Genomic DNA, 57,671 nt, shown 5'->3' with positions numbered 1-57,671 from the left:
CACTCCTCCAGTGACCGTCGCGCCGGGCTAAGGTGAATCGTTTTCTCATTGATTTCCCGGCGCCTCTTCCTCGAAGGTGCTTTGTGCAAACCCCAGAGACGACCATCGTCGCGATCATCGCTGTGTCCTTCACCGTGATCGCGTGCTTCGCCATCGCCTGCCTCACTACCCACAGGATCGCGAAGAGGGCGCTGCGAGGCAGCCGCTCAGTCGACCGCGCCAAGATCGTCAATGAGGCCGGCGCCCCCTTGCACCACATGCCCCTGCCGCTGCTCCGCCGGAACCGGATGTAGACCGCCGCGCGGCGAGGGGCGGCAAGCCGCTGGAAAGCGGACCGGACCGCCCCTCGCCCCGGTCATGGAGACCGATGTACACCGATATAGGCTGCTGCGAATCACAGATGCGGCCCACCGGGCTTCCCCCGCAGGACATGCCCTCACCCGCACGACTCGCCTCGTGCTGCCCGGGAGCCCGCCTTGCTTCGTGAATCCGCTGCCGCGGCCCTCGCCCAGGTCCACAGCAAGGATCTCTTCCTGCGGTTGACCGAGAACTTCGCCAACGATCACGGCCACCGCCCCGGCGCATCCGAGGCCAAGTCGTGGGAGAGAAGCCTCCCCGCTCTCCTCAACGTCCTGATGGAAGCCGGACTCAGCGACGTACACGTCCTCTTCGAGTACCAGCTTCCCCTCACCAGCAAGCGCGCCGACGCCATACTCGCAGGCGTACACCCGAAGACCGGTGAACCGTCCTACGTGGTCGTCGAGTTGAAGCAGTGGTCCCAGGCGGAGCCCGACGAGGACGATGCGCTGCTGTGTCGCGTGGACGCCTACTCCCGCCCTGTTCTCAACCCCATCGAGCAGGTCCGCGGCTACTGCGACTACCTGGTCTCGTTCAACGGCGCCGTGGCCGAGCACCAGGAGCGTGTGCGGGGTGTCGCCTACTTGCACAACGCCACGGAGTTCGGCATCGCCGGCCTGTCTGCCGTGGAGCAGAACGAAAGGGCGCAGCTCTTCAGCGAAGAGCGTCGCGGCCACCTCGCCGAGTATCTGAAGTCCCTGCTGGCGCCCACATCCGGAAGCGTCGCCGCCGACGAATTGCTCGCCGGGAAGGTACGCCCCTCCAGGCAGTTGATCACCGTAGCCGCGCAGGAGATCCGTGATCGGGAGCAGTTCGTCCTGTTGGACGAACAGCGCGTCGCCTACGAACTGGTCATGCGCAGCGTCAACCGGGCCGTGCGCGCCGACCACAAGGAAGTCGTCGTGATCACCGGCGGCCCCGGCACCGGAAAGAGCGTCATCGCCCTGTCGCTGCTCGGCGAGCTGTACCGGCAAGGGCGCACCGCCCTGCACGCGACCGGGTCCGCGTCCTTCACGAAGACGATGAGGAAGGTCGCGGGAGCCCGGAAGCGCGAAGTGCAGGATCTGTTCAAGTACTTCAACAGCTTCATCACTGCCGAACGCAATGGGCTGGACGTCCTGATCTGCGACGAGGCACATCGCATCCGGCACACCTCGGCGAACCGCTACACGCGCGCGGAGCACCGGACGAACAAACCACAGGTGGAGGAGCTGATCGACGCCGCAAGAGTGCCCGTCTTCCTCCTGGACGAGTACCAGGTCGTACGCCCCGGCGAGATGGGACGTGTGGAGGAGATCCAGGCCGCCGCGGCGAAGAAGGGCCTCGGCTGCCAGTTCGTCTCCCTGGACAGCCAGTTCAGGAACGGCGGGAGCGACGCCTACCTGCGGTGGGTGGTACGACTCCTCGGGTTGCAGGGAGGGGGCGCCATCCCTTGGACACCCGATGGCAGGATGCAGCTACGGGTCGCTGACACGCCGCAGGAGATGGAGGACTTCCTGCAGACGCGGCGCGACCAGGGTTACAGCGCGCGCATGTCCGCCGGTTACTGCTGGAAGTGGACCACGAAGTACAAGCCAGGGTTCGATCTGCCCGCGGACGTGGTGATCGGTGACTGGGCGCGGCCCTGGAACGTCTATGGCGATCGGGGAGTGGCCGGCGCCCCGCCTGCCGCCCTCTGGGCCACGGACCCTGCGGGCTTCGGTCAGGTCGGCTGCGTGTACACGGCACAGGGCTTTGAGTACGACTGGAGCGGTGTCATCATCGGGCCCGATCTGCTGTGGCGGAATGGTAGTTGGAATATCGAGCGCTCGGCTTCCAAGGATCCGGCGTTCAAGAAGTCCACTCCGGGCACCCTTGTGGATCAGCTGATCCTCAACACGTACAAGGTTCTGCTGACCCGGGGCATGGTGGGCACCATCCTCTACTCGACGGACGCCGAGACGCGGCAGAAGCTCCGGGAACTGGTGAGGACGTCGGAAGCTGTCGCCCTGTCCGGCTGATCGACGAGGTGCACCGCGACGCGAGCACCGGAGAGCGTCCCTATCCTGCCAGCGCCACCAGCGGGTCCATGTCGGGTTGTCCTTCGGGCCACCAGTCGTCGCGGCCCGCATCACTCACGTACCGGTACCAACGTCCGTCCCGCCCGAAGCGGAGTTGCACCGATCCTGCGGTGTCCGTGAGGCGGTTGCGGTCGATCGTCATGCGGGGCAGGCCCGCCGCTGCCAGAGCTCCCCGGGCCCGGTCGAACGGTCCCGCCGGTGGGTCCCAGGCGGATTCCAGGACCGCGAGGCCCTCCTCGTCGCCCTGGCGCCAGGCGGCCGCCGCGCGGGAGAGGGCGGTGGGGGTGTGGCCCACCGCGTGTGCCAGCTCGGCGAACCGGCGGCTGAAGGTGCGCCGGCCCGACAGGCCGGGGTGGGATGCCGCGAGCCGGATCGCGTCCCTCCAGGGGTCGGGGTCCGTGTAGGGCGGCGTGCCCTTGGTCAGGTGGGCGTGGGCCCGGGCGGCGGTGTCCGTGGCGAGGAACTCCAGGGCCGCGGGGTCCGGGGCGCCCGGGGCGGAGGGCAGGAGGGGGGCTTCGCCCGGGCGGGCCGGGGGTGGCAGCGGGGGCGGGAGCGGCGGACGGGCGTCCGAGGCCAGGGCTTCGCGGGCGAGGACGCCGGGGAGCGGCGGGGGTTCGGCTGCGGGGCTCTCCGGGCCGCCCGGAGCGCGAGGGGTGTCCTGGGTCGCCGCGCGGGCGTTGCGGTGGGACAGCTCGTCCAGAATGTGCCGCTCCTCGCCTCCCCTGAGGAGGAGCAGGGCGAAGGGGTCGGCGTCCAGGATGCGGGCCGTCTGGTAGGTGAGGGCCGCCGCGTGTTTGCAGGGGTGGCCGCGGTCGGGGCAGGTGCAGGAGGAGATCAGGTCGCCGCGGCCGGGCAGGAGCCGGGCGCCGGTTCGGTCGGCGGTGGCTGCGAGGGCGTGCGGCATGTCCCTGGCCAGCAGGGACACGAGGTGCCCGGGGTCCGCGGCGGCCGCGTCGAGGAAGCGGTCCCAGTCCTCGGGGGTGAGGGTGCGCATGCGGAGTTCGGCACGGTAGGGGCGGGGGCGGCTGCCGTGTACGTAGGCGACGATGCGCCCCGGCTCGACGGTGATGGTGTCGACGTGCCCCGCACGCGCGTACGCACGCCCGCGTGCCAGGCGTGCCGGGTCCAGAGCGGACTCCTCCAGCGCGGCGATCCACGCGTCGCCCCACCAGGTCGACGCGAAGGGTGCCTCGGGGTCGGTGCGCACGGGAAACGGCGGGAAGACCCGCGCACGGCCCCCACCACCACTGCCGCGCGCGCTTCCCCTGCCACGGCTGGGGGCCCGGCCACCGACGCCCGGGGCCGCGCCGCCATCACTGCCGCGCGCGCTCCCCCTGCCACGGCTGAGGGCTCGGCCAACGCTGCCCGGGGCCTCGCCGCCACCACCGCTCGGGGCGCGGCCACCACTGGCGCCCGGGGCCTGGCCACCACCGCTGCCGCCGGGGGCCTGGGCGCCACCGCCCGGAACCCGGCCACCGCCGTTCAGGGCACTGCCGCCGCCCCTTGGAACCTGGCCATCGCTGCCGCCCGGGGCCTGGGCGCTCCCGCCCGGAACCCGGCCACCGCCGCCCGGGGCCCCGCCGCCACCACTGCTCGGGGCACGGCCACCACTGGCGCCCGGGGCCTGGGCGCCATCGCCCGGAACCCGGCCACCACCGACGGCACTGCCGCCACCACTCGCAACCCCGCCACCACCGCCCGGAGCACCCCCGACCAGCCTGCTGCCACCCTCCTCAGGGGCGCGGGGAACTGCGCGCTCGGCCCAGGACATGCCGCAGACGCATCTGCCGAGCGAGCACGCAGACGCGTCCGCGGGTTCGCTGTGGCCGGCCGCGCAGTTCCCCACGCCCCCGAGGGGGGTGCCACCCCCGGCCGAGGGAACACGGCCTCCAAGCCCGGCGCCCCCGCTCACCGTGTCCTCCGCAAGGTCACCAGGTCCGCCAGTTCCGCGTCGGAGAGTTCCGTCAGGGCCGTCTCGCCGCCGTCGCCGAGGATCGCGTCCGCGAGGGCCTGCTTGGCGGCGAGGAGTTCGGCGATGCGGTCCTCCACCGTGCCCTCGGTGATGAAGCGGTGGACCTGGACGGGCTGGGTCTGGCCGATGCGGTACGCGCGGTCCGTCGCCTGGTCCTCGACCGCCGGGTTCCACCAGCGGTCGTAGTGCACGACGTGCCCCGCCCTGGTGAGGTTCAGGCCCGTGCCCGCCGCCTTGAGGGACAGCAGGAAGACCGGCACCTCGCCCGCCTGGAAGCGGTCCACCATCGCCTCCCGCGCCGCCACCGGCGTACCGCCGTGCAGAAGCTGGACGGGCACACCACGCGCGCCCAGGTGCGCTTCGAGGAGCCTCGCCATCTCCACGTACTGCGTGAAGACGAGCACCGAACCGTCCTCGGCCAGGATCGTGTCGAGGAGCTCGTCGAGGAGGTCCAGTTTGCCCGATCGGGAGCGGGAGCCGGAGCCGGAACCGGTGGTGTCCGGGCGGGCGGCGCCCTCCTTCAGGTACTGCGCGGGGTGGTTGCAGATCTGCTTCAGCGACATCAGCAGCTTCATGACCAGGCCGCGGCGCGCGATCCCGTCCGCCGCCTCGACGCGTGCGAGCGTCTCGCGCACCACCGCCTGGTAGAGCGCGGCCTGTTCACGGGTGAGCGGGACGGGGTGGTCGGTCTCCGTCTTCGGGGGGAGTTCGGGGGCGATGCCCGGATCTGACTTGCGGCGGCGCAGCAGGAAGGGGCGGACGATGCGGGACAGGCGGGCCATCGCCTCGTCGCTCTCGGCGGTGCCGCCCGTCTCCGCGAGCCGCGCGTGCCGGGCCCGGAACGCCTTCAACGGCCCGAGCAGCCCCGGTGTCGTCCAATCGAGCAGCGCCCACAGCTCCGAGAGGTTGTTCTCCACGGGCGTGCCGGTGAGCGCGACCCGCGCCGCGGCAGGCAGGGTGCGCAGGGCCCGCGCCGTGGCCGCGTACGGGTTCTTCACGTGCTGGGCCTCGTCGGCGACCACGAGGTCCCAGTCGTGCGCGGCCAGTTCGGCCGCGCTGGTGCGCATCGTGCCGTACGTGGTGAGCACGATGCCGCCGGCGGGGATGCCGTCGAGGCTGCGGCCAGGGCCGTGGTAGCGGCGCACGGGGACGTCCGGTGCGAAGCGTTCGATCTCCCGCTGCCAGTTGCCGAGCAGCGACGTCGGGCAGACGACGAGGGTCGGTTCGGGGCGCGCCCGGTGCAGGTGCAGGGCGATCAGGGTGACCGTCTTGCCGAGCCCCATGTCGTCGGCGAGGCAGCCGCCGAGGCCGAGGGCGGTCATGCGGTCCAGCCAGGCGAGCCCGCGCAGCTGGTAGTCGCGCAGGGTCGCGTGGAGCGCGGGCGGCTGCGGCACGGGCCGCGGTTCCGCGGTGAGGCGTTCGCGCAGCCCGGCCAGGGCGCCGGTGGGTACGGCGGCGACGTGTTCGCCGTCCACCTCCGCGGTGCCGGTGAGCGCGATCGTCAGGGCGTCCACCGGGTCGAGCAGGCCGAGGTCGCGTTTGCGGGCCTTGCGTACGAGGGCGGGGTCGACCAGGACCCACTGGTCACGCAGCCGTACGAGGGGGCGGTGCGCCTCTGCAAGGGCGTCCATCTCGGCCTCGGTGAGGGGGGTGAGGCCTGCGGGGTCGGTGGGGTCTGCGGGGTCGGTGGGGTCTGCGGGATCGGCGCCGCCGGCGGTCCCGAGCGCCACCTGCCAGCGGAACTCCAGGAGCTGGTCCGCCTTGAAGAAGTCGAAGTTGTCCGCCGCGGTGCCCGGTGCGGGGCGCACCACGGCCGTGGCGGTGAGCTCACGTGCCAGCTCCCGCGGCCAGTGGACGTCGACCCCGGCCGCGCCGAGCCGGGTCGCCGCGGTGCCGAGGAGGTCGTACAGCTCCTGCTCCGCCAGCGGGAGCACGTCGGGGCGCGGGCGGTCGAGGAGGCGCCCGATCGGCGGCCACACGCGTGCCGCGCGGCGCACCGCGAGCAGGGTGTGCGCCTTGGCCCGCGGCCCGAAGTGCTCGGCCCCCGACCAGAGTTGCGCGGCGTCGACGACCAGGGTGGGGTCGGCGAGGCTGTGCACCTGGAGGACGGCGGCGGCTGCGCCGGGCGCTCCGGCAGCCTCCGCGGCTCCGGCAGCCTCGGGGTGCCTGCCCGTCCCGGCAGGCCCGGTCACCACGGCAGGCCCCGTCGCCACGGCAGGCCCGATCGCCCCGGCCCCGGCAGGCCCGGTCACCCCGCCAGGCCCCGTCGCCACGGCAGGCCCGGCTCCCCCGGCAAGCCCTGCCCCCCAGGTAGGCCCCGTCATCCCGGCAGGCCCGGTCACCCCGGCAGCCCCCGCAGGCCCGCCAGACCTGGCGGCCCCGGAGGACTCGGCGGCCCCGGCCGTCTCACCCTCCCCCGCCGTCCCGGTCTCCCCCACAGCCCACGGCTCCCCGTCGAACAGGTCCTGCGCCCGCAGGTCCACCCGCAGGGACACCCGCACCCCGACGTCCTGCCCCGCGGCCACCTCCGCCGCCCACGCCCGCGCGCCGGGCAGCGACTGCGGCTCGCGCGCCGCGAACGGCGCACCGACGGCGTACGCCGCCGCGGGGGTGCGCGGCAGCGTGTCGACGACCGCGTCGACGAATGCCCTGACCAGGGCATACGGCTCGGGGAGCCGCAACGGCGGGCGGTTGCCCGGCAGCGGCACGGCGTGCGCGTCGGCAGGCATGGCGGCGGCGATGGCCCGCAGCTGCGCGATGTCGTCGGCGCCCAGGGGCCCCGCCCGCCACGCGTCCAGGTCCGCACCGGTGAGCCCGGGCAGGAGCTTGCCGCGGGCGGCCAGATGCAGGGCGTGCAGGGCGGCTGCGCGCCAGCACGCGGTGGCGGGGTGCAGGGCATACGCGGCGCCGCGCCCGCCGGGGGAACCGCGCCCACCGGGCGTGCCCGGCCCACTCAGCGCATGGGGCCCACCGGGCCCACGGGCCACACCGAGCGCCCGTGACCCACCAGGCCCACCAGCGGCAGTGGATGCGTCCGGCCCACCGAACCCACTGGGCCCACCAGACCCATGAGCTGTCCCTAGCGCCCGTGTCCCACCAGGCCCACTATGCCCTTGAGTCGCAGCGGGGACGCCCGGCCCACCAGACCCACCCGCCCTACCAGGCTCTCCAGTCGCAGCAGAGACGCCCAACCCACCAAAACCGCCAGACCCACGGGCCGCACCGAGCACCCGTGCCCCACCAGACCCTCCAGGCTCACCAGACCCCCCAGTCGCAGCAGGGGCACCCAGCCCATCGAACCCACCGGGCCCACCAGACCCACGGGCCCCACCAAGCACCCGTAGCCCACCAGACTCCCCAGACTCACCGAGCCCCCCAGCCAACAGCACCCCAACCCCGTCCCTCACCGAAGCAAACACCGCAGGCACCACACGGCGCCGTACGCCCGTGCCATGCCTGCGTACGACGGTGATCTCACCCCGGACCCACGAGCCGCCGCCCCGCGAAGGGCCGCCGTCCACCGGCCCGGCACCCTCCGCGTCGGTCGACGAAGCGGCGCCGGACAGCTCCCCCACCCCCGGCAACCGGGGCAACTCCCCGCCATCCGGCCGCCACCACGCGATCCTGCCGTCCCGGGGCACATGGGCCGGAAGGAAGACCGCGGCGCAGGGGCGGACGAGCGCGGCGAGGGCGTCGACGTCGACCGCCGCCATCACCACCACCTCATCCGTCCCTCGGTCTTCGCTCAACCCCCTCCCGCCACCTTAAGCGAGCCCGCCCGCACCACCGCCGGACTGCGGCCCGCCAGGCACCCACCCCCCGTAAGGAAAGTTTCCTAACAGTTATCTGTCCACATCCTTGACGGGCACATGCCCTCTCGCCACCATTCCTGAGACGGCCACCGCTCACCCCCACCACGCCCAGGAGGCGGACATGTCGCGCACCCCCCGTACCGGTGAAATTCCCACCAACTCCCGCACTCACCAGGCCCGTTGGGCCGTACCCGCCGCCGCGGCCGGGGCGCTCGCGCTCGTCGGCGGTGTGCTCCTGTGGTCGCCCGCCGACGAGGCGGACGCCTCCCCGGCTCCCAGGGCCGCGTTCACCGCTGTGGCCGCGGGAGACATCGCTGAACAGTGCACCAAGAGCGACAGCCGCTGCGCGCACCCGAAGACCGCCGCGCTGGTGCAGCAGATCAACCCGCAGTTCGTGCTGACGATGGGCGACAACCAGTACGACGACGCCCGCCTGAAGGACTTCCAGAAGTACTACGCGACCACCTGGGGCGCCTTCAAGAACAAGACCCGTCCGGTGCCCGGCAATCACGAGACGTACGACCCGGCGGGCCCGCTCAAGGGCTACAAGTCGTACTTCGGGTCCGTCGCGTACCCGGACGGCAAGAGCTACTACAGCTTCGACCAGGGCAACTGGCACTTCATCGCCCTGGACTCCAACAGCTTCAACAGCGCGCAGATCAACTGGCTGAAGAAGGACCTCGCCGCCAACGGCAAGAAGTGCGTGGCCGCGTACTGGCACCACCCGCTGTACTCCTCCGGCGAGCACGGCAACAACCCGGTCGGCAAGCCGGTCTGGAAGATCCTCGACGAGGCCGGTGCCGAACTCGTCCTCGGCGGCCACGACCACCACTACGAGCGGTTCGCCCCGCAGGACGCGAACGGCAAGGCCGACGCCAACGGCATGGTGGAGCTGCTGGCGGGCACCGGCGGCGCGAACCCGTACAAGATCGAGGAAGTCCAGCCGCACAGCCAGAAGCGGATCACCAACACCCACGGCGTCGTGCGGCTCGACTTCACCGACTCCGGTTACTCCTGGAAACTCATCGGCACGGACGGGTCCACGAAGGACAGCAGTCCGTCCTACGACTGCCGCTGACCCGGCCCCGGGCTCGCGCAGATGTATCTGTCGACCACGGACGCGGTGGCCACGGCCAGGACCAAGGCCAAAGCCGAAACCAAAGCCGAAGCCGATGCCCAGCGGAGGGCCGGCACGGGCACGGGGCGCGTCACCGGCCCCGTCCTGGCCCTCGGCGCGGTCAGCCTCGTCACCGACATCTCCTCGGAGATGGTCGCCGCCGTGCTCCCGCTCTACTTCGTCCTCGGCCTCGGCCTGTCCCCGCTGGCCTTCGGCTTCCTCGACGGCCTCTACAACGGCGCCACGGCGTTCGTACGGCTCCTCGGCGGATACGCGGCCGACCGCGGCGGGCGGCACAAGCTCGTCGCGGGCTCGGGGTATCTGCTCTCCGCCCTGTCCCGGCTCGGGCTGCTGCTCGCGGGGGGCGCCACGGCCGGGATCGGGGCGGCCATCGCGGCGGACCGCCTCGGCAAGGGGGTGCGGACCGCGCCGCGGGACGCGCTGATCTCGCTGAGCAGCCCGCCGGACGGCCTCGGCCGGGCGTTCGGCGTGCACCGGGCGATGGACACCACGGGCGCGCTGCTCGGCCCGCTCGTCGCGTTCGCGCTGCTGTGGGCGACGGCGGACGCGTACGACGCGGTGTTCGTCGTCAGCTTCTGCTTCGGCCTGTTCGGGGTGCTGCTCCTGGTGGCCTTCGTACCGGGGCGGGAAGCGGCACTGACGCTCTCCGCCGGACGTCGCCGCACCTCAGCTGCGGGGGGTGCGGGGGCGGTCGGCGCAGACAGCACGGACAGCGCGGGCGGCGCGGGCAGTGCGGGCGGCACGGGCGGCAGCCCTGAGGCCACCCGCTCCCGCACCCCCAGAGCCACCCTCGCCCTCCTCCGTGTCCCCGCCTTCCGCCGCGTCTGCGCCGCCGCGGCCCTCCTCGGGGCCGCGACCATCGGTGACGCGTTCCTGTACCTCCTGCTCCAACGGCGCCTGGACTTCGCGGGGAGCTGGTTCCCGCTGCTCCCGCTCGGCACCGCGGCGGTCTATCTGCTGCTCGCCGTACCGGTGGGGCGCCTCGCCGACCGGTTCGGGCGCCGGGGTCCCTTCCTCGCGGGGCACGTCGCGCTGCTCGCCGCGTACCTCCTGCTGCTCCTGCCCACCGACGGCCGTCCGCTCCTGCTCGGGGTGCTGCTCGCGCTCGGTGTCTTCTACGCCGCGACCGACGGCGTCCTGATGGCCCTCGCGACGCCCGGCCTCCCGGAGGAGCGGCGGGCGAGCGGCATGGCGGTGCTCCAGACGGGCCAGGCGCTCAGCAGGCTCCTCGCCGCCGCTGGCTTCGGCGCCGCATGGACGCTGTGGGGCATCGGGGCCGCCCTGACCTGCGCGGTCCTCGCTCTCGTCGCCGCCCTCGCGGGCGCGGCCCTGCTGCTCCGCCCGGCAGCGGAGCCGACGCCCCTCACCCCCTCGGAAGGCACCGCATGACCCTCACCCCGCCCGAGGCCTCCACCCGTACGCGTGTCGTCGCCGTCGTGGCGGCCGCCGCGCTGCTCGCCGCGGTGGCCGTCACGTACACGGTGCGTGCCGTGCAGCAGGCCGAACCGGTCGCTTCCGGTTCGGAGTTCGCCCTCGACCCCGGCCACCTCTACTTCCGTTCGACGCAGGGGGGCGCGGGCCGCGTGGCCCGGGCGCCGCTGTCCGGCGCCGGGCCGCGCACCCCCGACGGCCCGTCCTGCGAGCGCTTCTACGCCGCCGCGGGGACCGCCCTGTGCCTGCTGCGCCGCCCGGGCATCCCGCCGAAGTCGTACGCCGTGGTCCTCGACGGGCGGCTGCGCGAGAAGCGGCGCGTCGCGCTCACCGGCATCCCCAACCGGGCGCGGGTCTCGGCGTCCGGGCGGATGCTGTCGTGGACGATGTTCACCACCGGCGACAGTTACGCGGGCGGCGACTCGTCCTTCTCCACCCGCACCTCGATCCTGGACACCCGCACCGGCTACCTGGTCAAGAACATGGAGGAGATCCCCCTCACCATCGAGGGGCGCCGCCACCACTCCCCCGACGTGAACTACTGGGGCGTGACCTTCGCCCGCGACGACAACCGCTTCTACGCCACCGTCTCGACGAAGGGGCGCACGCACCTCGTCCAGGGGGACATGCGCCAGTGGCGGGCGCGGGCCCTGCGCGAGAACGTCGAATGCCCGTCCCTGTCCCCCGACAACACGCGCCTCGCCTTCAAGAAGCGCGTCCGCGGCGGTACGAAGAACCCGTGGCGGCTGTACGTCCTCGACCTGCGGACGATGCGCGAGCACCCGCTCGCCGAGCGCCGCAGCGTCGACGACCAGGCGGCGTGGCTGGACGACGACACGCTGGCGTACGCACTGCCGCAGGGGCGGAGCACCCGCAAGCAGGACGTGTGGACGGTACGCGCCGACGGCACGGGCAGGCCCGAACTCCGTGTCCGGGGGGCGAGTTCACCAGCGGCGGTGCGCTGAAATCCGGATGCGCCCGCACCCGCCCGTCCCGCACGATGCCCCCATGCCACCCACTCCCCCGCCCCCCACACCTCCGAAGCCACCTACGCCACCCGCACCGCCCGCATCGCCCCCACCTGAAGCGCCTCCCGTGCCGCCGTCGGCCCCTCTGTTCCACCGCACCGTCGTCCCCTCCCTCTTCCCGCCCCCCGGCTACGCCCACGCGGCCGTCGTCGAAGCCGGTACGCGGCTCGCCTTCATGGCCGGCTCCGTCCCGCTCGACGCCGAGGGGAAGCTCGTCGGCGAGGGCGATCCGGTCCGCCAGGCCCAGCAGGTCGTCGCGAATCTCGACGAGGCGTTGCGCGCCGTCGGCAGCGATCCGACGCGGGTCGTGGCGAGCACGGTGTACGTGGTCGGTACCGAGCCCGGGGTGCTCTCCAAGGTGTGGGACGTGGTGCGCGCCTCCGGGCTGTTGAGCGTCGAGCCGCACACCTCGACGCTCCTCGGTGTGACGGTGCTCGGCTACCCGGGCCAGCTCGTGGAGATCACCGCCACGGCCGTCGTACCGGAGCGGGCCGCGGCGCGGAGCTGAACCGGCTCCCCCTGCCCCTGCGGTGGCGCGGCCGGAGGGGCCGTGGCGCACGCGGGGGGCGTACGCCGTCCGGGACTAGGTGTTCCGGGCGCGGTGTGCCAGGCCGAGCGCGTACTCGGGCCACCAGGTCCCCGCCGTGGGTCCGCCGCGGCAGGTGCCGTCCGACTCGCCGGGCCGTTTGACCCACAGATAGGCGTCGACCGCGGGGTCACCGGTGCGGGTGGTGGGCGGGATGCCGAGGGCGCGCCCCGGCGGGTTGCACCAGGGCTTGTCCGCCCCGGTGTAGGCGCCGCTGCCGTTGCGGCTGGTGTCGACGACGAAGTGCTTGCCGCCGCCGAGGGCGCGCGCGACGCGGTGGCCGTACTCCCTGCTCTCCTTGGTGGTGCGGTAGTTGGAGACGTTGAGGGCGAATCCGTCGGCCCTGGCGATGCCTGCCAGGCGCAGCGGTTCGACGAGGCGTTCCTCCTGCGGGATCCAGCTCGCGTTGCCCGCGTCGAGGTACACCTTGGCACCGGGCTGCTGCTTGAGGCGGGCCACGGCGTGGGCGAGCAGCCCGTACCGCTCGGAGGCGTCGGCGGCCTCGCAGCCCGCGATCTGCTGTGCGACGGCGTCGGGTTCGACGATCACGTACGCGGCACGGGTGCCGAGGCCCTTGGCGAACGCGTCGATCCACGCGCGGTAGTGGGCGGCGTCGCGGGCCCCGCCCGCCGAGTAGTCGCCGCAGTCGCGGTGCGGGATGAAGTAGGCGACGAGAACGGGGACCCGCCCCGCGGCGGCCGCCCTGTCGACGAGGGCCCGCACCAGGGCCTCCGGGCCGGGGCCGTCCTTGTTCAACCACTCCGCCTGCGCACGGCGCGCGATGCGCTCGATGAACCAGGCATCGGAAACCCGCCCACCGGCCCGCCAGGCCACGGCCTGACGGGCGGCGTGGGTGTCGGGGTTCACCCAGAACTTCCCGACGGGGGTGGGGGCGGTAACGGCCGGGGTTGCGCCTGGCGTCGAGAGGCTTGCGGAGGGCGGGTGTGCGGTGGGGGTGGTTGCCGTTGGGGTGGTTGTGGACGGGGTGCCTGGCGCCGGGGTGGTTGCGGACGGGGTGCTTGCCGCCGGGGTGCCTTCCGTCGAGGCGCCCGTCGGGGCGCTCGCCGTCGGGACGCCTGCTGTCGGGGCTCCTGCGGTGGGGGCTCCTGTGGTGGGGGCTCCTGTGGTGGGGGCTCCTGTGGTGGGGGCTCCTGTGGTGGGGGCTCCTGTGGTGGGGGCTCCTGTGGTGGGCAGGCCTGCTGCCGGGGCGCTCTCCATCGGGGGCTCTGCGGACGGGGTGCCTGCCGTCAGGGCGCCTGCCGGGGCGCTTTTCGTCGCGGCGCCTGCGGTCGGCAGGCCTGCCGCTGGGGCGCTCGCCGTCGAGGCCCCTGCGGTGGGCAGGCCTGCTGCTGGAGCGCTCGCCATCGGGGGCTCTGCGGACGGGGTGCCTGCCGTCAGGGCGCCTGCCGGGGCGCTCTTCGTCGCGGCGCCTGCGGTCGGCAGGCCTGCCGCTGGGGCGCTCGCCGTCGAGGCTCCTGCGGTGGGCAGGCCTGCTGCCGGAGCGCTCGCCATCGGGGGCTCTGCGGACGGGGTGCCTGCCGTCAGGGCGCCTGCCGGGGCGCTTTTCGTCGCGGCACCTGCGGTCGGCAGACCTGCCGCTGGGGCGCTCGCCGTCGAGGCTCCTGGGGTCAGCAGACCTGCTGCCGGAGCACGCACCGTCGGGGCGCCTGCCGCCGGTGCGCTCGCGATCGGGGCGGTTACGGTCGTCGGAGCACTTGCGGCCGGGAGGCCCGCGGACACGGCACTCGCCGCCGGGGCACCCGCAGTCCGGGCGCCCGCCGCCGGGGACCCCGCTGCCGCGCCCGCGGTGCCGGTGAGGGTGGTGGCCAGGGCGGCCGCTGCGAGGGTGGCGCGCAGCCGGGCTCGCCGCGCCTGGCGGGGGACGGTCGACAGGGTCACCGGGCGGCTCCGCTCTCTGGGCACCGAAAGCTCTAGGCTCCCCCGACCCGGCGCCCACTCACTCCACTGCCCGCACCTTTCACCCGTTCGGCCCCGCGCTCGGACACCGGCAGGGTGCTCCCCCCCACCCCATCGCGCCGGTGGCACCCGCCCTCGAACGCCGGACGGACTTCCCCGGCCACCGTACGGGCCCCCCACCCGGACGGGTCCCTCCCCGGAGCCGTCCAGCCCGCCTCGCCGAAGCCTCCAGCCCGTCCGGCGCTTGAGGACGAGGCGCGAAGCGCCGACGAGGCGGGGGTCCAGGGGGCGGCAGCCCCCTGGTTACGGTGAAGGGGCGGGCCTGGGGCGCCCCGCGAGGGCACCCACACCCCCCCCACGTTCAGCTCACCGCCGCGCCCACCGCAACGAACGCACAGATCAGCACAGCCAGAACGACGAGCAGCGGCCACACGAACCGCAGGTACTTGTCGTAGCCGACCTTCGCGAGCGCGACCCCACCGATGGTCACGGCCGTGGTCGGCACCCACAGGTTCATCCACCCACTGGCCGCGGCCCACGCGGTGACGACCACGGCCCGCGAGACGTCCGCGAAGTCGGCGAGCGGCGCGAGGATCGGCATGGCGAGGGTGGCGTGCCCGGAGGTGGACGGGATGAGGAAGGCGAGGGGCAGGTTCACCAGGAACACGATCACCGCGAACACACCCGACGACGTGCCCTTCACGACCCCCTCGATCGAGTGCAGCACGGTATCCGTGATCCGCGAATTGTTCATGATCACCGTGACGCCGCGCGCCAGGACGATGACGAGCGCGGGCGAGATGAAGTCCGCCGCACCCCGGGTGATCGTGGAGCTGAGCCCCTGCTCCCCCATCCGCGCCACCAGACCCACGAGCACCGCCGCACACAGGAAGAGGGCCGCCAGCTGCGGGAAGGACCAGCCGAGTTCGAAGCCGTACGGAGTGGCGTTCGCGTCACCCGTCAGCGCGCCCGCCCAGGGCACCACCGAGAAGATCATGAAGGCGAAGATCAGGGCGACGAGGACCAGGATCACCTTGTGCAGGCCGGTGAGTTCGGGCACCTCGCCCTTCGCCGCCTCGGCCGCCGCCCCCTCCCGGTCGCCGGGCAGGAAGCCGCTCAGGGAGCGCTCGGGGTCGGCGCGCACGCGGGTCGCGTACCGGACGACGTAGGAGACCGTGACGGCCGTGAGCACCAGCCACATCGCGAACCGCAGCACGATGCCGTCGCCGAGCGAGATGCCCGCGGCCGACGAGGCGACGCCGGTGGCGAAGGGGTTGACGGTCGAGCACAGCACGCCGATGCCCGCGCCCAGGACGATCGCGCCGACGGCGGTCATCCGGTCGTAGCCGAGCGCGAGCATCAGCGGCACGATGAGCCCGTAGAAGCCCAGTGTCTCCTCCGCGAAGCCCTCCACGGTGCCGAGGACGGAGAAGACGACCATGACGCCCGCGATGAGCATCGCGCCGCGCTCACGGAGCCGGTGGGCGAGCCGGCCGATGCCCCGGTCGAGGGCGCCGGTGGCGAACACGACGGTGATGAACGCGCCGATGGCGAGGACGAAGAGGAACACGCCCGCGCTGCCGTACAGCTCACCCGCCAGATCGGGGCCGACCTGCCCCGACGCCCCGTCCCGTACCCCGTAGAGCCCGTTGACCGGGGCGAGGAAGAGGTCGTTGAGGCGGTCGAGGAAGGACCGGTCGTCGGGGACGCGGTGGTAGCTGCCCTCGACGGGCGCGCCCTCGTCGTCGCGGTCGTAGGCCCCCGGCGGCACCAGGAAGGCGAGCAGCCACACCGCGACGGTGACGATCGCAAGGACGGTGAGGGCGCTGGGAAACGCGAACCCGCCCTGGGGAGCCGGTTCCTCGGCCCCGGGTCCGGTCGCCCTGGTGCTCACGGACGGCTCCCGTCCCCGCGGGCGGCGCAGGAGGACGCGTACGTAAGGCCGAAGGCACCGTGCGGCAACTCCGCGACCAGGGCGTTCGCCGCACCGACCGGTGTGTACGGGGGCCCGGGGCGCGCGCCCGGTGGGATCGCGGCGGCGGGGCGTGCGCGGTCGGCGCGCGGTCCGTCCGTCGGGCCGTCGGCTGTACGGGCGAGCTCTTCGGACGTCATGGGCAGCACCTCTGCATGCGGGTATGTGCGTCATTTGCCGTGAACCGCCCGAATTATCGAGTGTGCTCGCTCGCGGTTTCCGGACGGCTCGCCGGTCGGCCGCGGCCCCCGCACCGATGCCGCACTAAGGTCGGTGCATGGCCTCGGAGACTTCACCGCGCACGGGCGAGCCGGACGGCGGCTCCGTGCGTGTCGACAGCTGGATCTGGTCCGTACGCCTCGTCAAGACCCGTTCGGCGGGCGCCGCCGCCTGCAAGGGCGGCCATGTGCGGGTCAACGGCGAGCGCGTGAAGCCGGCGTACGGCGTCAAGCCCGGCGACGAGGTGCGGCTGCGCCAGGCGGGCGGCCGTGAGCGCGTCGTGATCGTGAAGCGCGCCATCCGCAAGCGGGTGGGCGCTCCCGTCGCCGTCGAGTGCTATGTGGACAACAGTCCGCCGCCGCCCCCGCGCGAAGCCGTGGCTCCCGCGGGCGTCCGCGACCGCGGCACGGGCCGCCCCACGAAGCGGGACCGCAGGGACATGGACCGGCTGCGGGCCCTCAACAGCCGCACGGGGCCGATCTCGGCCCGCCCGGCGGCCGGGGACGAGGCCGGAGCAGGGGCCGAGGCCGGGACCGAAGGGCGATAAGCGGGGCCGGGGGCCCCGCTTAGCCCGTGCCGGGTGGACCCTGGGAGCAAGGAGATGAGTTTCCATGCGCACAGGCAGTGAACCGGTGACTGCGCGCAGCCCCCTGCGCATGCGCTTCTGGTTCAGCGTCTGGGGGCTGGTCTGGGCGACCGCGGGCACGGTCGCGTTCGCACTCGCCGGACGCCCGCAGTGGGCGCTGGCGTGCGGGGTGCTGTGGCTCGTGGTCACCGTGGACACGGCGCTGGTCGTACGCCACATCCGGCAGGGTCCGCACTATCAGCCGGGGCGGGAGGTCCCGCCGTACGAACCCCCGCGCCCGGAGGGCTAGGAGGCGCCCTCGCCGTCGTCGAACCGGGCCGCCGCGAGATAGTCCGGCTGCGGGTCGAGCGCGGCCGCGAGCCGGAAGTGGCGGCGCGCCTGGTCGGGGCGTGCGGCGCGCTCATAGGTGCGGGCGAGGGCGAAGTGCGCGAACGCGTTGTCCGGCTCACGCTCCAGGACGATGCTGAACTCCAGCTCGGCGGCGCGCAGTTGGGCCGAGGCGAAGAAGGCGCGGGCACGCAGGAGGCGCGCCGCGGTGTTCTCCGGGTGGGCTGCGATCACGGAGTCCAGCAGCTTCACCGCACCCCGCGGGTCCCGGGCGGCGAGCAGCTGCTCGGCCGCGCGGAAGTCGATGACATGGCTCTCCGGGCTGCTTTCGGGCACGCCGGACTCCTTCCCTCGCTCCCCAGGGCCAACACTCGCCGCCGCCCCGCGTATTCCGGGGCCCGCGGCCCCGGTACGGCGAACCGGCCGACAGGTTCTAGGCGGACCGTGCCCGGTTCCGCAGGTCCTGCCACACCTCGTCCACGCGGGGCGGCAGCTTCTCCAGGGTGCCGTCGTTGTCGACGACGATGTCGGCGATCTCCAGGCGCTGCTCCCTGGTGGCCTGGGCGGCCATCCGGGCACGGGCGCCGTCCTCGGTCATGCCGCGCAGCCGCACCAGGCGGTCGAGTTGGGTCTCGGTCCTCGCGTCGACGACGACCACGACGTCGTACAGCGGCGCAAGACCGTTCTCCGTGAGCAGCGGCACGTCGTGCACGACCACCGCGTCCTCGTCGGCCTCGGCCGCGGCCCGCTCCAGTTCCGCGGAGCGCGCCCCGACCAGGGGGTGCACGATCGCGTTGAGCGCGGCCAGCTTCCCGGGGTCGGCAAAGACGATCGCGCCGAGCTTCGGGCGGTCCAGGGCGCCGCCGGCGTCCAGGACGTCCGCGCCGAACTCGGCGACGACCGCGGCCAGGCCCTCGGTGCCGGGCGCCACCACCTCGCGGGCGATCCGGTCGGCGTCGACGAGCACGGCGCCGCGCTCCACGAGCAGCCGTGACACTTCACTCTTGCCGGCACCGATCCCGCCGGTCAGCCCCACTTTCAGCATGCCCGGCAGCTTAGGCGATGTCACACCTGGCGAGACTGCCACGTCGCGCCTAGCCGTCGCCCTCCCGCTCGGCGAGGAACCGCTCGAACTCGCGGCCGATCTCGTCGGCGGACGGTATCTCCGCGGGCTCCGCGAGCATGTTGCCGCGCCCTTCGGCTCCCGCGGCGGCGTCGTACTGGTGCTCGAGTCCCTGGACCAGGGCGACCAGTTCCTCGTCGCCCTCCTGGACCTGCCGGTCGATCTCGGTCTGGGTGCGGTGCGCCTCGGTGCGCAGGGTGTGCGCGATGCCGGGCAGGACCAGGCCGGTGGCGGCGGTGATCGCCTCCAGGACGGTCAGGGCGGCGTCGGGGTAGGCCGAGCGCGCGATGTAGTGCGGCACGTGGGCGGCGACGCCGAGCACGTCGTGGCCGGCCTCCGCGAGGCGGTACTCCACGAGCGCCTCCGCGCTGCCCGGCACCTGCGCCTCGTCGAAGGGGCTCGCGTGGCCAGGGACGAGATCCGTGCGGTTGCCGTGCGGGGTGAGGCCGACGGGGCGCGTGTGCGGTACGCCCATGGGGATGCCGTGGAAGTTCACCGCGAGCCGCACATGGAGGCGTTCGACGATCTCCCTGACGGCCGCGGCGAACCGCTCCCACTCGATGTCCGGCTCGGGGCCGGAGAGCAGCAGGAAGGGCGCGCCGGTGGCGTCCTGGAGGAGCCGCACGTCGAGCGTCGGCACCTCGTAGTCGCTCCAGCGGTCGCGCTTGAAGGTGAGCAGCGGGCGCCGGGCGCGGTAGTCCACGAGGCGGTCGTGGTCGAAGCGCGCCACGACCTGCCCGGGGAGGCTGTCCACGAGGCGCTCGACGACCTGGTCGCCGGTCTCGCCCGCGTCGATGTATCCGTCGAAGTGGTAGAGCATGACCAGGCCGGCCGACTCCTGGGCGAGCGCCATGTCGACGACGGCGAGGCCCTTCGGCTCCCATGCGTACAAACCCTGCGGATCAAGCACTGTGACCGCTCCTCCTCGTGTTCATTGAGCAGAACACGTGCCGCCGGGCCCGCATTCCCAGCCTTGCCGCGCATTCACGGCCCCCCACCGACCACCTTGACGCGAACATGCCTCACCCTTACCGTCACGAGGCAGTCACGTGTTCATACTGGCGCCTCAAGTTCACGTACACGAACTCCATGTCCGCTCGACCGACGGGAAGGCAACCCCACGATGCGCACCCGCTTCCTCATCGCCGCACTCGCCTCCACCGCCGCCACGGGAGTCCTCGCGGCGGCCGCGTACGCGAATCCGGCGCCCTTGGCCGCTCCCCGACCGGCGGCCGTCATCGAGGTCTCCACGGCCGCCCAGCTCAAGGCCGCGCTCGGCTCGGCCGGTCCGGGCGACACCGTCCATCTCGCCGACGGCACGTACACCGGCAACTTCAAGACCTCCGTGGCTGCGGAACCCGGCTCCCGGATCACCCAGACCGGCTCGCCCAGGGCCGTGCTCAAGGCCGGGGGCGGCTACGGGCTGCACCTCGACGGCGCCTCGTACTGGACCGTCAAGGGCATCACCGTCACCGGCGGCCAGAAAGGCATCATGATCGACTCCGCGAGGGGGGTCGTGGTGGACGGCGTGACGGTCCACCACCTCGCCATGGAGGGCGTGCACTTCCGCAAGTCGAGCCCCGACGGCGTGATCAGGAACTCGAGGATCCACGACACGGGCAACGACAACCGCGGCATGGGCGAGGGCGTGTACGTGGGCAGCGCCAACACGCTCTCCGACAAGAGCGACAACGTACAGATCCTGGACAACGTCATCGGCCCGGACGTCGGCGGTGAGGCCGTCGACCTCAAGGAGGGTACGAAGGGCGGCCGGGTGTCGGGCAACACCTTCGACGGCAGCGGCCTGACCGGCAACAACTACGACGATTCCTGGATCGACGTCAAGGGCAACAACTACGTCATCGAGAACAACACCGGCAAGAACACCACGAACAACGGCTTCGAGACGCACACCCAGCAGCCGGGCTGGGGCTGCGGCACCGTCTTCCGCGGCAACAAGGCGGACCTGACGGGCGCGTCCGGCGACAAGCGGCTGGCCATCAACGTGGCGAACGACAGCGCCGGTTGCCGGACGACGGTGTACGCGAGCAACACGGTGAAAGGCGGCAGGGGACTCACGAACATTCCTGTGACGCCGGGTCGTCGTTGACTCCCGGGTAGACGTTCCCGTAGGTCCAGCATCCGGAAGCTGGAGCCCCGGCACGAAAACGCACCGGCCCCGGGAACGGAAAAGCACTGTGGGCCCGCACCGATCGGTGCGGGCCCACAGTCTTCAGCTACTGCCTAGGCAGAGCGACGCCAGGTCAGCTCTGGCCTCCGGCGAGCTTCTCGCGCAGCGCGGCGAGCGCCTCGTCCGACGCCAGGGCGCCGGAGTTGTCGTCCGACTCCGAGGAGTACGAACCGCCGCCGCCACCGCCGCCACCGGTGCCGGCGGCCGGAGCCGCGCCACCGGGAGCGGCCGCACCCTCGGCCTCGGCCTGGGCGTCCGCCTCGCGGGACTTGATGACCTGGGCCTGGTGCTGCTCGAAGCGCTGCTGCGCCTCGGCGTACTGGCCCTCCCAAGCCTCGCGCTGGGTCTCGAAGCCCTCGAGCCAGTCGTTGGTCTCGGGGTCGAAGCCCTCGGGGTAGATGTAGTTGCCCTGGTCGTCGTAGGACGCGGCCATGCCGTACAGGGTCGGGTCGAACTCGACGGCCGACGGGTCGGCGCCGAAGGACTCGTTGGCCTGCTTCAGCGACAGCGAGATCCGGCGACGCTCGAGGTCGATGTCGATGACCTTGACGAAGATCTCGTCGTTGACCTGGACGACCTGCTCCGGGATCTCGACGTGGCGCTCGGCCAGCTCGGAGATGTGGACCAGGCCCTCGATGCCCTCGTCGACGCGCACGAACGCACCGAACGGAACGAGCTTGGTGACCTTGCCGGGGACGACCTGCCCGATCTGGTGCGTACGGGCGAACTGCTGCCACGGGTCTTCCTGGGTCGCCTTGAGCGACAGGGAGACACGCTCGCGGTCCATGTCCACGTCGAGGACCTCGACGGTGACTTCCTGGCCGACCTCGACAACCTCGGAGGGGTGGTCGATGTGCTTCCAGGAGAGCTCGGAGACGTGGACGAGACCGTCGACGCCACCGAGGTCCACGAACGCACCGAAGTTGACGATCGAGGAAACGACGCCGGAGCGGACCTGGCCCTTCTGCAGGGTCGTGAGGAAGGTCTGGCGGACCTCGCTCTGGGTCTGCTCGAGCCAGGCACGGCGGGACAGGACCACGTTGTTGCGGTTCTTGTCCAGCTCGATGATCTTGGCCTCGAGCTCCTTGCCCACGTAGGGCTGGAGGTCGCGGACGCGGCGCATCTCGACAAGGGAGGCCGGCAGGAAGCCACGGAGGCCGATGTCGAGGATGAGACCACCCTTGACGACCTCGATGACGGTACCGGTGACGATCCCGTCCTCTTCCTTGATCTTCTCGATGGTGCCCCAGGCACGCTCGTACTGGGCGCGCTTCTTCGAGAGGATCAGGCGGCCTTCCTTGTCCTCCTTCTGAAGGACAAGGGCCTCGATCTCGTCACCGACGGCGACGACCTCGTTCGGGTCGACGTCGTGCTTGATGGAGAGCTCGCGGCTCGGGATGACGCCTTCGGTCTTGTAACCGATGTCGAGCAGGACCTCGTCCCGGTCGACCTTCACGATGACGCCGTCGACGATGTCGCCGTCGTTGAAGTACTTGATCGTCTCGTCGATCGCGGCGAGGAAGGCTTCCTCGTTACCGATGTCGTTGACCGCAACCTGCGGGGTGGTGGCGGTGGTCTCGGTGCTGCTCGTCATGTGGGAAAGGGCTCCGGTACGGACATTGAAGTCGTAGGTACTGCTTACGCCGGAGCCCGTTTCGCTCTGCAGAAGCCGGACAGCTTAGGAGACGCCGACTTCCTTGGTTCCCGAAGGAAACGGAAAGCGCCTCGACAACCGAGGGGACATACAACAGACGCGAGCGCAACCTGCTATGTCTGAGGAACGCAGGCCCGCAGCGCAACTTGTAGCATACGGGGGCTGCGGTACAGGGTCAATGCGCGAAGGCGCACACCCGGGGCGGATCCCCGCATTCCCGGCACAAAACCTGTTGCCAGAGGCCACACGGGGCGCAGTACGCCCTGCCGCGCCGCATCCCGGGAGCCCCTCGCGGCACGTGCCGCCCCCGGGGGCACGGACCGGCACAGTACGACGTATGGAGCGGATCATCCAAGAGCACGAGGCACCCGGACCGTACGGGGCACCCGACCCCGAACCCGCCGCGACCCGACGCGACGCGGACGTCACCGAGAGCAGCCGCGCCAGCCGGGGCTGGTGGGACAGGAACGCCGACGACTACCAGATCGAGCACGGCACCTTCCTCGGGGACGACCGGTTCGTGTGGGGCCCGGAGGGGCTCGACGAGGTCGAGGCGGAGCTGCTCGGCCCGCCCGAGGAGCTGGCCGGCAAGGACGTCCTGGAGATCGGCGCCGGCGCGGCCCAGTGCTCGCGCTGGCTGGCCGCGCAGGGCGCGAGGCCGGTGGCCCTCGACCTGTCCCACCGCCAGCTCCAGCACGCGCTGCGGATCGACGCGGAGCGGATCGGTGCGGTGCGGGCCGGTGCGGAGCGGGACGACGCCGGGCAGGTTCCCGCCGGGCAGGTCACCGCCGAGCAGGCAGACGCCGGGCGGGCCGGGGTGCCGCTGGTCCAGGCCGACGCGGGCGCGCTGCCGTTCGCGGACGGCTCCTTCGACCTCGCCTGCTCCGCGTACGGGGCGCTGCCGTTCGTCGCGGACCCGGTGCGGGTCCTGCGGGACGTGCACCGGGTCCTGCGGCCCGGCGGCCGCTTCGTCTTCTCCGTGTCGCACCCGGTGCGCTGGGCGTTCCCCGACGAGCCGGGTCCCGAGGGCCTGTCGGTCGCGGCCTCGTACTTCGACCGCACTCCGTACGTCGAGCAGGACGAGCAGGGGCGCGCGGTGTACGTGGAGCACCACCGGACGCTCGGGGACCGGGTGCGGGACGTGGTCGCGGGCGGCTTCCGGCTCGTGGACCTGGTGGAGCCGGAGTGGCCCGCGTGGAACACCCAGGAGTGGGGCGGGTGGTCGCCGCTGCGCGGGAACCTGATCCCGGGGACGGCGATCTTCGTGTGCGTGCGGGACTGAGGCGCGTTCCGGGCTCGACCCCGTACGCGACCGAGGCGCTTTCCCGGCCCGCCCGGTGGCGTACGAGACTGGGCGGGTGATCCGTGACGCCGCTCTGAACCTGCCCGTGCGCGAGGCGCTGCCCGCGCTGCGCGACGCCCTGGAGGGGCCGGGTGCCGCCGTCCTGTGCGCGCCGCCCGGCACCGGCAAGACCACCCTCGTACCGCTCGCGCTCGCCGGGCTCACCGCGGACGGCGCGGACGGGGGCGGTCCGGTGCGCCGGGTCGTGGTCGCCGAGCCCCGGCGCATCGCCGCCCGGGCCGCCGCACGGCGGATGGCGTGGCTGCTCGGCGAGCAGGTCGGGCAGCGCGTCGGCTACACGGTGCGCGGCGAACGCGTGGTGGGGCCGCAGGCGCGCGTGGAGGTCGTCACGACCGGGGTGCTGCTCCAGCGCCTCCAGCGGGACCCGGAGCTCGCCGGTGTGGACGCCGTCGTGATCGACGAGTGCCACGAGCGGCACCTGGACGCCGATACGGTCGCGGCCTTCCTGGTCGACGTGCGCGAGGCGCTGCGCCCGGAGCTGAAGCTGATCGCGGCGTCGGCGACCACGGACGCGCAGGGGTGGGCGCGGGTCCTCGGCGGCGCCCCCGTGGTGACGGCCGCCGGGACCGCGCACCCCGTGGAGGTGGTGTGGGCGCCGCCCGCACGCCCCGTACGGCCACCGCACGGGACGCGTGTCGACCCGGCGCAGCTCACGCATGTCGCCGCCGTGGTGCGGCGGGCCCTGCGGGAGCGCACGGGGGACGTGCTGTGTTTCCTGCCCGGAGTGGGGGAGATCGGGCGCGTGGCGGCACAGCTGGAGGCCGGGGGCGAGGTGGACGGCGCGGGCGGTGTCGAGGTGCTTCAGGTGCACGGGCGGGCGCCCGCGGCGGTGCAGGACGCGGTGCTCGCGGGCGGTACGCGGCGCCGGGTCGTCCTCGCCACGTCCGTGGCCGAGTCGTCCCTGACGGTGCCGGGTGTGCGGGTGGTGGTGGACTCCGGCCTCGCGAGGGAGCCGCGCGTCGACCACGCGCGGGGGCTCTCCTCGCTGGTGACGGTGCGGGCTTCGCAGGCGTCCGGGCGGCAGCGGGCGGGGCGCGCCGGGCGGGAGGCGCCGGGGGCGGTGTACCGGTGCTGGGCGGAGGCGGAGGACGTCCGGCTCCCCCGGTTCCCCGCGCCGGAGATCAAGGTGGCGGACCTGACCGCGTTCGCGCTCCAGGCAGCGTGCTGGGGGGACCCCGGGGCGGCCGGGCTCGCCCTCCTGGACGCGCCGCCCGCGGGGGCGATGGCCGCCGCGCGGGACGTCCTCGCCGCGATCGGGGCGGTGGACGCGGGGACGGGGCGGGTCACCGACCGGGGGGTGCGGCTGTCCCGGGCCGGGGTGCATCCCCGGCTCGCCCGGGCGCTGCTGGACGCGGCGCCGCGGGTCGGCTCGCGGCGGGCCGCGGAGGTGGTCGCTCTGCTCAGCGAGGAGCCTCCCCGTGCGTACGGGGACGACCTCGCCGGGGTGTTGCGGGGCGCGCGGCGCGGGGGTGACGCGTACGCGGCACGCTGGCGCCGGGAGACCTCCCGCCTCACGGCGTCCGCCGACTCGTCCTCGCCTCTCTCGTCCTCGCCTCTCTCGTCCTCACCTCTCTCGTCCTCGTCCGGCAGCTCCGCATCGGGGTCCGCGCCTTCGGCGCGGAGTGTCCCCCACCCAGCCACCCGTGAACGCGGGCCTGAGCCCGAACCGGAAGCGGGGGGTCCTGGCGTTGCGGGCGGGGCTTCGCAGGTCGGGGACGCGTCCGGCACCTCGGGCAGGAACGGGACCGGTGCCGCGAGCGGAGGTGCGGGACGGGTTGGAGCCCGGGGCCCGGGGGACGATCTCGTGGTCGGGAGTGTCGTCGCGCTGGGGTTTCCCGAGCGGGTCGCCCGGCGGCAGGAGGACGGTACGTATCTGATGGTCGGGGGGACCCGGGCCGAGGTGGGTGCGGGGTCGGGGCTCGCGGGGGCGCCCTGGATCGCGGTCGCGGTGGCCAACAGGCCCGCCGGTGCGGGGCACGCGCGGGTGCGGCTCGCAGCCGTGGTCGACGAGGACACGGCCCGCGCCGCCGCCGCGCCGCTGCACACCGAGCGGGACGAGGTGGCCTGGGCCGACGGCGACCTGCTCGCCCGGCACGTGGAGCGGCTCGGCGCGGTGGAGCTCGCGGTGCGCCCGCTCAGGAACCCGGACCCCGGACTCGTACGGGACGGGCTCCTTCAGGGGCTGCGGCGTGCGGGGCTCGGGCTGCTGCGCTGGGACCGGGACGGCGAGGCGTTGCGCGAGCGGCTGCGGTTCCTGCACCGCCACCTCGGCGCCCCCTGGCCCGACGTGTCCGACGACGCGCTCCTCGACGGGGCCGACGGCTGGCTCGAACCGGAGCTCGGCCGCGCCCGGCGCCGCGCAGACCTCGGCCGCATCGACGCGGGCCGGGCCCTGACGCGGCTGCTGCCGTGGGCCACCGGCGAGGCGGCGCGCCTCGACGAACTGGCGCCCGAGCGCGTCGCCGTACCGAGCGGATCACGGATCAGGGTGGACTACACCAACCCCGAACAGCCCGTGCTCGCCGTCAAGTTGCAGGAGATGTTCGGGCTCGACGACACTCCGCGGGTGGCGGGCGTGCCGCTGCTCGTGCACCTGCTGTCGCCCGCGGGCCGCCCGGCCGCGGTGACCGCCGACCTCGCCTCGTTCTGGCGCGACGGCTACCGCTCCGTGCGCGCGGAACTGCGCGGCCGCTACCCGCGGCACCCGTGGCCCGAGGACCCCGCGACGGCGGCGCCGACCCGGCACACCAAGGCCCGGCAGGAGCGGTCCTGAGCCACCGCCCGCCGCCGCGTGCTCACACGTCGGCGGGCTGCGGCTCCGGGGCCCGGTCGGCCGTGGGGGCCGGATCGCCGGGGCGGCGGCCGCGGGCCTCGAGCCACAGGGCGAGGGCCAGGAGCAGCGCGGCGCCGACGAGCAGGCCCCACGGCAGGTACGAGGTCATGAGCAGGACGAGGACCCGCTGGGACTTGACCAGGTCGACGGTGTCCCGGATGTAGTCCTCGCGCATCTTCACGTGCCCGAAGAACGCGGTGACCTTGTCCCGGTCGCCGAGGAGGGTGCCGCCCCGCAGCTCCTCCCGGTGGATCTCCTCGCCGTACACGGGCGCTCCCGTGGTGGGTTCGACCCAGAACTTGCGGACCGTGGTGTACCAGCGCGTCGTACCCGTTCCGGCGATGGACCGCGGGGTGATGCCCTTGACGGGGAGCGTCTTGGGCAGGGGGACCTCGGTCCAGGGGATGGTCTGTTCGAAGTAGTAGACGTCGACGCCGCGGAACTTCCGTGTGCCCTGGTAGTGGATGGGCTTGGTGACGCGGGCCTGCGCGTCGAAGTAGGCGTAGTCCCGCTTCTCGGTCAGGAAGGGCCACTTGAACTCGATGCCCTCCCGCTCGACGGGGTCGCCGTCGACCATCTCGCCGGTGGCGTGGACGGGTTCCTGGCTGTGGGCGTCGAAGATGTACCGCTCGGGGATCTTGGAGACCATCTTCCCGTCGGGACCCTGGATGTAGGAGAGGCCGTCCCAGACCACGACGTCCCGCGAGGAGTCCCCGTCGTTCCTCTCGATCTTCTCGGACGCCTCGACGTTGCCCTTGAGGGTCTGTACGACGGTGATCTTCGGGACCTTCCTGGCCTTCATCGTGGCGTAGTCGATGAGGGTCGCGGGCTTCGCCTCCAGGACCATCGTCTGGTACCGGCCGGCGGGGACCTTGACCAGGCGGGGGAAGGCGTACCAGCGCAGCAGGGGGGACATGGCCGCGCAGAAGACGGCGAGGGCGAGCAGGACCAGGCCGGCCTTGCGGCGCATCTCGGCCCTCCCTACGGGTGCTCGGGGACGGTGGTGAGCAGCGGTTCGGGCGAGGTGTCGCCGGTCGGGGCGCCGATGGCGGTGACCGTGAGGACCAGGGCCAGGGCGGCGGCGAGCCCGACGGCCGCGGCGACGAGGGCACGCATACGGGGCCTCCCGAAGAACTGACTGTGCGTCAGGGCGGGGGCACCGTAGCAACGTGCGGGCCAGATGAGAACACGTCGCACACGAAACCGCCCCAGGCCCCGGGGGGGCTGGAGGCGGTTCGCGTGCTGCGTCGGGATCGGCGCGAGGCGGTGCGGCGCTAGGCCGTGCGGCGCTAGGCGGCCGGTGCCGCCACCTTCAGCTCGACGGTGAGGGTGGCTCCGCCGTGGGTGACGATGCGCAGGAGGTACGTCCCCGCGGTGTCGTCGGCGTACAGCTCCGGCAGCAGCAGCTTGCCCTCGGCGTCGGTCTTGAGGGCCGTGAGTGCGCGCACCGGCTTGCCGTCCGCGCCCTTGAAGTAGGGACCCTCGTCGGCGGCGGTGGCGTCCTTCGCCGACTTGAGGAGCGTGGCGGTCGCGGCGACGCCCGCGGCGCGCTCCCCCTCGTACGTCGCCCTGACGCGCAGGCGCTCGGCGAACTCCTGGCCGGGGGCGCTGGTCAGCGGGGTGTCGCCGATGCGCTCCAGGGCGTCGGCGCGGGGCGCGGTGACGGTCGCGGGCACCTCGACGGCGCTCAGGGAGCGGTCCACGACGCGGGCCCGGACGGTGAACTCGCCGGTCCGCTCGCCCGCCCGGAGCTCGGGCGCCGTCGCCGTGCCGGTGGCGGTCGTGGTGACGGTGACGCTGCGGGCGCCGCCCTCGAAGCGGGCGTCGGTGTCGCCGGAGACGGTGAACCGCACCTTGACCTTGGCGACGCCGAGGCCCGAGCGGGTCTCGGCCTTGACGGCGACGCGGTCCTCGAAGGCGTCGCCCGTGGTCGCGGTGAGCTCGTCGGCGCCCGCGTTCGCCAGCCGGGCGACCTGCTCGGACGGCTTCGGGGGCTTCGGCGGCTTCGGCGGCTCGGGATTGCCGGTGCCTTCGCCGGGCTTGCCCGGGGTGGGCGGCCTGTGGGTGCCGGTGTTGGGGTCGGGAGTACCGGGCCGGTGCGCCTCGTCGGGCTTCTCGCCCGGCTTCTCGCCGGTCTGCTTGTCGGGCTTGTGCGGCGAGGGCAGGGGCTTCGGCCCGGGGGCGGGCGAGGTGGGCGGGCTGCTGGGTCCGGGGGTGGGGTGCGTGGGCCGGTTCGGCAGGTTCGGCAGGCTCGGCTGTGTGGTGTCGCTGCGGTCGTCGGGCAGGACACCGGTGCCGTCGGGAACCTCGTGGGTGCCCTTGCGGTAGTACTCCAGCCACGACAGGACCGTGTTCAGGTACTCCGTGGAGCGGTTGTAGCTGAGGATCGCGGCGTGCAGGTCGTCGTCGACGGCGAGGTCGCGGTCGTTCGCGCACAGGTAGTGGGCGGCGGCGAGCGCGGCGTCGTAGATGTTGTTGGGGTCCTTCTTGCCGTCGCCGTTGCCGTCCTTGCCCGCGAAGGCCCACGTCGACGGGATGAACTGCATGGGGCCGACGGCGCGGTCGTGCGTGGTGTCGCCGTCGTAGGCACCGCGGTCGGTGTCGGTGATCCTCGCGAAGCCGTTGCCGTTGAGCACCGGGCCGAGGATCGGCGTGAACGTCGTGCCGTCGGCGTCGACGCGGCCGCCGCGGGCCTGGCCCGACTCGACCTTGCCGATGGCGGCGAGCAGCTGCCAGGGCAGGTTGCAGCCGGGCCGGTCCGTGCGCACGGCCGTCTCGGCCTTCTTGTACGCGTCGAGAACGGTGGCGGGCAGGCCCGCTTCCCGCTCGCCGGTGCCGGGTCCGCCGGGCTTGCCGGTCGGCGGTGCGGGACTCCGCAGGGGCGGCAGGTCCGTGTAGTACGGCGAGTTGCCGGTCGCGGAGTCGCCGTCCGGTGACGGCGAGGAGCCCGCGGCGCCCGCCCGGTCGTCCCGCGCGTCGTCGCCCGTCGCGCCCGGCGCCTGCGAGGCGGCCAGCGCCGCCACCGCCGCGGCGGCGACAGCGGTGGTCACCGCGGTCCTGCGCATCCGCCTGCCGAATACCGCCGCCATGTCCGTATGCCCCTCCCCTTGACGACCCTGCCCCGCCCCGACTCCGCGCGCCCGCGCGCCCTCCCGGAACGACTCAGGCGACACTACGACAACTTCACGAGCCGAGACACCTGTTCGTGCCCGATTTTCCCGATTACCACGTCACAGCATCGTCCCGGCCCCGCACGTTACGCCCACGACTACTGGGCGTTCACACCCAGGAGCCAACCGGCCCAGCCCGCCCGGCGCCTGCCAAGCCCGTCCGACGCCCCGCCCGCCCGGTACCCCTATAGCCCGTCCGGCGCTTGAGGACGAGCGCGCAGCGCGACACCCCACCCACGGGCCCGCGGCCAACCAACCCCCGGGACGCAAAACCCAAGCCCGTCCGGCGTTTGAGGACGAGCGCGCAGCGCGACAACCCACCCACGAGCCCGCGGCCAAACAACCCCGGGACGCAAAACCCAGCCCGTCCGGCGCTTGAGGACAAGCGCGCAGCGCGACAACCGGCCCCCTCAGCCGCCCAGAGGCCGACAACCGGCACCCCCCAGCCGGCCAGGGGACTCCGGTACCCCCAGCCGGCCAGAGGCTAATGCGCGGCCGACTCCCAGTCGCCCCCCACCCCCACCGACACATCCAACGGCGCCCGCAGCGAAACAGCCCCCACCATCTCCCGGCGGACGAGACCCTCGACCGCCCCCCGCTCGCCGGGAGCGACCTCCAGGACGATTTCGTCGTGGACCTGGAGCAGCATCCGCGAGGAGAGCCCCTCCTGCGTCAGCGCCCGGTCCACGTTCAGCATGGCGACCTTCACGATGTCCGCGGCGGTCCCCTGGATCGGCGCGTTCAGCGCCATGCGCTCAGCCATCTCGCGCCGCTGCCGGTTGTCGCTGTTGAGGTCGGGGAGATAGCGGCGGCGGCCGAGCATCGTCTCCGTGTACCCCGTGGCGCGGGCCTCGTCGACGGCGCGGCGCAGATAGTCCCGCACCCCGCCGAAGCGCTCGAAGTAGGTGTCCATCAGGGCGCGCGCCTCGCCCGCCTCGATGCCGAGCTGCTGCGAGAGCCCGAACGCCGACAGGCCGTACGCCAAGCCGTACGACATCGCCTTGATCTTGCGGCGCATCTCGGCGTCGACGGCGGAGCGCTCCACGCCGAACACCTGCGAGGCCACCGTGGTGTGCAGGTCCTCGCCGGAGGTGAACGCCTCGATGAGGCCCTCGTCCTCCGACAGGTGCGCCATCACGCGCAGTTCGATCTGGCTGTAGTCGGCGGTCATCAGGGACTCGAAGCCCTCACCGACGACGAAGCCGCGGCGGATGGCCCGGCCCTCGTCGGTGCGCACCGGGATGTTCTGGAGGTTCGGGTCCGTCGACGACAGCCGCCCGGTGGCGGCCACCGTCTGGTTGTACGTCGTGTGGATGCGGCCGTCCGCGGCGATCGACTTGACCAGGCCCTCGACGGTGACGCGCAGCTTCGCCTGCTCGCGGTGGCGCAGCATGATGACGGGCAGTTCGTTGTCCGTCTGGGCGGCGAGCCAGGCGAGGGCGTCGGCGTCCGTGGTGTACCCGGTCTTCGTCTTCTTCGTCCTGGGCAGGCCCAGCTCGCCGAAGAGGACTTCCTGGAGCTGCTTGGGCGAGCCCAGGTTGAACTCGTGGCCCGCCGCGGCGTGCGCCTCCTTCACCGCCTGCTGCACGGCACCGGCGAACTGCTGCTCCATGGCCTCCAGGTGGGCGCGGTCGGCCGCGATGCCGTACCGCTCCAGGCGGGCCAGGAGGGTGGAGGTGGGCAGCTCGACGTCCTTGAGGAGCCCTGCGGCGTTCACCTCCGCCAGCCGGTCACCGAAGGCGGTGCCCAGGTCGAGGATGGTGCGGGCGCGCACCATCAGCTCGTCGGCCGCGGCGCCCTCGGCGTCCTCGTCGGGCTCGCCGAACGCCAGCTGCCCGCCGTCCGCCGCCGCCGCGGGCACCAGCTCCCGGCCCAGATACTCCAGGGACAGCGCGTCCAGGTCGAAGGAGCGGCGGCCCGGCTTGACCAGATAGGCCGCGAGGGAGGTGTCCATGGTGATGCCGTCGACGCTCCAGCCGTGCTCGGCGAAGACACGCATCACCCCCTTGGCGTTGTTCAGGACCTTGGGCTTGTCGGGGGCGGCGAGCCAGGCCGCGAAGGCGTTCTCGTCGGCCTGGTCGAGGCGGGCCGGGTCGAACCAGGCGGCGGCGCCACCGGCCGCCGCGAGCGCGACCTCGGTGACCGAGCCGGCGCCGAGCTGCCAGGAGTCGACCGTGGCCAGACCGAGGACCGCGTCGCCGTGCTCGGCGAGCCAGCCCGTGAGCTCACCGGCGCCGAGGACCGAGCCGTCCAGGTCGATGCCCTCGGCGGGCGGGGCCTCCTCGGCCTGCTCCGCGCCCGGGTCCACGGCAAGGAGCCGCTCCCTCAGCGAGGGATTGCGGATCTCCAGGGTGTCGAGGACCATCGCGACGCCCTTGCGGTCGTACGCGGCACGCTCCAGGTCGGCGACCGTCCTCGGCAGCTCCACGTCCCGCACCAGCTCGGTCAGACGGCGGTTGAGCCGCACCGACTCCAAGTGGTCGCGGAAGTTCTGCCCGGCCTTGCCCTTGACCTCGTCGGCGCGCTCCACCAGCTCCGCGAACGAACCGAACTGGGTGATCCACTTCGCGGCGGTCTTCTCGCCCACGCCGGGGATGCCGGGCAGGTTGTCCGACGGGTCGCCGCGCAGCGCCGCGAAGTCCGGATACTGGGCCGGGGTCAGGCCGTACTTCTCCTCGACCTTCGCCGGGGTGAAGCGCGTCAGCTCCGAGACGCCCTTCGTGGGATACAGCACCGTCACGTGGTCGGAGATCAGCTGGAAGGAGTCCCGGTCACCGGTGACGATCAGGACCTCGAAACCGGCCGCCTCCGCCTGCGTGGCGAGGGTGGCGATCACATCGTCCGCCTCGAAGCCGTCGACCGCGAACCGCACCGCGCCCATCGCGTCGAGCAGCTCGCCGATCAGCTCGACCTGCCCCTTGAACTCGTCGGGGGTCTTGGAGCGATTCGCCTTGTACTCCTGATACGTCTCGGAGCGCCAGGTCTTGCGGGAGACGTCGAAGGCCACCGCGAAGTGCGTGGGCGCCTCGTCGCGCAGCGTGTTCGCCAGCATCGACGCGAAGCCGTAGATCGCGTTCGTCGGCTGGCCCGTCGCCGTCGTGAAGTTCTCCGCGGGCAGCGCGAAGAACGCCCGGTACGCCAAGGAGTGCCCGTCCATCAGGAGCAGGCGGGGACGCTCACCGCTGCCGGCCGGGGTCGCCTTCTTCGCCGCCTTCGCGGCGGGCGCGGACTTCTTCTTCGCTGCTGTTTCTGCCACGCCCCCGATCCTGCCACGCCGCACTGACACTCAGGCCACCACGAGCCCGCCCGGCGGCTGTGTCAGTGGCGCGTGGGAGTATCGGAGACGTATCTCACGCATGCGCTCGAAGAGGAGCAGGCCATGGCAAGCAAGCCGCCCAAGGGCGACCCGGTCCAGGACGCGCCCCAGGTCACCGAGGCGCAGCACGCCGCCGCCGGTCTGCCCGCCATCGGCCACACCCTGCGCGTCGCGCAGAAGCAGATGGGTGTGCGGCGCACGGCCCTCACCCTGCTGCGCGTCAACCAGAAGGACGGCTTCGACTGCCCCGGCTGCGCCTGGCCGGAGCCCGAGCACCGGCACACCGCGGAGTTCTGCGAGAACGGCGCGAAGGCCGTCGCCGAGGAAGCGACGCTGCGCCGCGTCACCCCCGACTTCTTCGCCGCGCACCCCGTCACCGACCTCGCCACCCGCAGCGGGTACTGGCTGGGCCAGCAGGGCCGCCTCACCCACCCCATGTATCTGGCGGAGGGCGCCGACCACTACGAGCCGGTGCCCTGGGAGCGGGCCTTCGACATCGTCGCCGAGGAGCTGGCCGCCCTCGGCTCCCCCGACGAGGCCCTCTTCTACACCTCGGGACGCACCAGCAACGAGGCGGCGTTCCTCTACCAGCTGTTCGCCCGCGAGCTCGGCACGAACAACCTCCCCGACTGCTCCAACATGTGCCACGAGTCCTCGGGCTCGGCCCTCACCGAGACGCTCGGCGTCGGCAAGGGCAGCGTCCTGCTCGAAGACCTCCACAAAGCCGACCTGATCATCGTGGCCGGGCAGAACCCCGGCACCAACCACCCCCGCATGCTCTCCGCCCTGGAGCAGGCCAAGCGCGGCGGCGCGAAGATCATCACCGTGAATCCGCTGCCCGAGGCGGGCCTGGAGCGCTTCAAGAACCCGCAGACCCCCCAGGGCATGCTCAAGGGCACCGCCCTCACCGACCTCTTCCTCCAGATCCGCATCGGCGGCGACCAAGCCCTCTTCCGCCTCCTGAACAAACTGATCCTGGACACACAGGGCGCCGTCGACGAGGACTTCGTACGCGAGCACACCCACGGGTACGAGGACTTCGTGGCCGCCGCCCGCGCCGCCGACTGGGACCAGACGCTGACCGCGACGGGCCTCGACCGCGCCCGCATCGAGGAGGCGCTGCGCATGGTCCTCGCCTCGAAGCGCACGGTCGTGTGCTGGGCGATGGGCCTCACCCAGCACAAGCACGCCGTGCCCACGATCCGCGAGGTCGTCAACTTCCTGCTCCTGCGCGGCAACATCGGCAGGCCGGGCGCCGGCGTGTGCCCGGTGCGCGGCCACTCGAACGTCCAGGGCGACCGCACGATGGGCATCTTCGAGCGGCCCGCCCCCGCGTTCCTCGACGCCCTGGAGAAGGAGTTCGGCTTCGCCCCGCCGCGCCACCACGGCCTGGACGTCGTCCGCGCCATCAAGGCGCTGCGCGACGGCGACGCGAAGGTGTTCTTCGCGATGGGCGGCAACTTCGTCGCCGCCTCACCGGACACCGACGTCACGGAGGCCGCGATGCGACGCGCCCGCCTCACGGTGCACGTCTCCACCAAGCTGAACCGCTCCCACGCCGTGACCGGCGCCCGCGCCCTGATCCTGCCGACACTGGGCCGCACCGAACGCGACGTCCAGGCCGGCGGCGAACAGTTCGTGACCGTCGAGGACTCCATGGGGATGGTGCACGCCTCCCGCGGCCGCCTCGACCCCGCGAGCCCGCACCTGCTGTCCGAGCCCGCCATCGTGTGCCGCCTCGCCCGCCGCGTCCTCGGCGCGGAGTCGGCGACGCCCTGGGAGGACTTCGAGAGGGACTACGCCTCGGTGCGCGACCGCATCGCGCGCGTGGTCCCCGGCTTCGAGGACTTCAACGCACGCGTCGCCGAGCCCGGCGGCTTCACCCTGCCGCACGCCCCGCGCGACGAGCGCCGCTTCCCGACAGCCACCGGCAAGGCCAACTTCACCACCGCACCCGTGGAGTACCCACGCCTGCCCGCAGGCCGCCTGCTCCTGCAAACCCTGCGCTCCCACGACCAGTACAACACCACCGTCTACGGCCTCGACGACCGCTACCGAGGCATCAAAAACGGCCGCCGCGTCGTCCTCGTCAACCCCGACGACGCCCGCGACCTCGGCCTCACCGACGGCTCGTACACCGACCTGGTCAGCGAGTGGACGGACGGCGTCGAGCGGCGCGCCCCCGGCTTCCGCGTCGTGCACTACCCGACGGCACCGGGCTGCGCCGCCGCGTACTACCCCGAGACCAATGTCCTGGTCCCGCTCGACGCCACGGCCGACACCAGCAACACCCCCGCCAGCAAGTCCGTGGTCGTGCGCCTGGAACAATCGCCGACCGACTGAGCGTTCGCTCAGCAACCGGCGGGCCGCCGCGGCCGCCGTCGTGCACAGGTGTCGTCGACGAACGGAGCCAGGACCGATGGGTGAGCAGCACACGACGAAGTTCCCGCAAGAGGTCGTCGACGAGTACGCCACGCTCGGCGTCGACCTGCCCGCACTCTTCTCCGCGGGCCACCTCGGCGACCGCATGGGCGTGCACATAGTGGAGGCATCCGCCGAGCGCGTCGTCGGCACCATGCCGGTCGAGGGCAACACCCAGCCGTACGGCCTGCTCCACGGCGGCGCGTCCGCCGTCCTCGCCGAGACCCTCGGCTCGATCGGCGCCATGCTGCACGGCGGCAGCACGAAGTTCGCCGTGGGCGTCGACCTCAACTGCACACACCACCGCGGCGTCCGCTCCGGCCTGGTCACCGGCGTGGCCACCCCGGTGCACCGGGGCCGCTCCACCGCCACGTACGAGATCGTCATCAGCGACGAGGCCGACAAGCGCGTGTGCACCGCCCGCCTGACGTGCATGCTGCGCCCCGTGGCCAAGGGTGGGGCGACCGGCGGCCCCGGAGCAGCGGGCAGCGGCGACACCACCGCCTGAGCCCGGGAGCACGGCCTGCGCCGCCCCTGTACGGGTACGGTCCGGCCCCCGCGTACGGGGCCGGGCCGCGCCCGGCCTCACCCCGGGGCAGGGACACACCCGCCCCCACCCGACCACAGGCGCACGAAGCGCGACCCAAGCACAGGCTTACGAAGCACCGCTCAAGCACAGACTTACGAAGCGCGGCCCAAGTACGGGCCCGCCCCGGCACCCCGGCCCGAGCGCTCGCACCGCTCCGGGCGCGCGCGGCGCGAAACCCCTGCGGGCCGGAAACCGCTGGGCGCCCGGCCCGCGCCCGGTGCGCAACCCATCTCCTGCCGCGGTTGGCTCGGGCACGAAGTCGCTGGTGGCGCCGTGCCGGACGCACTTCCCCGCCCTCGCGCGCCCACGAACGAAAAGCAAAGCGACGATTGCCCCTCGCCGGTATGGCGTCCGAATAACGGACACGCGTCGTCACCAACCGTATTCGCGGCGCGTCGAACCGATGCCCTATCCACGCATCCCCCGGCACCCGGGCGGACACCGCACTCTTCACAGGGAAAACAGGAGTGCTACGCAAAAACACTCCTGACCGCACACATTCGCGAAGGCGGAAAAGTGCCCCGGAATGCCGGACTCCACTCTTTTGCGGTAACGCTGCGTAATGCCCGTGCAATCCCGCCGAGACCCACAGGAAGCACCCCGCGGCCGCAAAAGATCATTTACTCGCGGACGCACCCCGCATACGCCCCGAACACCGCTGTCATGAGTGAAACCAGTCAACGGTCCTGCACGTTTTCCGAGGTCAGTATCTGCCGAAGCATGCAGATTCCGCCACAACCACCCCCTGCGTTCCAGCGCGGAATACTCCGTGGCATAACAAGAGCGTCACAGCCTTGGTCCGACCACTCCACCTGGATCAATTGCCCCCTTAGAGTCACGGCCAGTCACCGCGCCGCCGGGCGCGAACTGAATTGCACGGCCCTGTACCACCACCAGTACGGCCCGGCGATCTTCACGGCACCTCCGCCGAGGTGGCCGCGCCAGGGAAAGGACCCATCGTGCGAAACCGTTCCGCGCTCATACTCACCACGGTGCTGACCACCGGAGCCCTCACCCTCACCGCCTGCGGGTCGCGCGACGACAAGGACTCCGACGACAACGGCAGCGGCGACAAGACCACGGTCACCATCGGCTTCGACGCCCCCCTGACCGGCGACCTCTCCGCACTCGGCATCGGCATGCGCAACTCCGCCGAACTCGCCGTCAAGACGGCCAACAAGGAGAACACGGTCGACGGCGTCGAGTTCAAGCTCCAGCCCCTCGACGACCAGGCCCAGCCCTCCGTCGGCGGCCAGAACGCCCAGAAGTTCATCAGCAACAAGGACGTCATCGGCGTCGTCGGCCCCCTGAACTCCAGCGTCTCCCAGTCGATGCAGAAGCCCCTCAACGACGCCAACCTCACCCAGGTCTCCCCGGCCAACACCGGAACCGAGCTCACCCAGGGCGACGGCTGGAAGAAGGGCGACAAGAAGCGGCAGTTCAAGACCTTCTTCAGGACCGCCACGACCGACCAGGTCCAGGGCCAGTTCGCCGCCCAGTACCTGATCCAGAAGGCAAAGATCAAGAAGGTCTACCTGATCGACGACCAGAAGACCTACGGCGCCGGCCTCGCCGCCTCCTTCAAGGACACCTTCACCGACCTCGGCGGCAAGATCGTCGGCCAGGACCACGTGAACCCCGAGGACCGCGACTTCAAGTCCGTCGCCTCCAAGGTCAAGGGCACCGGCGCCCAAGCCGTCTACTACGGCGGCGAATACCCCGCCGCCGCCCCCCTCAGCCAGCAGCTCAAGGAATCCGGCGCCAAGGTCCCGCTCATGGGCGGCGACGGCATGAAGAGCGAAGAGTTCCCGAAGCTCAACAAGAAGGCCGAAGGCGACCTCGGCACCTCCGTCGGCGCCCCCGTCGAAGAACTCCCCTCCGCGAAGAAGTTCATCGACGAATACAACAAGAACTACAAAGAGAACATGGAGACCTACGGCGGCGGCACCTACGACGCCACCTGGGCCATCATCGAAGCCGTGAAGATCGCCGTCACCGACAACGGCGGAAAGCTCCCCTCCGACGGCCGCGTCAAGGTCCTCGAAGCCATGAGCAAGGTCAAGTTCGACGGCGTCACCGGCAGCGTCTCCTTCGACGAGTACGGCGACACCACGAACACCATGATGACCGCGTACGAAATCAAGAGCAACAAGTGGGCATCGAAGTTCAGCGAGGCCTACAAGCCCCGCTAGACCTCGACCAAGGCATTGACTCCCGACCGCGCGGGAAGCGCTACCAGCGCTCCCGCGCGGTGCCATATCCGAACCACCCAACGGAGGGCCTGCGGTGAACGAACTGCCGCAACAGCTGGCCAATGGACTCATCCTCGGCGCGATGTACGGTCTCATCGCGATCGGCTACACGATGGTCTACGGAATCGTCCAGCTCATCAACTTCGCCCACGGCGAGATCTTCATGGTCGGCGGCTTCGGCGCCCTCACCGTCTCCCTGTGGCTACCCGACGGGTTCTCGCTGCTCGCCGCGATCCCACTCATGATCATCGGCGGCGTCATATGCTCCGTCGCCGTCGGCACCGCCGCCGAACGCTTCGCCTACCGACCCCTGCGCGGCGCACCACGCCTCGCACCCCTCATCACCGCCATCGGCCTGTCCATCCTGCTCCAGCAGGCCGTCTGGAAGTGGTACCCCGACGCCAAGAAGGACCGCACCTTCCCGCAGTTCAGCGGCGAACCCGTACACATCTTCGGCGCCGACGTCCAACGCGGTGACTTCTTCCTCATCCTCGCCGCCCCCCTGTGCATGCTGGCCCTCGCCTACTACGTCAACAAGACCCGCACCGGACGCGGCATGCAGGCCACCGCACAGGACCCCGACACCGCCAAGCTCATGGGCATCAACACCGACCGCATCATCGTCATGGCCTTCGCCATCGGCGCCGCGTTCGCCGCCGTCGCAGCCGTCGGATACGGCCTCCACAACGGCCAGGTCGGCTTCAAAATGGGCTTCATCATGGGCCTCAAAGCCTTCACCGCAGCCGTACTCGGCGGCATCGGCAACATCTACGGCGCCATGCTCGGCGGCATCGTCCTCGGCGTCGCCGAAGCCCTCGCCACCGGCTACATGGCCGACGTACCCGGCATGGAACAGTTCGGCGGCGGCGCCTGGAAGGACGTGTGGGCCTTCGCCCTCCTCATCCTCGTCCTCCTCCTGAGGCCCCAAGGCCTACTCGGCGAACGCGTCGCGGATCGGGCGTGATACCCATGACCACCAACACCACGGGCACCACCGCCAAAACCCCGGCGAACGCCCCCACCGCCACCCTGCCGCTGCCCCCCAACGCAGCCCGCATCGCCGTCCTCGCAGGCTCCGCAACCGCCCTCATCGGCACCTTCCTCGCCTGGACCTGGACCACCGCCTTCCCCGGCAACCTCACCGTCACCGGCTACCCCGGCGGCCTCCAAGTCGTCACCCTCACCGGCGCCGCCCTCACCCTCCTCTTCGCCCTCTCCAGCCACGGCATCCGAGGCCTCCGCTGGCTCACCCCCGGCGGCACCAACAGCCCCGTCCTCCTCCTCAGCCTCGGCGTCCTAGGCAGCACCGGCTACACCATGGGCGCCATCGCCGAACACCTCGGCGGCATCGTCAACCTCGAACCCGGCGCCTGGGTCTCCGGCATCGGCGCCCTCATCGCCACCATCGGCGCCCTCGCACTCCCCCCCGACCTCCCCACCGACGAACCCCACGCAAACCCCTGGCAACGCCTGCGCCACAGCCTCAAAGCACCCCCACCACCACGCGCCAGAACCCTGCCCGACTGGATAGAGATCCTCATCATCGCCGCCGCGTTCGGCATCGGCCTCTACGTCTTCGCCTACGGCATCGAGGCCTACTCCGAACTCTTCATCGGCTTCCTCATCACCACCATCCTCGGCGCCACCGCACTCAACCGAGCCGGACTCATCCCCCGCCTCAACACACTCACCGCCAAACACCGCAACGTCACCCTCACCGCCGCCATCATCGCCGCGGCCATGTTCCCCTTCACCCAGAGCGACGCCAGCTACGCCCTCATCGGCGTCAACATCCTCATCTTCGCCACCGTCGCCCTCGGCCTGAACGTCGTCGTCGGACTCGCCGGACTCCTCGACCTCGGATACGTCGCCTTCCTCGGCGTCGGCGCCTACACCGCCGCCCTGGTCTCCGGATCCCCCGCCTCCACCTTCGACGTCCACTTCCCCTTCTGGGCCGCCGTCCTCGCCGGCGCCGCCGCCTCCCTCGCCTTCGGCGTCATCATCGGCGCCCCCACCCTGCGACTGCGCGGCGACTACCTCGCCATCGTCACCCTCGGCTTCGGCGAGATCTTCCGCATCACCATGAACAACCTCAACGGCAGCGCCGGCCCCGACCTCACCAACGGCGCCCAAGGCATCCCGAACATCCCCGACCTGGAGATCTTCGGCTGGAACCTCGGCGTCGAACACGAAGTCCTCGGCTTCACCCTCAGCAGACCCGCCAACTACTACCTGCTGATGCTGTTCTTCACCGCCGTCGTCGTCCTCGTCTTCCGCCGCTCCGGGGAATCCCGCATCGGCCGCGCCTGGGTCGCCATCCGCGAGGACGAGACCGCCGCCACCGCCATGGGCATCAACGGCTTCCGCGTCAAACTCATCGCCTTCGCCCTCGGCGCCACCCTCGCCGGGTTCGCCGGCACCGTCCAGGCACACGTCTCCTACAGCATCACCCCCGAGCAGTACCTCTTCGCCAACACCGTGCCACCCAACTCCGCCTTCCTGCTCGCCGCCGTCATCCTCGGCGGCATGGGAACCATCAGCGGACCCCTCATCGGCGCGGCCCTGCTCTACCTCATCCCCGCCAAACTCCAATTCCTCGAGGACTACCAACTCCTCCTCTTCGGCCTCGCCCTCATCCTGCTCATGCGCTTCCGGCCCGAAGGCCTCGTCGCCAACAAGCGCGCCCAGCTCGAATACCACGAGACCGACCAACTCGACGTACCAGACCAGCAGAAACTCCCCGAAGGCACCGTCGGCGCAAGCAAGGCGGGGGCGTGACAACCATGACCACCACAACCACCACCACGACCGTCCTCGAAGCCAGCGGCGTCACCATGCGCTTCGGCGGCCTCACCGCCGTACGCGGCGTCGACCTCACCGTCCGCAGCGGCGAGATCGTCGGCCTCATCGGACCCAACGGCGCCGGAAAGACCACCTTCTTCAACTGCCTCACCGGCCTCTACGTCCCCACCGAAGGCAAGGTCTCCTACAAAGGCACCGTCCTCCCCGCCAAACCCCACCTCGTCACCGACGCAGGCATCGCCCGCACCTTCCAGAACATCCGGCTCTTCGCCAACATGACCGTCCTCGAAAACGTCCTCGTGGGCCGACACACAAGGACAAAAGAAGGCCTCTGGTCCGCGCTGCTCCGAGGCCCCGGCTTCAAAAAAGCCGAAGCCGCCTCACACGCCAGAGCCATGGAACTCCTGGAATTCATCGGCCTCGCCCACAAAGCCGACCACCTCTCCCGCAACCTCCCCTACGGCGAGCAACGCAAGCTCGAGATCGCCCGCGCCCTCGCCAGCGAACCCGGCCTCCTGCTGCTCGACGAACCCACCGCAGGAATGAACCCGCAAGAAACCCGCGCCGCCGAAGAACTCGTCTTCGCCATCCGCGACCAAGGCATCGCCATCCTCGTCATCGAGCACGACATGCGGTTCATCTTCAACCTCTGCGACCGCGTCGCCGTCCTCGTCCAAGGCGAAAAACTCGTCGAAGGCACCTCCGAAACCGTCCAGGCAGACGAACGCGTCGTCGCCGCCTACCTCGGCACACCCTTCGAAGGCGCACCCGGCGCCGCGGAGGTCGCCGAAGTCGAAGCAGCCGAAGCCGGGGCAGGAGCAGGAGCCGACACCACCGCCACGGCCGACAGCACGGCGGACACCCCCGCGGAACCCTCCGCGGACAGCCCCACGGACACCTCCACGAGCAGCTCCGCGGACACCTCGGCGGAAGGAAAGACCCCGTGACCACACTGCTCGAAGTCGAAGACCTCAAGGTCGCCTACGGCAAGATCGAAGCCGTCAAAGGCATCACCTTCAGCGTCCAAGCCGGACAGGTCGTCACCCTCATCGGCACCAACGGCGCAGGCAAGACCACCACCCTGCGCACCCTCTCCGGCCTCCTCAAACCACTCGCCGGAAAAATCATGTTCGACGGACAGCCACTCAACGGCGTCCCCGCCCACAAAATCGTCGCCCTCGGACTCGCCCACTCCCCCGAAGGCCGACACATCTTCCCCCGCCTCACCATCACCGAAAACCTGCAACTCGGCGCCTACCTCCGCGACGACAAAACAGGCATCGAAAAAGACATCCAACGCGCCTACGACCTCTTCCCCATCCTCGGAGAACGCCGCAAACAAGCCGCCGGCACCCTCTCCGGCGGCGAACAACAAATGCTCGCCATGGGCCGCGCACTCATGTCACGCCCCAAACTGCTCATGCTCGACGAACCCTCCATGGGACTCTCACCGATCATGATGCAGAAAATCATGCACACCATCGCCGAACTGAAATCCCAGGGCACCACCATCCTGCTCGTCGAACAGAACGCCCAGGCCGCGCTCTCCCTGGCCGACCACGGCCACGTCATGGAAGTCGGCAACATCGTCCTGTCCGGTACGGGACAGGACCTGCTGCACGACGAGTCCGTGCGGAAGGCCTACCTCGGCGAAGACTGATTCCTCCTGGCCCCTGGGCCCTGAGCAGCCAAGAGGGCGGTCACCCCGGTGGGGGTGACCGCCCTCCTCTCGCTCCGTCTTTTTCGGCCGGCCGCCGGTGGGGGCTCGGCGCGCAGTTCCCCGCGCCCCCTGCGGGGCCCTAGCCCTTCGCTGCCTTCTTCTCCTGCGCGTCCTCGATGACCGCCTCCGCCACCTGCTGCATCGACAGACGACGGTCCATCGACGTCTTCTGGATCCAGCGGAACGCGGCGGGCTCCGACAGGCCGTACTCCGTCTGGAGGATCGACTTCGCCCTGTCCACCAGCTTGCGCGTCTCCAGGCGCTGCGTGAGGTCAGCGACCTCGCGCTCCAGCGCCTTCAGCTCCGTGAAGCGCGACACCGCCATCTCGATGGCCGGGACCACGTCACTCTTGGAAAATGGCTTCACCAGGTACGCCATCGCGCCCGCGTCCCTGGCCCGCTCGACCAGGTCGCGCTGGGAGAACGCGGTGAGCATGAGCACCGGCGCGATGGACTCCTCCGCGATCTTCTCGGCGGCGGAGATGCCGTCCAGGACGGGCATCTTCACGTCCAGGATCACCAGGTCCGGCTTGTGCTCGCGGGCCAGCTCGATGGCCTTCTCACCGTCGCCGGCCTCGCCCACGACGGTGTAGCCCTCCTCCTCCAGCATCTCTTTGAGGTCGAGCCGGATGAGGGCCTCGTCCTCGGCGATGACGACACGGGTCGTCAGCGGCGGGACGTGCGACTGTTCGTCGTCGGTCGTCTCTTCGGGCTGGGGCGACTCGGGGGCGGTCACGGGGGCTCCTCGTTCGGGGCAGATCTGCTTTCCATGAGCCTACCTAGCTGCGGTAAGGTAGTTGCGCGAGGGGGGATGCTGTCCCTTCTTTTCTTAAGCCCCAGTACTCCAACTGGTTAGAGAGGCCGCTCTCAAACAGCGGACAGTGTGGGTTCGAATCCCACCTGGGGCACCTTTCCTTCGTTTCCAAGATGGCAGGCCAATGGATCGATTTCACTTGATCGTGTAGGCCGCCTAGATTCGCCCCACACCGTGGGCACGGCAGCACCAGCATCGGCCATATGTACGACATGGGCACACGCAAGCGCGCACTCGCGCTGGTCGCACAAGGCCGCAGTCTGAACTCCGTCAGCAAGGAGATCGGCGTCTCGCGCGCGGCCCTCCGCTCCTGGCAAACCCGCATCGAACCGCTGAAGAGTGCCTCCGGGTGCCCGAGGTGCGACGGCACTCCGAGTAAGCCCGAGAACCAAGCCTCGTACGCCTACTTACTGGGCCTCTATCTCGGCGACGGCTGCCTCAGCTACCTCCACCGAGGCGTCTACTTCCTCCGCATCGCCTGCGCTGACGCCTGGCCCGGACTGATCGACGCCTGCGCCGAAGCGATGCAGGTACTGCGTCCCGACAACAAGGTCTTCCGCATCCAGCGCCAGGGCTGCCAGAACGTCACCTGTTACAGCAAGCACTGGCCCTGCTTCTTCCCCCAACACGGCCCCGGCAAGAAGCACACGCGCACCATCGCACTCGAAGCCTGGCAGCAGGAGATCGTCGACGATCACCCCTGGGAGTTCCTCCGCGGACTCATCCACTCCGACGGCTGCCGTGTCATCAACTGGACCACCCGGCTCGTCGGCGGCGAGCGCAAGCGCTACGAGTACCCGCGGTACTTCTTCACGAATACGTCGACTGACATTATCCGGCTCTGCACGGACACCCTCGACCGGCTCGGCGTCGAGTGGAAGACGCTGCACCAGAGCCGCGCCGCCGTCACCGTCTCCATCGCCCGCAAAGCCAGCGTAGCCCTCATGGACGCCCACGTCGGGAAGAAGTACTGAGGGAGGGGGCCGGGCTAGCGGGGGCTGTCCGCCTCGCCGATGTGGTGGACGCGTACCAGGTTCGTGGAGCCGGGGACCCCGGGAGGTGAGCCGGCGGTGATGATGACGATGTCGCCCGGCCGGCAGCGGCCGATCTTGAGGAGTTGCTCGTCGACCTGGCGGACCATCGCGTCGGTGGAGTCCACGTGCGGGCCGAGGAACGTTTCGACGCCCCAGGTGAGGTTGAGCTGGGAGCGCGTCGCGGCGTCGGGGGTGAAGGCGAGGAGGGGGATCGGGGAGCGGTAGCGGGAGAGGCGGCGGACGGTGTCGCCGGACTGGGTGAAGGCGACGAGGAACTTGGCGCCGAGGAAGTCGCCGATGTCGGCGGCGGCGCGGGCGACGGCTCCGCCCTGGGTGCGGGGTTTGTTGCGTTCGGTGAGGGGCGGGAGCCCCTTGGCGAGGATGTCTTCCTCGGCGGCTTCGACGATGCGGCCCATGGTGCGGACGGTCTCGATGGCGTATTTGCCGACGCTGGTCTCGCCGGAGAGCATGACGGCGTCGGTGCCGTCGATGACGGCGTTGGCGACGTCGGAGGCTTCGGCGCGGGTGGGCCGGGAGTTGTCGATCATCGAGTCGAGCATCTGGGTGGCGACGATGACGGGTTTGGCGTTGCGCCGGGCGAGTTTGATGGCGCGCTTCTGGACGATGGGGACTTGTTCGAGGGGCATTTCGACGCCGAGGTCGCCGCGGGCGACCATGATGCCGTCGAAGGCGGCGACGATGTCGTCGATGTTGTCGACGGCTTGGGGTTTTTCGACTTTGGCGATGACGGGGAGGCGGCGGTTCTCCTCGTCCATGATGCGGTGGACGTCTTCGATGTCGCGTCCGCTGCGGACGAAGGAGAGGGCGATGACGTCGAAGCCGGTGCGCAGGGCCCAGCGGAGGTCTGCTTCGTCCTTGTCGGAGAGTGCGGGGACGGAGACGGCGACGCCGGGGAGGTTGAGGCCTTTGTGGTCGGAGACCATGCCGCCTTCGATGACGGTGGTGGTGACGCGGGGGCCGTCGACGGCGGTGACTTCGAGGGTGACTTTGCCGTCGTCGACGAGGATGCGTTCGCCGGTGGTGACGTCGTCGGCGAGGCCGGTGTAGGTGGTGCCGCAGCGTTGGCGGTCGCCTTGGACGTCGGGTTCGACGGTGATGGTGAATTCGTCGCCGCGTTCGAGGAGTACGGGTCCTTCGCTGAAGCGGCCGAGGCGGATCTTCGGGCCTTGAAGGTCGGCGAGGACGCCGATGCTGCGGCGGCTCTCGTCGGCGGCCTTGCGCACGCGCTGGTAGCGCTCCTCGTGGTCGGCGTAGGTGCCGTGACTGAGGTTGAAGCGTGCCACGTCCATTCCGGCTTCGACCAGGGCCTTGATCTGGTCGTAGGTGTCGGTGGCGGGTCCCAGGGTGCAGACGATTTTTGCTCGGCGCATGTATCGACCCTAGGCCTTACCGGTGGGTAGAGAATTGGCTGGGCGTGACTACTCAACGTCCTTTGCGTGAAGGGCTCTTGACAAGTGTTGAAGTGTGCGTGTGGTCGCTCCGATGAGCGCGTTCACTGGGGTGCACGGGCGTCGAGTGGTGACCGTCGTGGGGGTCGTTGTGGCTCAGAGTTGTGGTGGGTTCATGGTGAAGCGTGCGTTGACTTGGGCGTAGACGGACTGGCGTTGGGGTTCGAGGTCGAGGGCGGGGACTGCTTCGGGGGCGCCTCCGTAGGCTGCGCGGGCCATGCCGGGGGCGGGGCCGCCGAAGCCGTAGGGGGTGTTGTCGGCGCCGATGTCGGCGATCTCGACGAGGGCGGCGAGGGTGGTGCCGAGGGCTTCGGCGTATTCGCGGGCGCGTTGGACGGCTTCTTTGACGGCTTGTTGGCGGGCGGTTCGGTGGGCGGGTGAGTCGGGGCGCAGGGCCCACCAGGGGCCGTCGATGTGGGTGAGTTCGAGGTCGGCGACGCGGGTGGTGAGTTCGCCGAGGGCGGTGAAGTCGGTGAGTTCGGCGGTGATGTGGACGCGGCCGTGGTAGGTGCGGACGCGTTCTCCTTTGCCGCGTTTGGTGAGTTCGGGGGTGATGGAGAAGGCGCCGGTCTCTACGCGTTCGACGGATTCGCCGTAGGTCTTGACGAGGTCGATGACGGCGGTGTTGCGGCGGGTGAGGTCGGTGAGGGCGTCGCGGCGGTCGGTGCCGCGGGCGCTGACGGTGATGCCGATGCGGGCGATCTCGGGGTCGACTTCGAGGTGGGCTTCGCCGCGGACCGCCAGGCGCGGGGCCTCGGGGGTGCCGTAGGGGGTGGTGGGGGTGGTTTCTTCGGTGGTCATGGTTCCACTTTCGCACCGTGTGGTGCGGGTGGGCCCGGTCCGTCGTGGCTTCGTGGCGGTCATCGGATCGCAACCTTGTGGGGGTGTTCCGGCTCGGGGCTGGTGAGCCATGATCTACGCGCGTCACGAAGGCGTGCCGGACATGAGGGTTCACGAGGGAGTCGTTGCGATGCCGTTCGACAGAAGGTCGTTCCTGGGGAGTTCAGCCGCCGCTGGGGCGGGTGTCGCCCTGGCGGGTCCGGTGGCGGGGGCCGAGGCGGCTTCCGCCGCGTCGCACGGCGGTGGGCGGGCGAAGCGTTACTCGTTCACGGTGATGGGCACGACCGACCTGCACGGCAACGTCTTCAACTGGGACTACTTCACGGACAGGGAGTTCGACGACAAGGACCACAACGATGTGGGTCTGGCGAAGATCTCCACGTTGGTGAACGAGGTCCGCAGGGAGAAGGGGCGTCGGAACACGCTTCTGATCGATGCGGGTGACACGATCCAGGGCACGCAGCTTTCGTACTACTACGCGAAGGTCGATCCGATCACGGCTGCGCGTGGTCCGGTGCATCCGATGGCGCAGGCGATGAACGCGATCGGTTATGACGCGGCGGCGCTCGGCAATCATGAGTTCAATTACGGCATTCCGGTGTTGCGGAAGTTCGAGGAGCAGTGTGACTTTCCGCTGCTGGGGGCGAATGCGCTGGACGCGCGGACGTTGCGGCCCGCGTTCGCGCCGTACAGCATGCATCGGCTTCGTACGCCGTGTGGGCGTGATGTGCGGGTTGCGGTGCTCGGTCTGACGAATCCGGGGATCGCGCTGTGGGACAAGGCGCATGTGCAGGGGAAGATGACGTTTCCTGGTCTGGTGGAGCAGGCGGCGAAGTGGGTGCCGCGGTTGCGGTCGATGGGTGCGGACGTGGTGGTCGTGTCGGCGCATTCGGGGTCGAGTGGTACGTCGTCGTACGGGGATCAGTTGCCGTATGTGGAGAACGCGGCGGCGTTGGTGGCGGAGCGGGTGCCGGGGATCGATGCGATCTTGGTGGGGCACGCGCACACGGAGATCCCGGAGTACCGGGTGGAGAACAAGAGGACGGGGAAGCAGGTCGTTCTTTCGGAGCCATTGAAGTGGGGACAGCGTCTGACGTTGTTCGACTTCGAGTTGGTGTGGTCGAAGGGGCGTTGGCGGGTGGCGGAGGTGGGGGCGAGGGTCCTGAACTCCAATGCGGCGGTGGAGGACCGGCGGATCACGCGGTTGCTGGGTGATGAGCACGAGAAGGTCGTGCGGTATGTGAATCAGGTGATCGGTACGTCGAAGGAGGCGATGAGCACGGCCGAGGGCCCGTACAAGGATGTGCCGATCATTGATCTGATCAGTCATGTGCAGGTGGAGACGGTGAAGGCGGCGCTTGCGGGTGGCGCGTATGCGCGGTTGCCGGTGCTCTCGCAGGCGTCGTGTTTCTCACGGACGGCGAAGATCCCTGCGGGTGAGGTGACGATCCGGGATGCGGCGGGCCTGTATCCGTTCGAGAACACGCTGGAGGCCCGGGTGCTGACGGGTGCGCAGCTGAAGGAGTATCTGGAGTTCTCGGCGCGTTATTACGTGCGGACGGAGGCGGGGGCGCCGGTGGATCCGGCGGGACTGACGAACGCGGAGGGCATTCCGGATTACAACTATGACGCGTTGTACGGGGTGACGTACGAGATCGACATAGCGCAGCCGGCGGGTTCGCGGATCGCGAAGCTGCGGTTCGGGGGGAAGGATGTCGATCCGGCGGCGGAGTTCGTGCTCGCGGTGAACAATTATCGGGCGAGTGGTGGGGGTAATTTCCCGCATGTGGCGCGCGCGAAGCAGGTGTGGGTGAATTCCGAGGAGATCCGCAACACGATCATCGCGTGGGTGAAGGCGAAGGGCACGATCGATCCGGCGGAGTTCGCTTCGGTGGGCTGGCGGCTGACGCGCGCGGGTGTGCCGGTGTTCTAGTGCCGGTGTTGTGGTGCCGGTTCTCCAGTGCTGGCTTCTGGTGCCGGTGTTGTGGTGCCGGTCTTCTGCTCGGTGGCTTCGGTGCCCCGTTTCCGGTGTCCGTTCGGGCGCGGGAGGCGGGGCACTGGTGTGTGTGGGTGCGGGGGTCAGTTCTTGAGGCGGACGAGGTTGGGGGGCTGGGGGGTGCGGGGTGTGGGGGTGCGGGTGGTGGGGTCGGTGAGGCCGAAGGTGGTGAAGGCGGTGCGGTCGGGCAGGGGGTAGGGGTTGGTGCCGGTGAGGGTGTTGAGGATGGTGGCGCTGCGCCAGGCGGCGAGGCCGAGGTCGGGGGCGCCGACTCCGTGGGTGTGGCGTTCGGCGTTCTGGACGTAGACGCTGCTGCCGGTGGTGGTGATGGCGGGGTCGAGGAGGAGGCGGTACCGCTCGTCGATGCGGGGGCGTTCGGCGCTGTCGCGGCGCATGTAGGGGTCGAGGCCTGCGAGGAGTTGGTCGAGGGGGCGTTCGCGGTAGCCGGTGGCGAGGACGACGGCGTCGGTGGTGAGGCGGGAGCGGGTGCCTTCCTCGATGTGTTCGAGGTGGAGTTCGACGCGGTTGGTGGCCACGCGGCCCGCGGTGCGCACGGTGACGCCGGGGGTGAGGACGGTGTCGGGCCAGCCGCCGTGGAGGGTGCGTCGGTAGAGCTCGTCGTGGATGGCGGCGATGGTGTCGGCGTCGATGCCTTTGTGGAGTTGCCACTGGCCGGGGACGAGGCGGTCGCGTACGGGTTCGGGCAGGGCGTGGAAGTAGCGGGTGTAGTCGGGGGTGAAGTGTTCGAGGCCGAGTTTGGAGTACTCCATGGGGGCGAAGGCGGGGGTGCGGGCGAGCCAGTGCAGGTGTTCCGCGCCTGCGGGGCGGTGGCGGAGCAGGTCGAGGAAGATTTCGGCGCCGGACTGTCCGGAGCCGATGACGGTGATGTGGTCGGCGGTGCGGAGCCGGTCGCGGTGTTGCAGGTAGTCGGATGAGTGGATGACGGGGACGGTGGGGGCGTCGGCGAGGGGTTTGAGGGGTTCGGGGATGTGGGGGGCGGTGCCGATGCCGAGGGCGATGTTGCGGGCGTGGGTGCGGCCGAGTGCCTCGGCTTCGCCGTCGGCGTCGAGTTGGGTGAAGTCGATGTCGAACAGGGAGCGTTCGGGGTTCCAGCGGACGGCGTCGATCTGGTGGCCGAAGTGCAGGCCGGGGAGGTTCTCGCTGACCCAGCGGCAGTAGGCGTCGTATTCGGTGCGCTGGATGTGGAAGCGCTCGGCGAAGTAGAAGGGGAAGAGGCGCTGGCGGGCGCGGAGGTAGTTGAGGAACGACCAGGGGTTGGCGGGGTCGGCGAGGGTCACCAGGTCGGCGAGGAACGGGACTTGGAGGGTGGCGCCTTCGATGAGGAGGCCGGGGTGCCAGTGGAAGGAGGGCTGTTGTTCGTAGAAGGCGGCGTCGATCTTTCCGCGTTCGGCGAGGGGGTGGGCGAGGGCGGCCAGGGAGAGGTTGAAGGGGCCGATGCCGATGCCGATCAGGTCGCGGGGTGCGGTGGCGGCGGTGGGTGCCTGCGCGGTCCTGTCGTGGCGGTGGGGCGTGTCGGGCGTGGCCGTCATCGGTGGCTGGTTCCTTCCACGAGCGTGAGCAGGGCCGTGAGGTGTTCGGTGCGGGTGTGCGGGTTGAGGAGGGTGGCTTTGAGCCAGCGGCGGCCGTCGATCGTGGCGCGGCCGAGGACGGCGGTGCCGTTGTCCAGGAGTGTCCTCCGGACCTGGGCGATGTGGTCGTCGTCGGCGTCGGTTGGCCGGAACAGGACGGTGCTGATGGTGGGTTTGTCGTAGAGGTCGAAGCGGGGGTGGGCGGTGATGAGGTCGGCGAGTTCGCGGGCGCGGTCGCAGACCTGGTCGACGAGGGCGCCGAGTCCGGTGCGGCCGAGGGCTTTGAGGGTGACGGCGATCTTGAGGGCGTCGGGTCTGCGGGTGGTGCGCAGGGAGCGGCCGAGGAGGTCGGGCAGGCCTGCTTCGGTGTCGTCGTCGGCGTTGAGGTAGTCGGCGCGGTGGGCGAGGACGGTGGTGTCGGTGGGGTCGCGGACGGTGAGGAGTCCGGCGGCGGCGGGTTGCCAGCCGAGTTTGTGCAGGTCGAGGGTGGCGCTGTCGGCGCGTTCGAGGCCGTGGAGCTTGGGTCTGTGGGTGGGGCTGAAGAGGAGTCCCGCGCCGTAGGCGGCGTCGATGTGGAGTCGGGCGCCGTGGGTGGCGCACAGGTCGGCGATGTCGGTGAGGGGGTCGATGAGGCCGGCGTCGGTGGTGCCTGCGGTGGCGGCGACGAGGTAGGCGTCGGCGGGTGCGCCGTGTCGGGTGCGTGCGGTGTGTTCGGTGAGGGCTTCGTCGAGGGCGGTGGGGTCGAGGACGCCCCTGGGTGCGGGCAGGGTGAGGGGTGCGGGGAGGCCGAGGAGCCAGGCGGCGCGGCGCAGGGAGTGGTGGGCGTTGGCGCCGACGAGCAGGCGTAGGGGTTGTCCGCGGGTGGCGGCGTGTTCGCGGGCGAGGAGCAGGGCGAGTTGGTTGGATTCGGTGCCGCCGGTGGTGATCAGGGCGTCGCCGGTGTGGGTGCCGTGGACTTCGGCGGCGAGGGTGCTGGTCAGGAGGGCTTCGAGGGCGGAGGCTGCGGGGGCCTGGTCCCAGGAGTCCATGGAGGGGTTGAGTGCGGACGCGGCGAGGTCGGCGGCCGTGGCGAGTGCGAGGGGTGGGCAGTGCAGGTGGGCGGCGCACAGGGGGTCCGCGGGGTCGGCTGCGCCTGCGGTGACGGCGCGGATGAGGGTGTGCAGGGCGTGGTGGGCGCCCGTTCCGTGGGTGGGCAGGAGGTCGCCTGCGGTGTCGCGGACGTGGGTGGTGACGGTGGTGGGGCCGCCGCTCGGGAGGGGGCCGCCGCGGGTCTCGGCGCCTTCGGTGAGGGCGGCGAGGGTTGTTTCGAGCAGGGGCCGCAGGGCGTGGGGGCCGTTGGTGCCTCCGGCCAGGGGTGGCGGGGTGCTCATCGGTGTCCTCCGGGGCGGGTGGGGTTTCCAGCGTGTCCGCGTGGTGTGCGGTTTGCCCGGGGGGTTCAACGATCGGGGTTCGGGTGGGGTATTGCTCATGGGGGGAGTTTGCGGGGGGTGGGGGTGTGGTGGTAGGCCCTGGCGGGGCTTTGCCCGGTCCCGCCCCTTCCCGAAACCATGGGGCTGCGCCCTCTGGGCCCCCGCTTGTCGGCGCTTCGCGCCTCGTCCTCGAACGCCGGACGGGCTGAACTGTCCTCGCCGCACCGGAGAAATGCGGCGCCGCACCGGAAGACGCTGCCGCACCGGCGACAGTCCGAGTCCGTCCGGCAGTTGAGGACGGGGCCGCACGCCGATAGCGGCTACCGCAGCCGTACCTCCCCCGCTCCCCCCGCTCCCTCGACCTCGAGGACCCACACCTCGTTGGTCCCCTCCCGCAGTACGGGTCCGGGTACGTACAGGGAGTGCTGTGGTCCGATGCCCCAGTACCGGCCGAGGCAGAAGCCGTTGATCCAGGCGAAGCCGCGGCCCCAGCCGGGGAGTTCGAGGTCGGCGTCGCCGGGGCCGTGGAGGGTGAGGGTGCCGCGGTGGAGGCCGGTGGCGCCGGGGACGGGGCCGGTGTCGGCGGGGAGGTCGCGGACGGGGGCGGGGTCGGTGAAGGCGGTGAGGGGGAGGGCGACGGTCCGTACGCCGTGGACGTACTGGCGTTCGTGGAGGATGCCGCCGGTGATGCCCTTGGGTTCGCCGAGCCGGGGGCCGTAGTTGACGCGGCCGAGGGATTCCGTCCAGAGGGTGACGCGGGCGGGTCCTGCGACGGGTTCGGGCAGGGTGGGGGCGTCCTCGGTGAGGATGCCCGCGGGCAGGCCGTCGATGTGGACGGTGGCGCGGTCGCGCAGTCCGCGCACGCTCAGGGGGTGGGGGTCGCGGGGCCCGGGGAGGTCGACGGTGTAGCGCACCAGTCCCCGGTCGACGCCGAGGTCCTCGAAGGTGGGCGGTACGGCGTGCTCGGTCTCGGGGGTGCCGATGCCGTCGGCGAGGGTGTCGAGGGCCACGCGGTCGGTGAAGTGGGCGACGGCGGGGGCGCCGAGGGTGGGCGGGGGTGGCGGCGGGTCGGGCAGGGGGTGTTCGGTGTAGGGGGCGAGGACGTCGCGGAACAGCCAGAACTTCTCGGTGGGGCGGCCGTGTTCGTCGATCGGCGCGTCGTAGTCGTAGGAGGTGGTGTCGGGTCGCAGGGTGCCGTCGTGGAGGCCGCCGGCGCGGTTGGCGCCCGCCCAGCCCGCGAAGTTGGTGCCGCCGTGCGCCATGTAGAGGTTGACGGAGGCACCGCACTCCAGGATCTCGCGGAGCGCGTCCGCGGCGTCCTTGGGGTCGCGTGCGACGGTTGCGGCGCCCCAGTGGTCGAACCAGCCGCACCAGAACTCCATGCACATCAGGGGTCCCTCGGGGCGGTGGCGGCGCAGTGCGGCGAAGCCTTCGCGGGCGCGGGAGCCGAAGTTCACGGTGGCGAGGACGCCGGGGATGCTGCCGCCGGTCAGCATGTGGTCCTCGGGGCCGTCGGAGGTGCACAGTTCCGCGGTGACGCCGTGTGCGCGCAGGAGTTCGGCGAGGTGGCCGAGGTAGACCTGGTCGGAGCCGTAGCTGCCGTACTCGTTCTCGACCTGCACCATGATCACGGGTCCGCCGCGGTCGTGCTGGCGGGAGACGACCTGGGGCAGGAGCCGGGCGAACCAGCGTTCCACGTGTGCCAGGTAGGTCCTGTCGCGGGTGCGGGTACGGGTGCCGGTCTCGGCCGTCAGCCAGTGCGGCAGTCCGCCGTTGTCCCATTCGGCGCAGATGTAGGGGCCGGGGCGGACGAGGGCCCACAGTCCCGCGGCGTGGGCGGCGTCAAGGAAGCGGCCGAGTGCGGTGATGTCGTGCAGTTCGCCGGGGCGGGGTTCGTGCGCGTTCCAGGGTACGTACGTCTCCACGCAGTTGAGGCCCATGGCCCGGAGCATGGCGAGCCGGTGCCCCCACTGTGCCTCGTGCACCCGGAAGTAGTGCAGGGCCCCGGAGAGCAGCCGTACGGGCCGCCCGTCCAGTTCGAAGTCGTCGGCGCCCACCCTGAAGGTGTCGCCGTGGGCGCCGGAGCCGTTGGTGGGTGTGCCGTGCGCGCCGGGGTCGTCGGCGGGTGTGCCGTGCGTGTCGGAGCCGTCGGCGGGCGTGCCGTGTGGTGCGTGCATCGTGTCCTCCCCATCCCTGCTGCGGCCACGATTGCCTCTGGCGGGTGGCGCGGTCCATGGACAAAGATCGAGGCGGGTTGGACGCAGTGGTCCACACGGTCAGGGGTGCGGGAGGAAAGGGGCGGCAGCGGATGTATCACACCTGGATGCGGTATTTCACTCCGAGCCCGGTCCACCACCGGCTCGGCCTGGTGTGTCTGGGTGTGGGTCTTCAGCACGGCACGCTGCCCGCTGTCGGGCCGCGCACCCTCGACCATCACGTCGCCCTGGTCGTCAGTGCGGGCGGCGGCTGGTTCCGGGCGCCGGACGGGCGGCGCAGGACGGTCACGGCGCCCGCGCTGATCTGGCTGTCGCCGGGGGTGCCGCACCACTACGGCGCCGATCCGGAGACCGGCTGGGACGAGTGCTTCGTGGACTTCACGGGCCCGGACACGGTGACGTACGCGGAACTCGGCTACATCGACCCGGACCGGCCGGTGGTGCCGCTGGCCGATCCGGACGCGGCCCGGGCCGTGGTCGGCCGCATCGCCCGCGCCGCCCGTCGCGGCAACCCGCTGCTGGAGGTGGAGACCAGTGCCGCGGTGCACGAGCTCCTGGTGACGTTGCGCCGGGCCCGCGCCGACACCGCTCCCGACGGCGACCCCGTACTGAAGTCCCTGGCCAGGGACGCGTTCACGGCGCTCTCCGTGGCCGAGCACGCCGCCCGGCACGGCATGACGCCCGCCGAGCTGCGCGCGGCCGTGCGGCGGGCCGCGGGGTGCAGCCCCAAGGACTATCTCCTCGGCATCCGGCTCGGGCGTGCCAAGGAGCTGCTCGCGGCCACCGAGCTGCCCGTCGCCGCGGTGGCCCGGCGGGTGGGCTACGACGACCCGGCCTACTTCTCCCGCCTGTTCACCCGCCGTGTCGGGGTGGCTCCGGTGCGTTTCCGTGAGCAGCAGGGGCGGGTGGTGCCGGGCGGCTGGTCGCAGCAGGTGCCCGATCCCGGGCATCCGCCCACTCTGCCGTCCTTCGGCGGGGCGCCCGATGGCACGTAGGCTCACCTGCCATGACCACTCACCACACCAGTGACGACAACGGCGCCACCGGAACGGGGGCGGCGGACGGCGGCATCGACCCCGCCGTGCGCGCCGAGCTGTCCCGCCTACGGGACAGCATCGACAACATCGACGCCGCGGTCGTCCATATGCTCGCGGAGCGCTTCAAGTGCACGCAGCAGGTCGGTCACCTGAAGGCCAACCACCAGCTGCCGCCCGCCGACCCGGCCCGCGAGGCCCGTCAGGTGGCCCGCCTGCGCCAGCTCGCCGAGAACGCCAAGCTGGACCCGGCCTTCGCCGAGAAGCTCCTGAACTTCATCATCGGGGAGGTGATCAGGCACCACGAGAGCATCGCGGACGGCAGCCGCTGAGGGGATCCCCGACCGGGCGTGCGCCGGATCAGGCACCATGGCCGGATGTCCGTTCTGACGCGCGCCGAAGCGCAGACCCGAGCCCAGCTCCTCGACGTACGGCGGTACGAGGTCGATCTCGACCTGACCACCGGTGAGGACACCTTCGACTCCCGCACGGTGATCGCCTTCACCGCCGCGGCGGACGGCGACACCTTCGTCGAGTTGAAGCCCGCGCGGCTGCGCTCCGTCACGCTGGACGGTACCGCGCTCGACCCGGCGGACCTGGACGGCAACAGGCTGGCGCTGCGCGGTCTGACCGCGGGCGAGCACGAGTTGCGGGTCGACGCCGCCATGGCCTACTCGCGCACCGGTGAGGGGATGCACCGGTTCACCGATCCCGCGGACGGGGAGACGTACGTCTACACGCAGCTGTTCCTCGAGGACGTGCAGCGGGTGTTCGCGGCCTTCGACCAGCCGGACCTGAAGTCCGTGTTCGCGCTGACGGTCACCGCGCCCGAGGGCTGGACGGTCCTCGCCAACGGCGTCACCGAGCACGTGGGCGGGGGCCGCTGGCGGGCGGCGCCGACGCCGCTCGTCTCCACGTATCTGGTGGCGGTCGCCGCGGGGCCCTGGCACTCGGTGCGCACCGAGCACCGTGGTCTTCCGTTCGGTCTGCACTGCCGCCGCTCGCTCGCGCCGTATCTGGACGCGGACGCCGACGAGCTGGTGGACGTCACCCGGGCGTGCTTCGACCGCTACCACGAGAAGTTCACGGAGCCCTATCCGTTCGACTCCTACGACCAGGCGTTCGTCCCGGAGTTCAACGCGGGTGCCATGGAGAACCCGGGTCTTGTCACCTTCAGCGACGAGTTCGTCTTCCGGTCGGCGGTGACCGACACCCAGCGGCAGACGCGTGCGATGGTCGTCGCGCACGAGATGGCGCACATGTGGTTCGGGGACCTGGTGACGCTCACGTGGTGGGACGACATCTGGCTGAACGAGTCGTTCGCCGAGTACATGGGCTACCAGACCCTCACGGAGGCCACCCGTTTCTCCGACACGTGGGTGGACTTCGGTGTCGTCCGCAAGTCCTGGGGTTACGACGCCGACCAGCGGCCCTCCACCCATCCGGTGGCGCCGGACCCGGACGCGGTCCCCGACACGGCGTCCGCGCTGCTCAACTTCGACGGCATCTCCTACGCCAAGGGGGCGAGCGCGCTGCGTCAACTCGTGGCGTGGCTCGGTGAGAAGGACTTCCTCGCGGGCATCAACGCGCATGTCGCGCGGCACAGGTTCGGCAACGCCACCCTTGCCGACTTCCTCGACAATCTGGCCTCGGCGACGGACCGCGACGTGCACGGCTGGGCGCGGGCGTGGCTGCGGACGACGGGCGTGGACACGTTCACGCCCACCGTCACGCACAGCGGCCGCGAGTGGACCCTCGCCCTGGACCGTGCGGGCAGCCGCCCGCACCGTGTCGCCGTGGGCGTGTACGACAGGGACCTGTCCGACGGGCGGTCCCTGGTGCTGCGCGAGCGGTACGAGACGGACGTGCCGGGGCGGCGGGAGCCGGTGGCCCGCGACGGTGGCAGGCCCGCGCTCGTCGTGCCCAACGACCAGGACCTGACGTACGCGAAGGTCCGTCTGGACGAGGTGTCGCAGGAGACGGTCCTCGCGTCGCTCTCCGGTGTCCCCGACGCGCTGACCCGCGCGGTGCTGTGGAACGCGCTGCGGGACATGGTGCGCGACGGTGAGCTGGCCCCGGCCGCCTATCTGGAGGCGGCCCGTGCCCATCTGCCCGCGGAGAGCGACCTCGCCCTCGTCTCGGGTGTCCTCGGCTTCGCCGGTGCCGTCGTCGCCGACCGGTACACGCCCCTCGACGGCAGGACCGCCGCCCTGGCCACGCTCGACGCGCTGTGCCAGGACGTGATCCGGCGGACCGAGGACGGTTCGCAGCCGGGGCTGCGGCTCATCGCGGTGCGGGGTGTCGTCGACTCCGCGACGCAGCCCGAGCCGCTCGCGACCTGGCTCTCGCAGGGGGCGGTGCCCGGCGGGCCCGAGCTCGATCCGGAGCTGCGCTGGCGGATCCTCGGCCGGCTCGCCGTGCTCGGCGCGGT

At 71.4% G+C, this 57,671-nt stretch carries 42 protein-coding genes and 1 tRNA gene (1 of these 43 running past the window's edge); 24 read left to right on the top strand and 19 right to left on the bottom strand.

Annotation, left to right across the window (positions count from 1 at the left end; translation table 11 throughout):
* Positions 1-83: 83 nt before the first annotated feature.
* Positions 84-293: a hypothetical protein gene (locus ACH4DX_RS05160; protein WP_398154024.1), complete on the top strand. Its 210-nt coding sequence runs from the start codon at positions 84-86 to the stop codon at positions 291-293.
* Positions 294-476: 183 nt separating this feature from the next.
* Positions 477-2,357 carry a DNA/RNA helicase domain-containing protein gene (locus ACH4DX_RS05155; protein WP_398154023.1) on the top strand — a complete coding sequence of 627 codons (1,881 nt, stop codon included), beginning with the start codon at positions 477-479 and terminating at the stop codon, positions 2,355-2,357.
* 40 nt (positions 2,358-2,397) lie between these two features.
* Here ACH4DX_RS05155 and ACH4DX_RS05150 read toward each other — a convergent pair whose 3' ends face one another.
* The gene (locus ACH4DX_RS05150; RefSeq protein WP_398154022.1) at positions 2,398-3,624 is read right to left on the bottom strand and encodes an SWIM zinc finger family protein; all 1,227 of its coding nucleotides are present in this window, start codon (positions 3,622-3,624) and stop codon (positions 2,398-2,400) included.
* 701 nt (positions 3,625-4,325) lie between these two features.
* Positions 4,326-7,376, bottom strand: coding sequence for an SNF2-related protein (locus ACH4DX_RS05145; protein WP_398154021.1), 3,051 nt, complete (start codon positions 7,374-7,376; stop codon positions 4,326-4,328).
* Between the two features lie 946 nt (positions 7,377-8,322).
* Here ACH4DX_RS05145 and ACH4DX_RS05140 point away from each other — a divergent pair.
* The 4 genes from ACH4DX_RS05140 to ACH4DX_RS05125 all read left to right on the top strand — a co-directional run bounded on the left by ACH4DX_RS05140 (position 8,323) and on the right by ACH4DX_RS05125 (position 12,306).
* Positions 8,323-9,279 carry a metallophosphoesterase family protein gene (locus tag ACH4DX_RS05140; protein WP_398154020.1) on the top strand — a complete coding sequence of 319 codons (957 nt, stop codon included), beginning with the start codon at positions 8,323-8,325 and terminating at the stop codon, positions 9,277-9,279.
* Between the two features lie 21 nt (positions 9,280-9,300).
* Complete coding sequence (locus ACH4DX_RS05135; RefSeq protein ID WP_398154019.1) at positions 9,301-10,728, top strand: MFS transporter; 1,428 nt, start codon at positions 9,301-9,303, stop codon at positions 10,726-10,728.
* Positions 10,725-11,735: a hypothetical protein gene (locus tag ACH4DX_RS05130; protein ID WP_398117921.1), complete on the top strand. Its 1,011-nt coding sequence runs from the start codon at positions 10,725-10,727 to the stop codon at positions 11,733-11,735. The genes ACH4DX_RS05135 and ACH4DX_RS05130 overlap by 4 nt, the downstream gene beginning before the upstream one ends.
* A 148-nt stretch (positions 11,736-11,883) precedes the next feature.
* Positions 11,884-12,306, top strand: coding sequence for a RidA family protein (locus ACH4DX_RS05125; protein WP_398154183.1), 423 nt, complete (start codon positions 11,884-11,886; stop codon positions 12,304-12,306).
* A gap of 75 nt (positions 12,307-12,381) precedes the next feature.
* Here the strand turns inward: ACH4DX_RS05125 and ACH4DX_RS05120 are convergent, their stop codons facing one another.
* The 3 genes from ACH4DX_RS05120 to ACH4DX_RS05110 form a co-directional block, all read right to left on the bottom strand.
* Entirely contained in the window at positions 12,382-13,251 is an 870-nt protein-coding gene (locus ACH4DX_RS05120; protein ID WP_398154018.1) for a glycoside hydrolase family 6 protein, read from the bottom strand.
* 1,411 nt (positions 13,252-14,662) lie between these two features.
* Entirely contained in the window at positions 14,663-16,195 is a 1,533-nt protein-coding gene (locus tag ACH4DX_RS05115; RefSeq protein WP_398154017.1) for a YfcC family protein, read from the bottom strand.
* Positions 16,192-16,413: a hypothetical protein gene (locus tag ACH4DX_RS05110; protein ID WP_398154016.1), complete on the bottom strand. Its 222-nt coding sequence runs from the start codon at positions 16,411-16,413 to the stop codon at positions 16,192-16,194. The genes ACH4DX_RS05115 and ACH4DX_RS05110 overlap by 4 nt, the downstream gene beginning before the upstream one ends.
* Positions 16,414-16,550: 137 nt before the next feature.
* On the opposite strand from ACH4DX_RS05110, the gene ACH4DX_RS05105 reads away from it, so the two are divergent.
* Both ACH4DX_RS05105 and ACH4DX_RS05100 read left to right on the top strand, forming a co-directional pair.
* Positions 16,551-17,039, top strand: coding sequence for an RNA-binding S4 domain-containing protein (locus ACH4DX_RS05105; protein WP_398154015.1), 489 nt, complete (start codon positions 16,551-16,553; stop codon positions 17,037-17,039).
* 64 nt (positions 17,040-17,103) lie between these two features.
* Positions 17,104-17,367: a DUF6343 family protein gene (locus ACH4DX_RS05100; protein WP_398117909.1), complete on the top strand. Its 264-nt coding sequence runs from the start codon at positions 17,104-17,106 to the stop codon at positions 17,365-17,367.
* Here ACH4DX_RS05100 and ACH4DX_RS05095 read toward each other — a convergent pair.
* The 3 genes from ACH4DX_RS05095 to ACH4DX_RS05085 all read right to left on the bottom strand — a co-directional run bounded on the left by ACH4DX_RS05095 (position 17,364) and on the right by ACH4DX_RS05085 (position 19,438).
* Positions 17,364-17,741 (bottom strand): tetratricopeptide repeat protein, encoded by a 378-nt coding sequence (locus tag ACH4DX_RS05095; RefSeq protein WP_398117907.1) that lies wholly within the window; start codon positions 17,739-17,741, stop codon positions 17,364-17,366. The genes ACH4DX_RS05100 and ACH4DX_RS05095 overlap by 4 nt on opposite strands.
* Before the next feature lie 97 nt (positions 17,742-17,838).
* The gene (gene coaE, locus ACH4DX_RS05090; protein ID WP_398154014.1) at positions 17,839-18,450 is read right to left on the bottom strand and encodes a dephospho-CoA kinase; all 612 of its coding nucleotides are present in this window, start codon (positions 18,448-18,450) and stop codon (positions 17,839-17,841) included.
* A gap of 49 nt (positions 18,451-18,499) precedes the next feature.
* A complete protein-coding gene (locus ACH4DX_RS05085) occupies positions 18,500-19,438 on the bottom strand; it encodes a PAC2 family protein (RefSeq protein WP_398117903.1) in 939 nt (312 codons plus the stop codon).
* A 213-nt stretch (positions 19,439-19,651) separates the two neighbouring features.
* Here ACH4DX_RS05085 and ACH4DX_RS05080 point away from each other — a divergent pair, with 213 nt between their 5' ends.
* The gene (locus tag ACH4DX_RS05080) at positions 19,652-20,638 is read left to right on the top strand and encodes a right-handed parallel beta-helix repeat-containing protein (RefSeq protein ID WP_398154013.1); all 987 of its coding nucleotides are present in this window, start codon (positions 19,652-19,654) and stop codon (positions 20,636-20,638) included.
* A 154-nt stretch (positions 20,639-20,792) separates the two neighbouring features.
* Here the strand turns inward: ACH4DX_RS05080 and rpsA are convergent, their stop codons facing one another.
* Positions 20,793-22,313: a 30S ribosomal protein S1 gene (rpsA, locus tag ACH4DX_RS05075; protein WP_398117901.1), complete on the bottom strand. Its 1,521-nt coding sequence runs from the start codon at positions 22,311-22,313 to the stop codon at positions 20,793-20,795.
* 292 nt (positions 22,314-22,605) lie between these two features.
* On the opposite strand from rpsA, the gene ACH4DX_RS05070 reads away from it, so the two are divergent.
* Positions 22,606-23,655 carry a methyltransferase domain-containing protein gene (locus tag ACH4DX_RS05070; RefSeq protein WP_398154012.1) on the top strand — a complete coding sequence of 350 codons (1,050 nt, stop codon included), beginning with the start codon at positions 22,606-22,608 and terminating at the stop codon, positions 23,653-23,655.
* A 76-nt stretch (positions 23,656-23,731) separates the two neighbouring features.
* Positions 23,732-26,509, top strand: a complete 2,778-nt coding sequence (locus ACH4DX_RS05065) for an ATP-dependent RNA helicase (RefSeq protein ID WP_398154011.1) — start codon at positions 23,732-23,734, stop codon at positions 26,507-26,509.
* Positions 26,510-26,531: 22 nt separating this feature from the next.
* On the opposite strand, the gene ACH4DX_RS05060 is transcribed toward ACH4DX_RS05065, so the two are convergent.
* The 4 genes from ACH4DX_RS05060 to polA form a co-directional block, all read right to left on the bottom strand.
* Positions 26,532-27,539, bottom strand: coding sequence for a DUF3068 domain-containing protein (locus ACH4DX_RS05060; protein WP_398154010.1), 1,008 nt, complete (start codon positions 27,537-27,539; stop codon positions 26,532-26,534).
* Positions 27,540-27,550: 11 nt separating this feature from the next.
* Positions 27,551-27,685, bottom strand: a complete 135-nt coding sequence (locus ACH4DX_RS05055) for an SPW_0924 family protein (protein WP_398154009.1) — start codon at positions 27,683-27,685, stop codon at positions 27,551-27,553.
* Between the two features lie 173 nt (positions 27,686-27,858).
* The gene (locus tag ACH4DX_RS05050) at positions 27,859-29,658 is read right to left on the bottom strand and encodes a lytic transglycosylase domain-containing protein (protein ID WP_398154008.1); all 1,800 of its coding nucleotides are present in this window, start codon (positions 29,656-29,658) and stop codon (positions 27,859-27,861) included.
* Positions 29,659-30,223: 565 nt separating this feature from the next.
* Entirely contained in the window at positions 30,224-32,896 is a 2,673-nt protein-coding gene (gene polA, locus ACH4DX_RS05045; protein WP_398154182.1) for a DNA polymerase I, read from the bottom strand.
* 222 nt (positions 32,897-33,118) lie between these two features.
* Between polA and ACH4DX_RS05040 the strand changes: the two genes are divergently transcribed.
* The 7 genes from ACH4DX_RS05040 to ACH4DX_RS05010 all read left to right on the top strand — a co-directional run bounded on the left by ACH4DX_RS05040 (position 33,119) and on the right by ACH4DX_RS05010 (position 42,779).
* The gene (locus ACH4DX_RS05040; RefSeq protein WP_398154007.1) at positions 33,119-35,398 is read left to right on the top strand and encodes an FdhF/YdeP family oxidoreductase; all 2,280 of its coding nucleotides are present in this window, start codon (positions 33,119-33,121) and stop codon (positions 35,396-35,398) included.
* A 76-nt stretch (positions 35,399-35,474) separates the two neighbouring features.
* Complete coding sequence (locus ACH4DX_RS05035) at positions 35,475-35,984, top strand: PaaI family thioesterase (protein WP_398117887.1); 510 nt, start codon at positions 35,475-35,477, stop codon at positions 35,982-35,984.
* A gap of 1,040 nt (positions 35,985-37,024) precedes the next feature.
* Positions 37,025-38,257: a branched-chain amino acid ABC transporter substrate-binding protein gene (locus ACH4DX_RS05030; RefSeq protein WP_398117885.1), complete on the top strand. Its 1,233-nt coding sequence runs from the start codon at positions 37,025-37,027 to the stop codon at positions 38,255-38,257.
* Between the two features lie 94 nt (positions 38,258-38,351).
* Positions 38,352-39,281, top strand: coding sequence for a branched-chain amino acid ABC transporter permease (locus ACH4DX_RS05025; protein ID WP_398117883.1), 930 nt, complete (start codon positions 38,352-38,354; stop codon positions 39,279-39,281).
* Between the two features lie 5 nt (positions 39,282-39,286).
* Positions 39,287-41,095 (top strand): branched-chain amino acid ABC transporter permease, encoded by a 1,809-nt coding sequence (locus tag ACH4DX_RS05020; protein WP_398117881.1) that lies wholly within the window; start codon positions 39,287-39,289, stop codon positions 41,093-41,095.
* Entirely contained in the window at positions 41,092-42,066 is a 975-nt protein-coding gene (locus ACH4DX_RS05015; RefSeq protein ID WP_398117879.1) for an ABC transporter ATP-binding protein, read from the top strand. The genes ACH4DX_RS05020 and ACH4DX_RS05015 overlap by 4 nt, the downstream gene beginning before the upstream one ends.
* Positions 42,063-42,779 (top strand): ABC transporter ATP-binding protein, encoded by a 717-nt coding sequence (locus ACH4DX_RS05010; RefSeq protein WP_398117877.1) that lies wholly within the window; start codon positions 42,063-42,065, stop codon positions 42,777-42,779. Before ACH4DX_RS05015 ends, ACH4DX_RS05010 begins: the two co-directional genes overlap by 4 nt.
* Positions 42,780-42,918: 139 nt before the next feature.
* On the opposite strand, the gene ACH4DX_RS05005 is transcribed toward ACH4DX_RS05010, so the two are convergent.
* A complete protein-coding gene (locus ACH4DX_RS05005; protein WP_398154006.1) occupies positions 42,919-43,575 on the bottom strand; it encodes an ANTAR domain-containing response regulator in 657 nt (218 codons plus the stop codon).
* Between the two features lie 97 nt (positions 43,576-43,672).
* On the opposite strand from ACH4DX_RS05005, the gene ACH4DX_RS05000 reads away from it, so the two are divergent.
* Positions 43,673-43,747: transfer RNA gene (locus ACH4DX_RS05000), tRNA-Leu, on the top strand.
* A 109-nt stretch (positions 43,748-43,856) separates the two neighbouring features.
* Positions 43,857-44,627, top strand: a complete 771-nt coding sequence (locus ACH4DX_RS04995) for a transcriptional regulator (RefSeq protein ID WP_398117874.1) — start codon at positions 43,857-43,859, stop codon at positions 44,625-44,627.
* A gap of 14 nt (positions 44,628-44,641) precedes the next feature.
* Here ACH4DX_RS04995 and pyk read toward each other — a convergent pair whose 3' ends face one another.
* Both pyk and ACH4DX_RS04985 read right to left on the bottom strand, forming a co-directional pair.
* Positions 44,642-46,078 (bottom strand): pyruvate kinase, encoded by a 1,437-nt coding sequence (gene pyk / locus ACH4DX_RS04990; RefSeq protein ID WP_398117872.1) that lies wholly within the window; start codon positions 46,076-46,078, stop codon positions 44,642-44,644.
* 174 nt (positions 46,079-46,252) lie between these two features.
* The gene (locus tag ACH4DX_RS04985; RefSeq protein ID WP_398154005.1) at positions 46,253-46,957 is read right to left on the bottom strand and encodes an SIMPL domain-containing protein; all 705 of its coding nucleotides are present in this window, start codon (positions 46,955-46,957) and stop codon (positions 46,253-46,255) included.
* Positions 46,958-47,126: 169 nt separating this feature from the next.
* On the opposite strand from ACH4DX_RS04985, the gene ACH4DX_RS04980 reads away from it, so the two are divergent.
* Entirely contained in the window at positions 47,127-48,929 is a 1,803-nt protein-coding gene (locus ACH4DX_RS04980) for a bifunctional metallophosphatase/5'-nucleotidase (RefSeq protein WP_398154004.1), read from the top strand.
* Positions 48,930-49,075: 146 nt separating this feature from the next.
* Here the strand turns inward: ACH4DX_RS04980 and ACH4DX_RS04975 are convergent, their stop codons facing one another.
* The 3 genes from ACH4DX_RS04975 to ACH4DX_RS04965 form a co-directional block, all read right to left on the bottom strand.
* Positions 49,076-50,542, bottom strand: coding sequence for a lysine N(6)-hydroxylase/L-ornithine N(5)-oxygenase family protein (locus ACH4DX_RS04975; protein ID WP_398154003.1), 1,467 nt, complete (start codon positions 50,540-50,542; stop codon positions 49,076-49,078).
* Positions 50,539-51,951, bottom strand: coding sequence for a pyridoxal phosphate-dependent decarboxylase family protein (locus ACH4DX_RS04970; RefSeq protein ID WP_398154002.1), 1,413 nt, complete (start codon positions 51,949-51,951; stop codon positions 50,539-50,541). The genes ACH4DX_RS04975 and ACH4DX_RS04970 overlap by 4 nt, the downstream gene beginning before the upstream one ends.
* Positions 51,952-52,310: 359 nt before the next feature.
* Positions 52,311-54,167 carry a beta-galactosidase family protein gene (locus ACH4DX_RS04965; protein WP_398154001.1) on the bottom strand — a complete coding sequence of 619 codons (1,857 nt, stop codon included), beginning with the start codon at positions 54,165-54,167 and terminating at the stop codon, positions 52,311-52,313.
* A gap of 131 nt (positions 54,168-54,298) precedes the next feature.
* Between ACH4DX_RS04965 and ACH4DX_RS04960 the strand changes: the two genes are divergently transcribed.
* The 3 genes in view from ACH4DX_RS04960 to pepN are tightly spaced (at most 45 nt apart) and all read left to right on the top strand, a layout consistent with a single transcriptional unit that may run on beyond the window.
* Entirely contained in the window at positions 54,299-55,201 is a 903-nt protein-coding gene (locus ACH4DX_RS04960) for a helix-turn-helix domain-containing protein (protein WP_398117861.1), read from the top strand.
* A gap of 11 nt (positions 55,202-55,212) precedes the next feature.
* Positions 55,213-55,572, top strand: coding sequence for a chorismate mutase (locus ACH4DX_RS04955; protein WP_398117859.1), 360 nt, complete (start codon positions 55,213-55,215; stop codon positions 55,570-55,572).
* Positions 55,573-55,617: 45 nt separating this feature from the next.
* Positions 55,618-57,671: the 5' portion of an aminopeptidase N gene (pepN, locus tag ACH4DX_RS04950; protein WP_398154000.1), read on the top strand. The gene runs 451 nt beyond the window's last position; only the first 2,054 of its 2,505 coding nucleotides appear in the window; the start codon lies at positions 55,618-55,620; its stop codon lies off the right edge, out of view.

It is taken from the genome of Streptomyces sp. NPDC017940 (genome assembly GCF_044328435.1).
GTDB lineage: Bacteria > Actinomycetota > Actinomycetes > Streptomycetales > Streptomycetaceae > Streptomyces.
This window is presented reverse-complemented; position numbering and strand designations above follow the sequence as displayed.

Bases quoted from the DNA above. Each gene is read 5' to 3' on its own strand.
- ACH4DX_RS05140 (WP_398154020.1), top strand. From the start codon at position 8,323: ATGTCGCGCACCCCCCGTACCGGTGAAATTCCCACCAACTCCCGCACT.
- ACH4DX_RS05135 (WP_398154019.1), top strand. From the start codon at position 9,301: ATGTATCTGTCGACCACGGACGCGGTGGCCACGGCCAGGACCAAGGCC.
- ACH4DX_RS05130 (WP_398117921.1), top strand. From the start codon at position 10,725: ATGACCCTCACCCCGCCCGAGGCCTCCACCCGTACGCGTGTCGTCGCC.
- ACH4DX_RS05110 (WP_398154016.1), bottom strand. From the start codon at position 16,413: ATGACGTCCGAAGAGCTCGCCCGTACAGCCGACGGCCCGACGGACGGA.
- ACH4DX_RS05105 (WP_398154015.1), top strand. From the start codon at position 16,551: ATGGCCTCGGAGACTTCACCGCGCACGGGCGAGCCGGACGGCGGCTCC.
- ACH4DX_RS05100 (WP_398117909.1), top strand. From the start codon at position 17,104: ATGCGCACAGGCAGTGAACCGGTGACTGCGCGCAGCCCCCTGCGCATG.
- coaE (WP_398154014.1), bottom strand. From the start codon at position 18,450: ATGCTGAAAGTGGGGCTGACCGGCGGGATCGGTGCCGGCAAGAGTGAA.
- ACH4DX_RS05080 (WP_398154013.1), top strand. From the start codon at position 19,652: ATGCGCACCCGCTTCCTCATCGCCGCACTCGCCTCCACCGCCGCCACG.
- rpsA (WP_398117901.1), bottom strand. From the start codon at position 22,313: ATGACGAGCAGCACCGAGACCACCGCCACCACCCCGCAGGTTGCGGTC.
- ACH4DX_RS05060 (WP_398154010.1), bottom strand. From the start codon at position 27,539: ATGCGCCGCAAGGCCGGCCTGGTCCTGCTCGCCCTCGCCGTCTTCTGC.
- ACH4DX_RS05055 (WP_398154009.1), bottom strand. From the start codon at position 27,685: ATGCGTGCCCTCGTCGCCGCGGCCGTCGGGCTCGCCGCCGCCCTGGCC.
- ACH4DX_RS05050 (WP_398154008.1), bottom strand. From the start codon at position 29,658: ATGGCGGCGGTATTCGGCAGGCGGATGCGCAGGACCGCGGTGACCACC.
- polA (WP_398154182.1), bottom strand. From the start codon at position 32,896: ATGGACGGGCACTCCTTGGCGTACCGGGCGTTCTTCGCGCTGCCCGCG.
- ACH4DX_RS05040 (WP_398154007.1), top strand. From the start codon at position 33,119: ATGGCAAGCAAGCCGCCCAAGGGCGACCCGGTCCAGGACGCGCCCCAG.
- ACH4DX_RS05035 (WP_398117887.1), top strand. From the start codon at position 35,475: ATGGGTGAGCAGCACACGACGAAGTTCCCGCAAGAGGTCGTCGACGAG.
- ACH4DX_RS05020 (WP_398117881.1), top strand. From the start codon at position 39,287: ATGACCACCAACACCACGGGCACCACCGCCAAAACCCCGGCGAACGCC.
- ACH4DX_RS04995 (WP_398117874.1), top strand. From the start codon at position 43,857: ATGTACGACATGGGCACACGCAAGCGCGCACTCGCGCTGGTCGCACAA.
- pyk (WP_398117872.1), bottom strand. From the start codon at position 46,078: ATGCGCCGAGCAAAAATCGTCTGCACCCTGGGACCCGCCACCGACACC.
- ACH4DX_RS04985 (WP_398154005.1), bottom strand. From the start codon at position 46,957: ATGACCACCGAAGAAACCACCCCCACCACCCCCTACGGCACCCCCGAG.
- ACH4DX_RS04980 (WP_398154004.1), top strand. From the start codon at position 47,127: ATGCCGTTCGACAGAAGGTCGTTCCTGGGGAGTTCAGCCGCCGCTGGG.
- ACH4DX_RS04975 (WP_398154003.1), bottom strand. From the start codon at position 50,542: ATGACGGCCACGCCCGACACGCCCCACCGCCACGACAGGACCGCGCAG.
- ACH4DX_RS04970 (WP_398154002.1), bottom strand. From the start codon at position 51,951: ATGAGCACCCCGCCACCCCTGGCCGGAGGCACCAACGGCCCCCACGCC.
- ACH4DX_RS04965 (WP_398154001.1), bottom strand. From the start codon at position 54,167: ATGCACGCACCACACGGCACGCCCGCCGACGGCTCCGACACGCACGGC.
- ACH4DX_RS04960 (WP_398117861.1), top strand. From the start codon at position 54,299: ATGTATCACACCTGGATGCGGTATTTCACTCCGAGCCCGGTCCACCAC.
- ACH4DX_RS04955 (WP_398117859.1), top strand. From the start codon at position 55,213: ATGACCACTCACCACACCAGTGACGACAACGGCGCCACCGGAACGGGG.